Source organism: Kitasatospora sp. NPDC005748 (genome assembly GCF_040630735.1).
In the GTDB taxonomy this organism is placed as follows: domain Bacteria; phylum Actinomycetota; class Actinomycetes; order Streptomycetales; family Streptomycetaceae; genus Kitasatospora.
In genome coordinates, this window is sequence record NZ_JBEXYD010000051.1 from 1 (window position 1) to 57,206 (window position 57,206).

47 protein-coding genes and 2 pseudogenes are annotated in these 57,206 nt (G+C 74.9%); 25 read left to right on the top strand and 24 right to left on the bottom strand.

Annotated elements, in window-relative coordinates; all coding sequences use genetic code 11:
• The first annotated feature begins 379 nt into the window (after positions 1 to 379).
• Positions 380 to 952, top strand: coding sequence for a dihydrofolate reductase family protein (locus ABZ495_RS28190; RefSeq protein ID WP_329485761.1), 573 nt, complete (start codon positions 380 to 382; stop codon positions 950 to 952).
• Between the two features lie 95 nt (positions 953 to 1,047).
• Here ABZ495_RS28190 and ABZ495_RS28195 read toward each other — a convergent pair whose 3' ends face one another.
• Complete coding sequence (locus tag ABZ495_RS28195; RefSeq protein ID WP_359838718.1) at positions 1,048 to 1,431, bottom strand: helix-turn-helix domain-containing protein; 384 nt, start codon at positions 1,429 to 1,431, stop codon at positions 1,048 to 1,050.
• A 135-nt stretch (positions 1,432 to 1,566) separates the two neighbouring features.
• On the opposite strand from ABZ495_RS28195, the gene ABZ495_RS28200 reads away from it, so the two are divergent.
• The 8 genes from ABZ495_RS28200 to ABZ495_RS28235 all read left to right on the top strand — a co-directional run bounded on the left by ABZ495_RS28200 (position 1,567) and on the right by ABZ495_RS28235 (position 7,567).
• Entirely contained in the window at positions 1,567 to 2,103 is a 537-nt protein-coding gene (locus tag ABZ495_RS28200) for an STAS domain-containing protein (RefSeq protein ID WP_359809050.1), read from the top strand.
• Positions 2,100 to 2,273 (top strand): hypothetical protein, encoded by a 174-nt coding sequence (locus tag ABZ495_RS28205; protein ID WP_359809052.1) that lies wholly within the window; start codon positions 2,100 to 2,102, stop codon positions 2,271 to 2,273. Before ABZ495_RS28200 ends, ABZ495_RS28205 begins: the two co-directional genes overlap by 4 nt.
• The gene (locus ABZ495_RS28210; RefSeq protein WP_359809054.1) at positions 2,270 to 2,497 is read left to right on the top strand and encodes a DUF6296 family protein; all 228 of its coding nucleotides are present in this window, start codon (positions 2,270 to 2,272) and stop codon (positions 2,495 to 2,497) included. The genes ABZ495_RS28205 and ABZ495_RS28210 overlap by 4 nt, the downstream gene beginning before the upstream one ends.
• Positions 2,498 to 2,650: 153 nt before the next feature.
• Positions 2,651 to 3,061: a VOC family protein gene (locus ABZ495_RS28215; protein WP_359809055.1), complete on the top strand. Its 411-nt coding sequence runs from the start codon at positions 2,651 to 2,653 to the stop codon at positions 3,059 to 3,061.
• A 121-nt stretch (positions 3,062 to 3,182) separates the two neighbouring features.
• On the top strand, positions 3,183 to 3,635 hold the full coding sequence (locus ABZ495_RS28220; RefSeq protein WP_359809057.1) for a VOC family protein: 453 nt from the start codon (positions 3,183 to 3,185) through the stop codon (positions 3,633 to 3,635).
• A 232-nt stretch (positions 3,636 to 3,867) separates the two neighbouring features.
• Entirely contained in the window at positions 3,868 to 4,068 is a 201-nt protein-coding gene (locus ABZ495_RS28225) for a hypothetical protein (RefSeq protein ID WP_359809059.1), read from the top strand.
• Positions 4,069 to 4,121: 53 nt separating this feature from the next.
• Positions 4,122 to 6,089, top strand: coding sequence for a glycoside hydrolase family 15 protein (locus tag ABZ495_RS28230; protein WP_359809061.1), 1,968 nt, complete (start codon positions 4,122 to 4,124; stop codon positions 6,087 to 6,089).
• Between the two features lie 44 nt (positions 6,090 to 6,133).
• Complete coding sequence (locus ABZ495_RS28235) at positions 6,134 to 7,567, top strand: MFS transporter (RefSeq protein WP_359838755.1); 1,434 nt, start codon at positions 6,134 to 6,136, stop codon at positions 7,565 to 7,567.
• 18 nt (positions 7,568 to 7,585) lie between these two features.
• Here ABZ495_RS28235 and ABZ495_RS28240 read toward each other — a convergent pair.
• Positions 7,586 to 8,174, bottom strand: a pseudogene (locus tag ABZ495_RS28240) (aminoglycoside phosphotransferase family protein); the annotation flags it as partial.
• Positions 8,175 to 8,486: 312 nt separating this feature from the next.
• On the opposite strand from ABZ495_RS28240, the gene ABZ495_RS28245 reads away from it, so the two are divergent.
• Complete coding sequence (locus ABZ495_RS28245; RefSeq protein WP_359809062.1) at positions 8,487 to 8,603, top strand: dienelactone hydrolase family protein; 117 nt, start codon at positions 8,487 to 8,489, stop codon at positions 8,601 to 8,603.
• A 199-nt stretch (positions 8,604 to 8,802) separates the two neighbouring features.
• The gene (locus ABZ495_RS28250) at positions 8,803 to 9,471 is read left to right on the top strand and encodes a hypothetical protein (protein WP_359838720.1); all 669 of its coding nucleotides are present in this window, start codon (positions 8,803 to 8,805) and stop codon (positions 9,469 to 9,471) included.
• 109 nt (positions 9,472 to 9,580) lie between these two features.
• On the opposite strand, the gene ABZ495_RS28255 is transcribed toward ABZ495_RS28250, so the two are convergent.
• Both ABZ495_RS28255 and ABZ495_RS28260 read right to left on the bottom strand, forming a co-directional pair.
• Positions 9,581 to 10,213 carry an NAD(P)H-dependent oxidoreductase gene (locus tag ABZ495_RS28255; RefSeq protein WP_329485772.1) on the bottom strand — a complete coding sequence of 211 codons (633 nt, stop codon included), beginning with the start codon at positions 10,211 to 10,213 and terminating at the stop codon, positions 9,581 to 9,583.
• Positions 10,214 to 10,513: 300 nt separating this feature from the next.
• Positions 10,514 to 11,170 carry a GPP34 family phosphoprotein gene (locus tag ABZ495_RS28260; RefSeq protein ID WP_359838722.1) on the bottom strand — a complete coding sequence of 219 codons (657 nt, stop codon included), beginning with the start codon at positions 11,168 to 11,170 and terminating at the stop codon, positions 10,514 to 10,516.
• Positions 11,171 to 11,575: 405 nt separating this feature from the next.
• Between ABZ495_RS28260 and ABZ495_RS28265 the strand changes: the two genes are divergently transcribed.
• On the top strand, positions 11,576 to 12,808 hold the full coding sequence (locus tag ABZ495_RS28265; RefSeq protein ID WP_359838724.1) for a serine hydrolase domain-containing protein: 1,233 nt from the start codon (positions 11,576 to 11,578) through the stop codon (positions 12,806 to 12,808).
• Between the two features lie 105 nt (positions 12,809 to 12,913).
• On the opposite strand, the gene ABZ495_RS28270 is transcribed toward ABZ495_RS28265, so the two are convergent.
• The 4 genes from ABZ495_RS28270 to ABZ495_RS28285 form a co-directional block, all read right to left on the bottom strand.
• A complete protein-coding gene (locus ABZ495_RS28270; RefSeq protein WP_359838726.1) occupies positions 12,914 to 13,954 on the bottom strand; it encodes an NAD(P)-dependent alcohol dehydrogenase in 1,041 nt (346 codons plus the stop codon).
• Between the two features lie 93 nt (positions 13,955 to 14,047).
• The gene (locus ABZ495_RS28275) at positions 14,048 to 14,815 is read right to left on the bottom strand and encodes an SDR family NAD(P)-dependent oxidoreductase (RefSeq protein WP_329485776.1); all 768 of its coding nucleotides are present in this window, start codon (positions 14,813 to 14,815) and stop codon (positions 14,048 to 14,050) included.
• Positions 14,816 to 14,862: 47 nt separating this feature from the next.
• Positions 14,863 to 15,516 carry a TetR family transcriptional regulator gene (locus ABZ495_RS28280; protein WP_329485777.1) on the bottom strand — a complete coding sequence of 218 codons (654 nt, stop codon included), beginning with the start codon at positions 15,514 to 15,516 and terminating at the stop codon, positions 14,863 to 14,865.
• 64 nt (positions 15,517 to 15,580) lie between these two features.
• Positions 15,581 to 16,903 (bottom strand): DUF3533 domain-containing protein, encoded by a 1,323-nt coding sequence (locus ABZ495_RS28285; protein WP_359838728.1) that lies wholly within the window; start codon positions 16,901 to 16,903, stop codon positions 15,581 to 15,583.
• 246 nt (positions 16,904 to 17,149) lie between these two features.
• Here ABZ495_RS28285 and ABZ495_RS28290 point away from each other — a divergent pair, with 246 nt between their 5' ends.
• Positions 17,150 to 18,157 (top strand): NADP-dependent oxidoreductase, encoded by a 1,008-nt coding sequence (locus ABZ495_RS28290; RefSeq protein WP_359838730.1) that lies wholly within the window; start codon positions 17,150 to 17,152, stop codon positions 18,155 to 18,157.
• 91 nt (positions 18,158 to 18,248) lie between these two features.
• Here the strand turns inward: ABZ495_RS28290 and ABZ495_RS28295 are convergent, their stop codons facing one another.
• Positions 18,249 to 19,748 (bottom strand): glutamate synthase subunit beta, encoded by a 1,500-nt coding sequence (locus tag ABZ495_RS28295; protein WP_359838757.1) that lies wholly within the window; start codon positions 19,746 to 19,748, stop codon positions 18,249 to 18,251.
• 326 nt (positions 19,749 to 20,074) lie between these two features.
• Between ABZ495_RS28295 and ABZ495_RS28300 the strand changes: the two genes are divergently transcribed.
• The 3 genes from ABZ495_RS28300 (at position 20,075) to ABZ495_RS28310 (ending at position 36,247) form a co-directional block, all read left to right on the top strand.
• The gene (locus ABZ495_RS28300) at positions 20,075 to 21,355 is read left to right on the top strand and encodes an MFS transporter (protein WP_352287741.1); all 1,281 of its coding nucleotides are present in this window, start codon (positions 20,075 to 20,077) and stop codon (positions 21,353 to 21,355) included.
• Between the two features lie 160 nt (positions 21,356 to 21,515).
• Entirely contained in the window at positions 21,516 to 34,760 is a 13,245-nt protein-coding gene (locus tag ABZ495_RS28305; protein WP_359838732.1) for a MupA/Atu3671 family FMN-dependent luciferase-like monooxygenase, read from the top strand.
• A 5-nt stretch (positions 34,761 to 34,765) separates the two neighbouring features.
• Positions 34,766 to 36,247, top strand: coding sequence for a condensation domain-containing protein (locus ABZ495_RS28310; protein ID WP_359838734.1), 1,482 nt, complete (start codon positions 34,766 to 34,768; stop codon positions 36,245 to 36,247).
• Positions 36,248 to 36,303: 56 nt separating this feature from the next.
• On the opposite strand, the gene ABZ495_RS28315 is transcribed toward ABZ495_RS28310, so the two are convergent.
• Entirely contained in the window at positions 36,304 to 36,627 is a 324-nt protein-coding gene (locus ABZ495_RS28315) for an alpha/beta hydrolase (protein ID WP_359809080.1), read from the bottom strand.
• A gap of 92 nt (positions 36,628 to 36,719) precedes the next feature.
• Positions 36,720 to 37,019 carry a YciI family protein gene (locus tag ABZ495_RS28320; protein ID WP_329485784.1) on the bottom strand — a complete coding sequence of 100 codons (300 nt, stop codon included), beginning with the start codon at positions 37,017 to 37,019 and terminating at the stop codon, positions 36,720 to 36,722.
• Positions 37,020 to 37,174: 155 nt separating this feature from the next.
• On the opposite strand from ABZ495_RS28320, the gene ABZ495_RS28325 reads away from it, so the two are divergent.
• The 3 genes from ABZ495_RS28325 to ABZ495_RS28335 all read left to right on the top strand — a co-directional run bounded on the left by ABZ495_RS28325 (position 37,175) and on the right by ABZ495_RS28335 (position 39,874).
• Complete coding sequence (locus ABZ495_RS28325) at positions 37,175 to 37,495, top strand: cupin domain-containing protein (protein WP_359809082.1); 321 nt, start codon at positions 37,175 to 37,177, stop codon at positions 37,493 to 37,495.
• 119 nt (positions 37,496 to 37,614) lie between these two features.
• Positions 37,615 to 39,126 (top strand): FAD-binding protein, encoded by a 1,512-nt coding sequence (locus ABZ495_RS28330; protein WP_359838736.1) that lies wholly within the window; start codon positions 37,615 to 37,617, stop codon positions 39,124 to 39,126.
• Between the two features lie 247 nt (positions 39,127 to 39,373).
• Positions 39,374 to 39,874 (top strand): anthrone oxygenase family protein, encoded by a 501-nt coding sequence (locus ABZ495_RS28335; protein ID WP_359809084.1) that lies wholly within the window; start codon positions 39,374 to 39,376, stop codon positions 39,872 to 39,874.
• Between the two features lie 24 nt (positions 39,875 to 39,898).
• Here the strand turns inward: ABZ495_RS28335 and ABZ495_RS28340 are convergent, their stop codons facing one another.
• The 4 genes from ABZ495_RS28340 to ABZ495_RS28355 all read right to left on the bottom strand — a co-directional run bounded on the left by ABZ495_RS28340 (position 39,899) and on the right by ABZ495_RS28355 (position 43,906).
• Positions 39,899 to 40,255, bottom strand: a complete 357-nt coding sequence (locus ABZ495_RS28340; RefSeq protein WP_329485788.1) for a hypothetical protein — start codon at positions 40,253 to 40,255, stop codon at positions 39,899 to 39,901.
• A 181-nt stretch (positions 40,256 to 40,436) separates the two neighbouring features.
• On the bottom strand, positions 40,437 to 42,017 hold the full coding sequence (locus ABZ495_RS28345; protein ID WP_359809085.1) for an MFS transporter: 1,581 nt from the start codon (positions 42,015 to 42,017) through the stop codon (positions 40,437 to 40,439).
• 177 nt (positions 42,018 to 42,194) lie between these two features.
• Complete coding sequence (locus ABZ495_RS28350; protein ID WP_359838738.1) at positions 42,195 to 43,010, bottom strand: GNAT family N-acetyltransferase; 816 nt, start codon at positions 43,008 to 43,010, stop codon at positions 42,195 to 42,197.
• Positions 43,011 to 43,150: 140 nt separating this feature from the next.
• Positions 43,151 to 43,906 carry a putative protein N(5)-glutamine methyltransferase gene (locus ABZ495_RS28355; protein WP_359809087.1) on the bottom strand — a complete coding sequence of 252 codons (756 nt, stop codon included), beginning with the start codon at positions 43,904 to 43,906 and terminating at the stop codon, positions 43,151 to 43,153.
• Positions 43,907 to 44,204: 298 nt separating this feature from the next.
• On the opposite strand from ABZ495_RS28355, the gene ABZ495_RS28360 reads away from it, so the two are divergent.
• Entirely contained in the window at positions 44,205 to 44,414 is a 210-nt protein-coding gene (locus tag ABZ495_RS28360; protein ID WP_359838740.1) for a hypothetical protein, read from the top strand.
• Positions 44,415 to 44,477: 63 nt separating this feature from the next.
• Here ABZ495_RS28360 and ligA read toward each other — a convergent pair whose 3' ends face one another.
• The 4 genes from ligA to ABZ495_RS28380 all read right to left on the bottom strand — a co-directional run bounded on the left by ligA (position 44,478) and on the right by ABZ495_RS28380 (position 50,183).
• Complete coding sequence (gene ligA, locus ABZ495_RS28365; protein WP_359838742.1) at positions 44,478 to 46,559, bottom strand: NAD-dependent DNA ligase LigA; 2,082 nt, start codon at positions 46,557 to 46,559, stop codon at positions 44,478 to 44,480.
• Positions 46,560 to 46,727: 168 nt separating this feature from the next.
• Complete coding sequence (locus ABZ495_RS28370) at positions 46,728 to 47,366, bottom strand: ScbR family autoregulator-binding transcription factor (RefSeq protein WP_359809091.1); 639 nt, start codon at positions 47,364 to 47,366, stop codon at positions 46,728 to 46,730.
• 443 nt (positions 47,367 to 47,809) lie between these two features.
• Entirely contained in the window at positions 47,810 to 48,445 is a 636-nt protein-coding gene (locus tag ABZ495_RS28375; RefSeq protein WP_359809093.1) for a ScbR family autoregulator-binding transcription factor, read from the bottom strand.
• Positions 48,446 to 48,677: 232 nt separating this feature from the next.
• Positions 48,678 to 50,183 (bottom strand): hypothetical protein, encoded by a 1,506-nt coding sequence (locus tag ABZ495_RS28380; protein WP_359838744.1) that lies wholly within the window; start codon positions 50,181 to 50,183, stop codon positions 48,678 to 48,680.
• A 454-nt stretch (positions 50,184 to 50,637) separates the two neighbouring features.
• Here ABZ495_RS28380 and ABZ495_RS28385 point away from each other — a divergent pair, with 454 nt between their 5' ends.
• The 3 genes from ABZ495_RS28385 (at position 50,638) to ABZ495_RS28395 (ending at position 52,280) form a co-directional block, all read left to right on the top strand.
• A complete protein-coding gene (locus ABZ495_RS28385; RefSeq protein WP_329485798.1) occupies positions 50,638 to 51,195 on the top strand; it encodes a YceI family protein in 558 nt (185 codons plus the stop codon).
• Positions 51,196 to 51,360: 165 nt separating this feature from the next.
• Complete coding sequence (locus tag ABZ495_RS28390) at positions 51,361 to 51,777, top strand: metalloregulator ArsR/SmtB family transcription factor (protein WP_359809099.1); 417 nt, start codon at positions 51,361 to 51,363, stop codon at positions 51,775 to 51,777.
• Positions 51,774 to 52,280: an SRPBCC family protein gene (locus tag ABZ495_RS28395; protein ID WP_359838746.1), complete on the top strand. Its 507-nt coding sequence runs from the start codon at positions 51,774 to 51,776 to the stop codon at positions 52,278 to 52,280. The genes ABZ495_RS28390 and ABZ495_RS28395 overlap by 4 nt, the downstream gene beginning before the upstream one ends.
• A gap of 32 nt (positions 52,281 to 52,312) precedes the next feature.
• On the opposite strand, the gene ABZ495_RS28400 is transcribed toward ABZ495_RS28395, so the two are convergent.
• Positions 52,313 to 52,717 carry a RidA family protein gene (locus ABZ495_RS28400; protein ID WP_359809103.1) on the bottom strand — a complete coding sequence of 135 codons (405 nt, stop codon included), beginning with the start codon at positions 52,715 to 52,717 and terminating at the stop codon, positions 52,313 to 52,315.
• Between the two features lie 188 nt (positions 52,718 to 52,905).
• On the opposite strand from ABZ495_RS28400, the gene ABZ495_RS28405 reads away from it, so the two are divergent.
• Positions 52,906 to 53,505 carry a C40 family peptidase gene (locus ABZ495_RS28405; RefSeq protein WP_359838748.1) on the top strand — a complete coding sequence of 200 codons (600 nt, stop codon included), beginning with the start codon at positions 52,906 to 52,908 and terminating at the stop codon, positions 53,503 to 53,505.
• A 36-nt stretch (positions 53,506 to 53,541) separates the two neighbouring features.
• On the opposite strand, the gene ABZ495_RS28410 is transcribed toward ABZ495_RS28405, so the two are convergent.
• Positions 53,542 to 53,994: a MarR family winged helix-turn-helix transcriptional regulator gene (locus tag ABZ495_RS28410; protein ID WP_359838749.1), complete on the bottom strand. Its 453-nt coding sequence runs from the start codon at positions 53,992 to 53,994 to the stop codon at positions 53,542 to 53,544.
• 88 nt (positions 53,995 to 54,082) lie between these two features.
• Between ABZ495_RS28410 and ABZ495_RS28415 the strand changes: the two genes are divergently transcribed.
• Complete coding sequence (locus ABZ495_RS28415; RefSeq protein ID WP_359838751.1) at positions 54,083 to 54,490, top strand: VOC family protein; 408 nt, start codon at positions 54,083 to 54,085, stop codon at positions 54,488 to 54,490.
• A 21-nt stretch (positions 54,491 to 54,511) separates the two neighbouring features.
• On the opposite strand, the gene thrS is transcribed toward ABZ495_RS28415, so the two are convergent.
• The 3 genes and pseudogenes from thrS to ABZ495_RS28430 form a co-directional block, all read right to left on the bottom strand.
• Complete coding sequence (thrS, locus tag ABZ495_RS28420) at positions 54,512 to 55,759, bottom strand: threonine--tRNA ligase (protein ID WP_359838753.1); 1,248 nt, start codon at positions 55,757 to 55,759, stop codon at positions 54,512 to 54,514.
• Positions 55,760 to 56,022: 263 nt separating this feature from the next.
• Positions 56,023 to 56,745, bottom strand: coding sequence for a leucine-rich repeat domain-containing protein (locus tag ABZ495_RS28425; RefSeq protein WP_329485806.1), 723 nt, complete (start codon positions 56,743 to 56,745; stop codon positions 56,023 to 56,025).
• 46 nt (positions 56,746 to 56,791) lie between these two features.
• Positions 56,792 to 57,075 (bottom strand): annotated as a pseudogene (locus ABZ495_RS28430) (PhzF family phenazine biosynthesis protein); the annotation flags it as partial.
• Positions 57,076 to 57,206: the final 131 nt, after the last annotated feature.

Sequence of the window (57,206 nt, forward strand, 5' to 3'; positions counted from 1 at the left end):
CCCGCTGCTCGCCGCCGCCCTGACGGACCGGATCCTGGAGGCCGCCCGGATCCACCGCGAGGACCCGGCCGCCGACGGGGCGTCGGCGTGCGCCCGGCGAGACCGTCGAAGCAAGCTGCTCCACCCCGAAGCTGTTCACCTCGACGAACGTCTCGAACCATCCCATGCAGCTGCTGTTGCAGCAGCTCGACTGGCACCCGGCCGGCCTGGTCCACGGCCTCGACGAGGCGGACCCCGAACTGTTCTACCTCTGCCCGCCCGAGCGACTCCGGCCACGCCAGATCGGACTCGGCCCACACCGGCGGGTCGGACCGCGCACCGGTGAGCTTCCCGCGTCACGCTGGTCTCCACGCCGGACACCCACGACGGAAGGCTGGCCATGCGGAAGCTGATCTACGGCATGAACCTGACCCTGGACGGCTACGTCACCGCCGCCGGGGACGACATCGGCTGGAGCGGACCGCCGAGCGACGAGCTGTTCCAGTGGTGGCTCGACCAGGAGCGGGCGAGTGGCCTGACCCTGTACGGGCGCAAGCTGTGGGAGACGATGAGCTCCTACTGGCCGACCGGCGACGAGCAGCCCGATGCCACCCCGGGGGAGATCGCGTTCGCGCGGAACTGGCGGGACACACCGAAGGTGGTGTTCTCCTCGACGATGACGGCCGAGGAGGTCGACTGGAACACCCGCCTGGTCACCGGCGACGCGATCGCCGAGATCACCCGGCTCAAGGCCGAGGACGGCGGCCCGATGACCATCGGCGGCGCGACGCTCGCCGGGGCGGCCATGCGCGCCGGGCTGATCGACGAGTACGCGATCGCCACCTACCCGGTCCTGGTGGGCGGCGGGACACCGTTCTTCACCGCGCTGGACAGCTGGGTGGACCTGAACCTGGTGGAGACGCGGACGTTCCCCGGCGGCGTGGTCATGACCAGGTACGAGACGAGGCGTTGAGCAGCGGGAGGTACCGGGGCTCGCGGGCCGAGGCGCGCGGCCCCCGTTCGGGCCGGGCGGCGACCACCCGATCCCGTGGACGAAGCGTGGCGCGGTCAGGGGTGGGGCCGGCCGGCCGACGTGCCGTTCACCCGGCGGGCACCGCCGTCGCCGGTGGGGGCGTCGTGGTCGCGGTCCTTGCGGGTGGGGGCGAGCAGGTCGAGCAGTGCGCTGATGCTGAGCCCGGCCTCGGCGGGGTGTCTGAGCAGGGTGCCGGAGGCGATGCTGTAGTGGGTGCGTCGCCCGGCGCGGTCGCGGGTGAGGTAGCCGCCCTGGTCGAGGTCGGTCACGATCGCCTGGACGGCGCGCTCGGTCAGCTGGACCTCCACGGCGATGTCCCGCAACCGGATGCCGGGGTCGCGGGCGATCGCGGCCAGCACGCGGGCGTGGTTGGTCACGAACGTCCAGCTTGTTCTCGCCGTGGGTTCCTCGTGTGCCATGCCCCCTACCGTAAGACGAAAGATTCAGATTTCGCTACACCTGAATCGAATTTCTGGTATCTCTTGACGTGAATGTGGCTGCGGGCCACGCTGGAAGGGTCTCAGCCCGCCCCTTACCTCCCCAAGGACCCGGCCATGACCGAAGATCCGTCCGCTACCGGCGCCGCAGGGCGCTCCGCCGTGCAGCCGCCGTCCGTACCGCGGCGCCTGCCCGGCGGCCCGGACCTCGCGGTCACCGCCGGAGCACACCGCACCCTGGTCCAGGTGGCCGGGGAGATCGACATGGACAGCGCGGACGGCATGCGCGAGACCCTGGAACAACTGCTCCACCAGAGCGGCACCGGCCTCGACCTCGACACCTCCGCCGTCACGTTCTGCGACAGCTACGGCCTCAACATGCTCCTGCGCCTGCGGCTGACCGCCCTGCGCGCCAAACGCCGCCTCACGATCACCGACCCGGGCCCCCGCCTGGAGCGGCTCCTGGCCCTCACCGAGACCACCGCCCTGTTCACCCTCGACGGCCACCCCGACGGGGCCACGCCGCCCGGCGGCACCCGCCCCGCCGACGCCAAAACCGGCCTCCACACCAAACCCGTCCACACCACCGGCCTCCTCAACGACACCCCGGCCGAGACCCCCAGCCCCATCCTCGAGGGGAAGCACCTGCCATGACCACCCCGGCCCCGGCCACCGGCCGCGCCCGCGGCGTGGTCCGCCGGCTCACCGCGCCCGCCCCCGCACGGATCCGCGCCGGAGCCGCACGCCGGCTCCCGGCCGTCGCCGAACGGCCCGGCCTCGCCGGCCAGCACAACAGCTTCGACCAGCGAGGCAGTGCGCCGTGAGGGACGCCACCCGCTACGCCATCGCCGTCCGCGGCCCGAACGGCACGACACGCACCGTCATCGTGCACCGCACCGACCGCCTCGGACCGGCCCACGAACCCGTCTACGAGGACACCACCGGCGGATTCCGCTTCCAGATCAACGGCTCGACCGCCGAAGTCCTCGCCCTGCCCACCGGCTACGGCACCGCCCGCCCCTGCCTGGAAGCCGTTCCGATGCCCTGACCCGCCCTACCAGCGGGGCCCCCTCCGGGCCGTCGCGGATGCCCGGCCCGCTCAGGCCGTCAAGATTTCTCCGTCCATCGGTCACGTTCCTTCGGCGAGGTCCGTCGATGAAGTGAGGCGGACCGCCTGACCGACCGATGGAAGGACCACACGGTGCTGACGAACATCATGTACGTAACGCTCTATGTCACCGACCAGGACCGCGCGCTGAGGTTCTACACGGAGCAGCTCGGCCTGGAGAAGCGCGTCGACTACCCCGGTCCTGACGGGCGCTTCCTCACCGTAGGTGTCTCCGGCGGCCCGTTGGAGATCATCCTCTGGCCGCACGCCACGGCCTCGGGGCAGCCGGCCGCGCTGCGGCCGGGCACGACGCCCGGTCCGGTCTTCCTCGAATCGGACGACCTGCGGGCGGACTTCAAGGTGCTCCGCGAGCGCGGTGTGACCTTCGACCAGCCCGAACCGGAGGACTACGGGTACGGGATCCGGATCGAGGCCGTGGATCCCGACGGGAACCGGATCTCGCTGCGCCAGCGGGCGACCTGGCAGAGCGAGGGCGATGCCTGATCCTTCGTAAGGCCCGGTGGGGCCGGCGCGGTCCGGCGCCGGCCCCACCGGGCCCGAGCCGATGCCGGCGGTCATGGTCAAGGCATGGACCGCGGACCCCGACCTGAGGAGGTGTTCCAGCATGCCGATGCAGATCGACTCAAACATCGACTCGAAGATCGACTCAGTGATCGCACGACAGCGCGTCGACGACCTGGAAGCGGCCCTCCCCTGCTACGAACGGCTGACCGGCCGGACCGCGAGCCGCTTCACCTTCGCAGGTGTGCGGCTGGCGAGCGTCGGGCCCTTCCTGCTGTTCTGCGGTCCGGACGACGCGGTACGGACGTTCGCCGGAGTGAGCGCCACCCTGGCCGTCCCGGATCTGGCGGCAGCCGTCGAGGAGGGACGCGCGGCCGGTGCCACCGTGGTGATGCCGCCGCAACCCACCCCCAACGGTCACCGCGCGGTACCGCGGCACCCGCACGGTTGGCGTGTACGAATACGCCGGCCCCTGAGCCGAGGTCGGTCCCTGAGCCGAGGTGAGGGTGAGACCGGGTCCGGCAGCCATCTCCAGGTCCTTCGTACGCGAGGCTGAGGTCGCCGACCGGCCGCGGGCGGGATCACGGCTGCTTGCCCCATAGCCACCCCGGCGCCCCGGCACCCCACCCGTATGGCGCAGCCCTGTCCATCCGGGTCGATCGTTCGAGTGCGGTGGATTTCCCGGAATCCACCCGCCCGGCCGAGCCGCTCTGCCATGCTCGGCCCGACATCATCGGACTCCGGGTGACCGGCGTCTCACGCAGGGTCTACCCAGGTCGGAGTGGGCAGTGCAGTACACGATCAGTGCGACGGCGTTCCTCGCGGTCATCATCTTCGTCCGGCTCCGGCGCCCCACCCATTCCCGCAGCCGCGTCGACGAGGGCTTCACCGTCTTCACCGCCGTCGTGTTCGGTGTCCTGATCGCCACCACGGCCTGGGGGCAGGCGATCCTCCAGCTCGTCGGCATCGCCGTCCAGGCCACCCACTGACGGGGGACGGGAGCGGACCCCGACGTCCGAGGGGCCGCCCGGTCCGGGATGCGGTGACGGGGAGGCGGCGGTCAGCATGGAGGAACGGCCCTGACCAAGGCAGGCCGCCGGGCCGGCAGTGTCCGGCGGCTCGACGTCCCGAGAAAGCCGTCTCCCGGCAGGAGTGGCCCATGAACGACTACCCCCCGATCGCGAACCACGGCTTGGTGGGAGACCTGCAGACCGCGGCGCTGATCGCCTCCGACGGGACCGTGGACTGGTGGTGCACGCCCCGGTTCGACTCGCCCAGCCTGTTCGCGTCGCTGCTCGACAGCGACCGCGGCGGCCACTGCCGCCTCGCCGCCGACCTCGGAGAAGACGCCACGGTGCGCCAGCTCTACCTGCCGGACACGCCGATCCTCATCACCCGGTTCCTGGCCGAGCAGGGCGTCGGCGAGGTCATCGACTTCATGGAACCCATCACCTCCGACGAGCCGGCCGCACGGCACCGGCTGATCCGGGTCGCCCGAGTGGTCCGCGGCAGCCTGCCCTTCGAGCTGATCTGCCGGCCCCGCTTCGACTACGGCCGCGCCTCGCACACCCTCGACCGCCTCGACGACGGAAGCGCCGTCTTCCACGGTCCCCACGACGACCTGCACGTCCAGGCGACCGAGCAGATCACGCTCCACGCCGACGGCCATGACGTCTCCGCGCGTTTCACCCTGCACGCGGGCGAGAGCGCCGCGGTCGTCCTCACCAGCGAGACCGGCGCGCCGGGCGCCCGTGGCGGGCACCCCGGCGGGCCACCACCGACCGTCGAGGAGGTGACCGCGGCGTTCGACGCCTGCCGGGACTTCTGGCTCGGCTGGCTGCGCTCCTGCCGTTACAAGGGCCGCTGGCACGAGATGGTCGTCCGCTCCGCGATCACCCTCAAGCTGCTCACCTACGCGCCGACGGGTGCCCCGATCGCGGCGCCCACCATGGGCCTGCCCGAGCAGATCGGCGGCGAGCGCAACTGGGACTACCGCTACACCTGGGTCCGGGACGCGTCACTGTCGGTGCGCGCGCTGATCGACCTCGGCTTCACCGCCGAGGCCGACGCCTTCCGGCGGTGGATGCGCGAGCGGCTGGAGGCCGGCGGCACCGCCTCCGGCGAGCCGCTGCAGATCATGTACCGCGTCGACGGGGAGCCCCACCTGACCGAGGAGGCCCTCGACCACCTGGAGGGCTACCGGCGCTCCGCCCCCGTGCGGGCCGGCAACGCCGCGGCCGACCAGATCCAGCTCGACATCTACGGCGAGGCGGCCTACGCCCTGGCCCAGAGCGAGGACATCGGCGGCATCCGCGGCTGGCAGGTGTTCGCCGATCTCATCGACTGGCTGTGCGGCCACTGGGACCGCCCGGACGAGGGCATCTGGGAGACCCGAGGCGGACAGAAGAACTTCACCTACAGCCGGCTGATGACCTGGGTCGCCTTCGACCGGGCGATCCGACTGGCCACCACGCACTCCCGTCCCGCCGACCTCGCCCGCTGGCGCGAAGCCCGCGACACGGTCTTCCGGCAGATCACCGAGCGCGGCTGGAGCGAGAAACGCCGGGCCTTCGTCCAGCACTACGACAGCGAGGTGCTCGACGCCTCCCTGCTCCTCATGCCCCGCGTCGGACTTTTGTCGCCCACCGACCCGGACTGGCTCAGCACGCTGGACGCGATGACCGACGAACTCGTCAGCGACAGCCTGGTCTACCGCTACGACCCGGCGGCCTCGCCCGACGGCCTCCAGGGGTCGGAGGGCACCTTCAGCCTGTGCAGCTTCCTGTACGTCGAGGCCCTCGCCCGCTCCGGCCGCGTCCACCAGGCCCGCTACGCCTTCGACAAGATGCTCACCTACGCCAACCACGTCGGCCTGTTCGCCGAGGAGATCGGCCCGTCCGGCGAGCAACTCGGCAACTTCCCGCAGGCGTTCACCCATCTCGCGCTGGTGGCAGCGGCCATCGCCCTCGACAAGGAGCTCGACCGCGCCGAACAGCAGCCGGGCGCCTGATCCTCCCGCCGTGAGAAGAGGCCGACCGCCGTGAGAAGAGGCCGATCGTGACCGAGGATCCCGCAGCCGGCGAACAGCGCCGTCCGGCCCGGCCGGGCGCCGGGTCCCGCATGCTGGCGCCGCTCGCGCTGGCGCAGTTCATCTGCAGCTTCGCCGGCTCCAACATGAACGTGATGATCAACGACATCAGCCGCGACCTGGACACCACCGTCCAGGGCGTGCAGGTCGCGATCACCGTGTTCCTGCTCGTCATGGCCGCCCTGATGATTCCGGGCGGCAAGGCGACCGACCGGTTCGGCCGCAAGCGCTGCTTCCTCGCCGGCCTCGCCGTCTACGGGGTCGGCGCGATCCTCAGCGCGGTGTCCCCGGGGCTGGGCGTGCTGATCCTCGGCAACTCCGTCCTCGAAGGCGTCGGCACGGCCCTGCTCATCCCCCCGGTCTACATCCTGACCACCCTGCTGTACCCCGATCTGACCTCCCGTGCCCGCGCGTTCGGGGTCATCATGGCCGCCGGCGGCGTCGGGGCGGCAGCGGGCCCGCTGATCGGCGGCCTGATCACCTCCGCGATCAGCTGGCGCGCGGCGTTCGTCTTCCAGGCCGTGGTGATCGCGCTGATCATCCTGCTGAGCCGCACCCTCGTCGACCCGCTGCCCCCCGACCCCGACCGCCACTTCGATGTGCGGGGCGCCGTGCTGTCCGCCGGCGGGCTGGTACTGATCGTCATGGGCATCCTGGCCGCCGACAACAACCTGTGGCTCGCCGGCGGCCTGATCGCCGCCGGAGCCCTCGTCCTGGCCTGGTTCCTGCACTGGATCCGCAGCGAGGAACGCGCCGGCGTGGAACCGCTGCTGTCGACCGCCCTCTTCCGCGACCGCACCTCGAACCTCGGCCTCGTCACGCAGAACGCCCAGTGGCTGCTGCTCATGGGAACCTCGTTCACCGTCGCCACCTACCTCCAGGTGGTCCGCGGCTACGACGCCATCGAGACCGGCGTCATCTTCACCGCCGCCACCGTGGGGGTGCTCGCCACCTCGCTCGCCGCCGAACGCCTCGCCGAGCGCTTCGCGCAGCGGACCCTCATCATCACCGGGTTCGCCCTCGCCGTCTGCGGCATCGCCGTCCTGCTCGCCCTGGTCGCCGGCAGCCCCAGCGCCTGGGCGTTCGCCCCCGGCCTGCTGCTGATCGGCCTGGGCCTCGGCGTCATGCTCACCCCCTCCGTGAACGTGGTCCAGTCCGCCTTCCCGGAGGACCAACAGGGCGAGATCTCCGGCCTGTCCCGGAGCGTCTCCAACCTCGGCTCCTCCTTCGGCACCGCCATCGCCGGCACCATCCTGATCGCGAACCTCACCAAGAACGCCTACGCCGCCGCGATGGCCACCCTCGCCGTCGCCGCCCTCATCGGCCTCGCCACCGCCACCCGCCTCCCCCGCACCGGCCCCACCGCCCCACCCCCGGCCGCCGCCCGGCCCCGGCCGTGACGCGGCGGGGCTGCGGCCCTACGGGAGCAGGGCCAGCGCCTCCTGGAGGTTGTGTTCGGCGATGCCCTGCATGAACTCCCGGTCGGGGAAGTCGCCGTCGAGCAGTCGCAGGGGCCGGCCACCAGGGAGAGGCGCATGGCCAGCAGGTAGAGGTCCGGGCGCCGCGGGTCGAGGCCGGGTCGGGCGAGGGCCGCGTGGCGCTCGTGGAAGCGCAGGCGGAGGAAGACGTGCTCCCACTCGGCGTCGAAGTGCATCAGGCCCTCGATGTCGATGAGGACGGCACGGCCTTCGGCGCTCACCAGGACGTGGTCCGGACCCAGTTCCCCGTGGATCGGTCCGTACTCGGCGCGCGGCGCCACCAGGGCCGCCAGCTCCCGCAGACGGTCGTCCAGCCGGCCGTGCACCGCACGATCCTCGGGTCGCGGCCCGCCGCCTCCCCGAGGTTCCGCAGGGCCCGGGCGAACACCAGCTGCTCGCAGGAGCCTCCGAGGGCGGCGCCACCCAGCTCCAGCACGTCCACCCGGCCGTAGCGGGGCGCGCGGTGTCGCTGCATCAGGTCGAGCGGGCGGGCCAGGTCGTCCAGGACGCCCTCGGCACGACCGGGATCGGTCTCGAATGCGACGCGCCACGCCACGCGGTGAGCCGGGGAGGAGCAGCGGCTCCCCCGGCGGGGGGAGCCGGTACCTTCCTGCGGCGGAGGTGTGACGGGGGGGGGTGGGCTGGGAGGTTGGAGGCAGTCGGGAACGGCCCGACTCCGCTCTCCCCATTGGGGATTGACCATGCGAACGCTCAGCAGTGCCATCGCGCTCACCACCGCGGCCGCGGCCCTCGCGGCCGGGTCGGCCGGGACCGCCGCGGCCGCGTCGGCCAGCCCCGTACCGGCGACTCCCGCACCGGCCCAGCAGCTCGTGCTGCACCGGTGGTCGTCTACCCCGAGGCGCAGCACGCCTTCTTCTTCCCGGGCCACCCGCCGTACGACAAGGAGTCCGCCGAGGACTCGTGGCGCAGGGCGGGGGCGTTCTTGAAGGGTGTGTGACCGCCTGCCGGCCTCCGCGCGCGGACGCCGGCAGGCGGGGGCGTGTGCGGCCGCCGGACCGGAACCGGCCGGTGCCGTAGACGTCTCCTGCGCCATGACCTCGCCGCGCGGCGCCTCCGGCAGGAGCGCGAGCCCGCTCCTCGCGTTGTCGGTGGCGTGTGCCAGGCTGGGCCCGACCCACCTGAGGAGGAGCAGCATCATGCACAGGCCGAGCCGGCCCGAGGATCTGGACCACGGTGACCGGGTGTGGGCGAGGGCCGTCGCCTTCGCCCTCCTGGAGGCCGCCCACGGCAACCCCGAGGGCTACTGGCTGGACGAGCACGGGGTGTGGTGCGACGCGACGGGCGGCTCCTACTGGTGGCGCGTCACGCGGTGCGAGGGCGGCGGCGTCGTCTTCTGCGGGCAGGACTCCGACGGCAGCCGGACCCACGTCGACGGCCGGCAGATCGACTTCCTCGCCGGCGGTCCGTCGTGGCTGCCCTGGGAGGCACTGCGCGAGGACGCCGAGGGGAACCTGTTCGGCTTCGTCTACTGGTGGCAGGCCGGGGCCTGGCACCGCATCCCGTACCCGGAGTCGCTCGACGACGACGGACTGTCCGGCGCCGCCGGGTGGTTGGGCTCGGAGGCGGAGTTCGCCGACGAGGCGGCCGAGCTCGCCGCCGTCCGGCCCGCGGACGCGGCGGCGTTCACCGATGCGCTCGCCCGGTTCGTCCGGCACGCCGAGGCGCGCACCGTGGACGCCGCGGTGGTGGCGGACCTGCTGGCGGCGGCCGGTCCGGAGCACGAGGACCGCCGTCCGCTCCTGCTGAAGCCGGCGCTGGACGTCGCCGAGCGGGCCGGGATCACCCGGCCCGCCGGGCGCGGCTGATCGCCCCGGCCGGGGCCACGGCCGACGTGAGACGTGAGCGGGGCCGCCGCCGGGAACCACCCGGCCGCGACCCCGCGACCCACCGACAGGACTACCGCGTGACGGACCCTCAGGCGGCCAGCGTCTTGAGCGTCTCGAACGCGGTGTCCCGGGACTTCTCCGCCAGCGGCTTGAGCGCGGCCATCTGCGGCACGATCGCGGCCAGCGTCAGCTCGGCGTGGACGAAGGTCAGGTCGTCCGCCAGGCCGATCGCGCCCAGGACGGCGCGCAGGTACGGCTCCTGGTAGTCCCAGCCCTCACGGGGGGTGCCGGGGGCGTAGGAGCCGCCCCGGGCGGTGACCACCACGACGGACTTGCCGCTGAGCAGGCCCGGGTCGCCGCCGGGAGCCACCATGTGGGCCGGGGTGACGAGACGGTCCACCCACGCCTTGAGCGTCGACGGGATGGTGTAGTTGTACATCGGGGCGCCGATGATCAGCGTGGTCGCCTCGCGCACCTCGGCGGTGACCGCCTCGCTGAGCGCCCGCTCCTCCGGGGTCTCGCCGTGCTCGCCGCTCGGGTCGAGCAGGGCCTCGCGGACGGCGTGCGTGATGTGCGGGACGGGCTCGGCACCCAGGTCGCGGTAGACGTAACCGCCGTCGGGGTGGTTCTCGCGCCACTGGGTGGCGAAGTAGGCGGACAACTCGCGGGACACGGAGCCATCGTGACGAATGCTCGCGTCGATGTGCAGCAGGGAAGGCATGAAGGCGACCTCGGGTTGTATCAGGGGCGAATCAAAGCATCGCCACCGGTCGGCCCCGTCAGCGGTGTGACGCGGTCTCCGGTGCCGTCGAACCACGGGTGGTCATGGCCGGACACCCGGCCAGGCCCCCGGACGCGTCTCCGCCGCCCGTTCGGCGCCGGTACGCGATGTCGACGGTAGACATTGACGCCGACGTCAAAGCAAGCGCTTCACCGCTCCTGCCCACTCGCTGCGTCGACGAACCGGCTCCGCGGCGCCCTGCTCCGCCGCTCCCCCACCTGTGCGGCCGGCGCCCCGTGCTCAGCCGCCGCCCATCCCGCCCTGCGCGGCCACCATGGTCGTCCCCAGCCCGTCGACCGCCTTGGCCAGCCCGGGCGCCCGCTCCCCCAGCCGCGCGGTGAGGGCCGCGATGCGCCCGGCGTGCGTCCGCTGCTCCTGGCGCGACAGCACCAGCCGCACCTGCCCGTGCGCGGCCAGCGCCGCCAGCACCGCGTCCGCGAACGCCACCTCGCCCACCGGCTCCTCGCCACGGACCAGTTCGGCCACCCGGAGCTGCCGGTCCAGCGCCTCCCGGGGGTCGGGCATCGCCACCGGCCGCCGCGGCACGACGGGGCCGTAGGGGTCACGGTCCCGGACCGTCAGCACGCCGAGGACGGCCAGCCGCTGCTCGACGGCGTCCAGCGTCTCCTCGCGGCCGCGTTTGATCCACGACTTCCAGCCGCGCCGCCGTGCGGCCACCTCGGCCAGGACGGCGTCCAGCACCGGGTCCCCGGCGGGGCCGGGGCCGGGCGCCACCAGCACCCGGCCCCGGCCGTCCTCGACGAGGTCACCGCGCTGGGCCAGCTCGGCCAGCGCGGCGGCGCGCAGCAGGAACCCGGCCCGGGTGCGGTCCTGGAGGGCCTGGGCCCGGGTGTCGTAGGCCATCAGGTAGGTGGCCAGGTGCAGCGGTCGGCTCATACCGCCGACGATACGGCGCACCGCCCCGGCCGCCATCCGCCCGCAGGAGGGCATCGGCCTCCCACCTGCGGCGTACCCCGCGGCACGCACCCGGACCGGGGAGCTGCCCGGCCCCGGCCGCGCTGGCCGGCCCGGGGACCCGACCGTCACCAGCGCCGGCCCCTGCGCCGACTTCTGGCTGCTGGGGCTCGTCGAACCCCGTCGAGTCGAAACCGTCGAGCCGAACCGCGTCGACGGGACGGACGGCCCCGGTCGATAGGCGGGCTCCTCCTCCTTCCGGCGGAGCCCGCACGACACCCCCGGGGGAGGCCGTCGCGACCTCGGGCGGACGCCCGCCCCGGCGGGCCGGGGCCAGGCTGGCATCAGCCGGAAGGGAATCCGGCGCTTCTCGGGAGGGACACCGTCATGACCGTCAGCACGTCACCGTCAAGGCTCCGCCGCTCGGCCGTCGGGGCCGCGATCGCCGCCCTGGCCACGGCCGGCCTCCTGGGCACCGCGGCGCCGGCGGCCCTCGCGGCGACGCCCGGTGGCGTCGTGGCAACCGCCCCGGCGCGGCCCGCGACCGACGCCGCCGCGCTGGACCGGGCGATCCGGGCCGTGGTGTCGGAGGGCGGCTCCAGCGCCGTGCAGGCCGAGGTGCGCGAGGACGGCCGCCGGGTGTGGCGGGGCGCGGCGGGCGTCGCCGACCTGCGCAGCGGGGCGCCGGTGCCCGAGGACGCCCGGTTCCGGATCGGCAGCGTCACCAAGACCTTCGCCGCCACCGTGGTGCTCCAGCTGGTCGCGGAGGGGAGGATCGCTCTGGACGCCCCGGTCGAGCGGTACCTGCCCGGGGTCGTACCGAACGGCGGCGCGATCACCGTGCGCCGGCTGCTGAACCACACCAGCGGTCTCTACAACTTCACGGACGACGCCCGGTTCAACACCGAGGGCGAGGCGGCCGACCGCTGGCTGCGGGTCGGGCGCTGGACCACCTACCGGCCGCAGGACGTCGTCGACCTTGCCAACGCCCACCCGCCGTACTCGGAGCCCGGCCCGTGGCACTACTCCAACACCAACTACGTGCTGCTCGGGATGATCGTCCAGCGGACGACCGGGCACTCCTGGGCGGACGAGGTCGAGCGCCGCATCATCCGCCCGCTGGGCCTGTACGGGACGTCGATGCCCGGCTCCTCGCCCTTCGTCCCCGGGCCGCACGCCCACGGATACCTCCCGCGGGCCGACGGCCCGGTCGACATCACCCTGCAGAACCCCTCCGCCTTCGGGCCGGCGGGCGCCGGGATCTCGACCACCGCCGACCTCACCCGCTTCAATGCCGCGCTGCTCGGCGGCAGGTTGCTGGGCCCGGCCGAGCTGGCCGAGATGAAGCAGCAGGTCACCACGGACACCGGGGGCGGCTACGGGCTCGGGCTGGTGCGGTACCCGACCGCCTGCGGCGACTACTGGGGGCTCAGCGGCGGGATCGCGGGCTACGGCACGATCGTGATGGGCGACGCCGCCGGGCGCCGGCAGCTGGCGATCTCGCTGAATCCCTACGAGCTGAGCGAGGCGACCGGCCGCACCTTCCAGGCGTTGATCGACACGGCCACCTGCGGCGGCGCCGCCGCGCCCACGGCCTCCGCCGCCCCGCCCGGCCGCTGACCCCGGCGCTGACCCCGGCGCTGACCCCGGACCGCCGCGGTGCCGGTCCGGGGGCCGCGCCGGGACGGTCCGGACGGGCCGGGGCGGTCCGGGCCGCTCCCGCGCTCAGCCGTTCGGCAGGATCACCGCGCGGCCGTTGATCAGCCCGGCGTGCAGGCGCTCGTACGCCAGCGGGGCGTCGTCGATGCCGTAGGTCTCGACGTGCACCTCGACCGCGCCGGCCCGGGCGAGGTCGAGCACCTCGATCAGCTCGGAGCGGGTGCCCCAGTACGGGGAGGCCACCGACACCTCGTACGGGAGGGTGCCGAAGCCGACCGGCAGGGAGCCGCCGCCGAGGCCGACGATCGTCACGTCGCCCTCCACCGCCGCCATCGCGCCGGCCGAGGCCACCGTCGGCGGGGCGCCGACGAAGTCCAGCACCACCTGGGCGCCGACGCCGCCGGTGAGGGCGCGGACCGCCGCCGGTGCCGAGGCGTCCGAGAGCACCGCCTCGTGCGCGCCCACCGCCCGGGCCAGGGCCAGCTTCTCCTCCGTCACGTCCAGGGCGACCACCCGGGCCGCCGTCATCGCGCGCAGCAGCTGGATCGCGACATGGCCGAGGCCGCCGGTGCCGATCACCACGGCGGTGCTGCCCGGCACCAGCTTGCCCAGCGAGCGCTTGATCGCGTGATAGGGCGTCAGACCGGCGTCGGTCAGCGGGACGGCCCGCACCGGGTCGAGACCGCCGAGCGGCACCAGGTGCCGCGGGTCGTCGACGATCATGTACTCCGCCATCGCGCCCGGGGCGCCCAGGCCCGGCGGGCGGATGCCGAGCTCGGCGGCGCGCAGGCAGTAGTTCTCCTTGCCCTCCGCGCATTTGGCGCAGCTGCCGCAGCCCCAGGGCCCGTACACGGCGACCGCGTCGCCCTCGGTGAAGCCGGTCACTCCGGCGCCGAGCGCCGCGACGGTGCCGACGCCCTCGTGGCCGAGGGTCAGCGGCAGCGGGAAGGACAGCTGCTCGGCGGGCAGGCTCATCACGGCGATGTCGGAGTGGCACACGCCCGCTGCGGTGACCTTCAGCAGGACCTGCCCGGGGCCGGGCTCCGGATCGGGGACGGTGACCACCTCGGGGGCGGCGCCGGCCGTGCGGTACTGGACTGCCTTCATCGTCGTGACTCTCCTTCGGTGCGGGCGCGTTCGGGACGGGCGTCCGGTGCGCGCGGCGTGCGGTGTTCCCCCTCCCCCCCGGAATCGGCCGGGTCAGCGGGCCGCGTAGGCGCCGTCGACCAGGTGGTAGCTGCCGTGGACGAAGGAGGCCCGGTCGGACAGCAGGAAGGCGGTCAGCTCGGCGACCTCCTCCGCGCGGCCGAGCCGGCCGGCCGGGTGCAGCGCGACCAGCGCGTCGCGGGCGGCGGCATCGGCGTCGCGCAGCAGCGGCGTGTCGATGAAGCCCGGGCCGACGGCGTTGATCCGCACGCCCTGGGCGGCGTACTCCAGGGCGGCCGTCTTGGTGAGGCCGACCACGCCGTGCTTCGCGGCGGCGTAGGCGGGCGAGCCGGCGAAGCCGTTGGTCCCGAGGATCGAGGCCATGTTGACGACGGCGCCGCCGCCGGCCGCGAGGATGGCGGGGATCTCGTAGCGCAGCGAGTAGAAGACGCCGTCCAGGTTGGTGGCCAGCACCCGCCGCCAGTCCTCGGGCTCGTAGGCGCCGGTGGGGGCGGCCGCCCCGGCGATGCCGGCGTTGTTGACGGCCAGGTGGAGGGCGCCGAGCCCGTCGACGGTGGCCCGGACGGCGGCGCGCACCGACTCCGGGTCGGTGACGTCCACGTCGACGGCCAGGGCGCGGGCTCCGGCGGCCGACAGCTCGGCGGCGGCCTCGCGGGCGCCCGCCGGGTCGAAGTCGGCGATCGCGACGGCGGCGCCGCCGGCCGCCAGTCGCCGGGCCACCGCGAGGCCGATGCCGGAGGCGCCTCCGGTGACCAGCGCGGTCCGGCCGGTGAACTCCTGGGTGTAGTCGATGCCGGTCATGGCGGTCGTTCCTTTCGTACCGGTGCGCGTCGGGTGGGCGCGCTCGTTCACACCGCCGTGCCGTCGGGTGGCGGTTCGGCGGTGAGCAGCTCGAAGGCCTGCTCCAGCAGGTCGGGCAGGTCGGGGGCCGCGCCGGTCGCGGGGTGCCGGACCCAGGCGCGGGAGGCGGCCTGGAGGGCCGCGACCCCGAGGCCGATGGCGACGGCCGGGCGCAGGTCGTGCTCGGCGTCCAGGCCGAGCCGGGCGGCGGCGATCCGGATGGACGCCTCCTCCTCGTCGACGCAGATCCGCCGGTAGGCGGCGGTCAGTGCGGGTTCCGCGGCGATCAGGCCGAACAGCTCGCGGACGCCGGGGCGCCGGTGCCAGGCCGGGTCGAGGTCGTCCCGCAGCCAGACCCGCAGGGCCGCGCGGTACGCGGTCAGCGGGGTCTCGGCGGCGGGGCGCTCGGCCAGGGCCGCGTTGATCCGGGCGAAGTCGGCCCGCAGGCAGTCCAGTACGGCGTCCTCCCGGGAGGGGAAGTACCGGCTGAAGGTGCGCCGAGAGACGTCGGCCAGGTCGGTGACGTCCTCCACGGAGACGGCGGCCAGGCCCCGCTCCAGGACCAGCCGCAGGGCCGCGGCGGCCAGCGACTCCCGGGTTCGGCGTGCCTTGCGTTCGCGCCGGCCCTCGGGGGCCGCTCCCGCTGCCTCTTCGATGCTCACGTCGTCCACCGTACACCCGGAAATGTCCCACTGGGACATGAGTCCCGGCGGGACATCCGGCAGGTCAGCTCGGTTCGGGATGGAACCGGTGCAGGCCCTTGCGGTCGTAGTAGGTGGTCATCGCGAAGCCGAAGACCAGGGCCGCGACCGTGCCGATCGCGATCATCACCCAGGCCCGCGCCAGCCCGGCGTCGGCCTGCGCGTCGAAGTAGAGGATGGCCCGGACGCCGTCGCTGAGCTGGCGCATCGGCTCGAACACCGCCAGCCCCCGGTAGAAGGTCGGCAGCGCCTGGAGCGGGATGGTCGCCCCGGAGGACGGCAGTGAGAGGGCGATGAAGACGAACATGCTGATCAGCTGCCCGATCCCGCCGAACGCGGCGATCAGGGCCTGCGCGCCGAGCCCGACCGCCGCGCTGGCGCAGACCGAGAAGACCCAGAGCAGCGGCAGGTGCGAGGCGTCCATCCCGAGCACCACCACGGTCGCCAGCATCACCAGACTGGAGGTCAGCACCGAGAGGCAGACGGACATCACGCAGGTGACGGTCAGCGTCTGGGTGCGGCTGATCGGCACCAGCGGGTGCTGCATCCGCAGCGGCCCCAGCTCGCTGGCCGCGTAGCCGAGCGCCACGTCCACACCGTTGCTGATCACGTTGGCGCCCAGGAAGCCGGCCAGCACGAGGAGCAGCGTGTAGTAGAACGCCGTCAGGCCCAGCCCGCTGTGCGGGCCGATGGGGTGGCCGACCTTGACCTCGACGGCCGCCGGGTCGGCCAGCTGGAGCAGCGTCGCGTTGATCGCCGCACCGCCGCCGGCCGCCGGCTGGGCCTGCGCCTGCGCCTGCGCCGTGAGGGTCTTGCCGAGCTGCGTCGAGGCCTGTTGCGCGGCCGCCTGGGTGATCGAGGAGGCCAGCGAGGACGCGAGACTGCCCACCCCGGGGTTGGTCAGCACCGTCAGCGTGGGCCGCGGCGGCATCGGCTGCGCGGGCGCGCCCAGCGCGGCCACGGCGGCGGTGAAGCCGGCCGGGACCTCCAGCGCGCCCGCGAGCTTGCCCGAGGCCAGCTGGTCGTCGGCGGCGGCCTGGTCGAGCAGCCGCCAGGAGACCTGCCCCTGCGGGTCCGGCGCGGCCGCGATGCCGGCCGTGATCTGCGCGCCGAGGTTCTGCGGCTGGCCCGCCACGACGGCCCCCTGGTCGGCGTTGACCAGGCCGATCGGCAACCGGTGCAGGTCCGCCCGGGGGTTGATGATGCCGCCCAGGTAGAGCAGCGACAGCAGGAAGGCCACCGTGCCGACGATGACGGTCGGGACCATCCAGACCTTGGGGTTGCGGAGCACCTGCGAGGCCCGTACCCGTACCACCGCCACCCCGCCCTCGGGCCGCTTCGAAGTCATGGCTCTCCCGTGCGCGTCGTCCGGTCGTCCCGCCCCCGCCAGAAGGTAGCGGCCGACCTCCGTCCGACCGGCGCGCCTCGCCCGAACAGCCCGCAGGCCGACCCGGTCGGCAGCGTCCGGACCGGGTCGGAGGCGGGACCGCCGGTCCCGCCCTGGCGCACTGACTAAGCGCTTGCTTAGACTCTCCCTCGTCGCGGGAGGTCCGCCGTACCGCGCTCCAGCTCAGTCCAGCCACCGGGAGCCGCCATGTTGTCCGCAGAGAACCGTCAGATCCGCCTCGCCCGCCGGCCGGTGGGCGAGATCGGCCCCGAGGACTGGGAACGCGTCACCGAGCCGGCCGCGGCGCCGGGCGACGGCCAGTTCGCCGGCCGCACCCGCTACCTCTCGCTGGACCCGGCGATGCGCGGCTGGCTGGACGACCGCCCCTCCTACCTGCCGCCGGTCGGGATCGGCGAGGTGATGCGGGCCGGGTCGGTCGTCGAGGTCACCGAGTCCAACCACCCCGGCTTCGCCATCGGCGACCTGGTCGCGGGCCTCTTCGGCGTCCAGGAGCACGTGGTCTCCGACGGGAAGGGCGCCGTGCGGATCGACCCCGCGCTCGCCTCGCCGTCGACCTTCCTCGGCGCCCTCGGCAGCCCGGGCATGACGGCGTACTTCGGCCTGCTGGACGTCGGCGCGCTGAAGGAGGGCGAGACGGTGGTGGTCTCCGGCGCCGCGGGCGCCGTGGGCAGCATGGTCGGCCAGATCGCCAAGGCGAAGGGCTGCCGGGTCGTCGGCATCGCCGGCGGCGCCGAGAAGTGCGCCGTGCTGACGGACGAGCTCGGCTTCGACGCGGCGGTCGACTACCGCGCCGGGAACGTCCGGAAGGCGCTGCGCACCCTGGTGCCGGACGGCATCGACGTGTACTTCGACAACGTCGGCGGGGAGATCCTGGACGCCGCCCTGGCCTGCCTGGCGATGCGCGCCCGGGTGGTCGTCTGCGGCGCGATCAGCCAGTACAACGCCACCGACGTCCAGGGGCCGTCGAACTACCTGTCGCTGCTGGTGCGCCGGGCCCGGATGGAGGGCTTCGTGGTGTTCGACTACGCGCCGCGCTACAAGGAGGCCGCGCGGGAACTCGGCGGCTGGATCGCCGAGGGGCGGATCAAGGTGCTGGAGCACGTGGTCCGGGGCACGGTGGACGACTTCCCGCAGACCCTGCAGATGCTCTTCCGGGGCGAGAACACCGGCAAGCTGGTGCTCGAACTCGTCTGACCGACCCGGGCGGCGGCGCCGCGGTGAGGGCCCGCGCGGCGGCGCGACGGGCGGCGGGCGGCGGCGCGACGGACCGCGACGCGGCGGGCGCTCAGACGGTGAGCGGGCCGTCGGACGGCGAGACCGGTGCGGGCAGTTCGGTGCGCCCGCGCAGGTGGCGGTCGACGGCGGCGGCCACCGCCCGGCCCTCGGCGATCGCCCAGACGATCAGCGACTGGCCGCGCCCGGCGTCGCCCGCGACGAACACCCCGTCCGCCCCGCCGGCGAACTCCTCGTCGCGGACGAGGGTGCCCCGCGGGCCGACGGCGAGGCCGAGTTGGCCGACCAGCCCGCCGTCCCGGCCGGGCCCGGAGAAGCCGGCACCAGGGAAGCCCGGGCCGGCGAAGCCGAGGGCCAGCAGGGCGAGGTCCGCCGGGAGGGTGCGTTCGGTCCCGGGCCGGGGGCTGCGGTCTCCCCGCCGCGCCTCGGCGAAGCGGACGGCCGCCAGCCGGCCGTCCGGGCCCGCCTCGAACCCCACCGTGGCCGCCGCGAACACCCGGGGCTCGGCGGCCGGGCCGCCGGCCTCCTCGTGCGAGGTGGTCACCCGGTAGACCTTGGGGTGCACGGGCCAGGGCTGGCCGGAGGCGCGGCGCCCGGGCGGGCGGGGGTTGATGTCGAACTGGGTGACCGTCGCGGCCCGCTGGCGCAGCGCGGTGCCCAGGCAGTCGGCGGCGGTGTCGCCGCCGCCGACGATCACTACGTGGCGTCCCTCGGCGGAGACCGGCGAGACGGGGTAGTCGCCCTCGTCGACCCGGTTGGCGAGGGTCAGGTAGCTGATGGCCTGGTGCACGCCGGCCAGCTCGCTGCCGGGTACCGGGAGGTCGCGGCAGCGGGTCGCGCCGACCGCCACCACCAAGGCGTCGCTGCGGGCGCGCAGTTCGTCGGCGGGCAGGTCGTGGCCGACAGCGACGCCGGTGCGGAAGACCGTGCCCTCGGCCCGCATCTGGTCGATCCGCCGGTCCAGCCGGTGCTTCTCCAGCCGGAACGCCGGGATGCCGTAGCGCAGCAGGCCGCCGATCCGGTCGGCGCGTTCGTAGACGGTCGTGGTGTGGCCGGCCCGGGTCAGCTGTTGGGCGGCGGCCAGCCCGGCGGGGCCCGAGCCGACCACGGCCACCCGCAGGCCGGTCAGCCGCTCGGGCGGCTGCGGCAGGTCGTAGCCGCTCTCCAGGGCCCGGTCGGCGATCGCCAGCTCGATGTTCTTGATCGTCACGGCCTCCGCGTCGATCGCCAGTACGCAGGCGCTCTCGCACGGGGCGGGGCAGAGCCGGCCGGTGAACTCGGGGAAGTTGTTGGTGGCCAGCAGACGCGCGGCGGCCGCGCGCCAGTCGTCGTGGGCGACCAGGGTGTTCCAGTCCGGGACGAGGTTGCCGAGCGGGCAGGCGTGGTGGCAGAAGGGCAGACCGCAGTCCATGCAGCGGGCGGCCTGGTCACCGGCGACCGGCAGCGTCGCGCCCTCCCGGTAGACCTCGCGCCAGTCCCCCAGCCGCTCCTGCGGGTCCCGGCGCTCACGGGGGTGCCGGGGCGTGGTGAAGAAGGCCATGCGGTCGGCCAGGGGATCAGCCATCGCGGTCTCCGGCGGGGCGTGCCATCGTGGGGCGGTGGCGCCGCCGTCCCGCGCCCCGACGGGCGCGCGACCGCACTGCGCACCACCGTGTGGCCACCGTACGCCCGCGAACCGCCCGGCGACAGCGGCCGGCCGTCGCCAGGGCGCCTCGGTCGGCCATGCTCGGGCGCCGGGTGGCCGGAAGTGAACGTTCCGGTCCGAATTGACGGCGTACCGTCGTATGGTCTTAGCGCCGTGAGCGGTCGAACCCCTTGATCCCGCCGACGGCGCCGCCCTAGGATCCAGATGAAATGTCACATGGCAATGGAGCCGTCGTGGGGGATCACACCGTTCCGAGCCGGGGTACCGCCACGAGCGCCCTGCCCAGGCCGTTCTACCGGCTCGCCGTCGGGGACGCCGTCTCCAGCTACGGCAGCCAGCTCAACATGGTCGCGCTCAGCCTCTTCGCCTACGAGGCCGCGGGCAACGCCCTCGGCACCGCCGGCTACCTGACGCTGCGTCTGCTCGGCGGCTTCGGCGCCGGCGTGCTCGCCGGGCGCGTCGTCGCCCGCCTCGACCGCCGGCTGCTGATGGTCGGCTGCGCCTTCACCCAGGCCACCGGCCTGGTGGCGCTCGCGATCGTCCCCGACCACCTGCGGATCCCGGTGCTCTACCCACTGGCCCTGCTCTTCGGCGCGGCCGGCACGCTCAGCGCCGTCGCGCTGCGCAGCAGCGTGCCCGAGATGGTCGGCCCGGAGCACCGGGCCCGCGCCAACGGGGTGCTGGTGACCGGGCGTTCGACGGCGATGGTGCTCGGGTTCGCCTCGGCCGGCGTGCTGGTGGCCTGGGCCGGGTTCCAGGCCGCGCTGCTCACCGACGCCGCCAGCTTCGTCGTGTTCGGCACGGTCGTGCTGCGACTGCCGCTGCGCACCCGGGCCGAGCGCGACGGAGCGACGGCGCGCCCGGCGGCCGAGCCGGGCGGGCGGTTCGCCGGGCTGGTGCTGCTGCGCACCCTGCCGGTGATCGGCGCGATGGTCGCCATCCGGCTGGTCGACGCCTTCGGCTCCGCCGCGCACAACATCGGCCTGCCGGTGTTCGCGACCCGGACGTCCCCGGAGAACCCGGCTGCCGTGCTGGGCCTGTTCTGGGCCACCTGGGCGGTCGGCAGCCTGGGCGCCCACCAGCTGGTCTCCCGACTGCTCGTCAAACGCGGCCGGGAGCCGGGCGAGCGGGCCTTCGCGGTCGGCACCGCGCTGATGTCCACCTGCTTCATCCTCGCCTTCACCGGGCTGCCGACCCCGCTCTTCCTCGTCGTCGCGCTCGGCGCCGGGCTCGCCGACGGCTTCACCGAGATCTCCTACACCACCCGGATCCAGGCCGTCGACGACGACCGGCGCGGCCAGGCGTTCGGGCTGGTGGCGAGCGCCGAGAGCCTCGGCATGGGCGTCGGGATGCTGCTCAGCGCCGGGCTGATGGAGCGGTTCAGCCCGCTCACGGTGGTCGGCTTCTCGCACGCCGTGCCGATCGCGCTGGCCGCCGGGTTCCTGCTGATGGTGGGGGTCGGCGCCCGTCGGCGGCGCGCGCCCGCCGCGCGGCCCGTCCCCGCCGACCACTAGCCGCGTACCGGCCCTCCCCCACCGGGCGGCCGAGCGCCGGGCGACCGCCCGCCGTGCCCGCCCGACCGCCGTACCGGCCGCCCCGGCCGCCGCCCGCCGTCACCCCGCCGTACCGCGCCCCGCCCGCCCTTGTCGCAGAGCCCAGGAAGGTACGACCCGCATGAGCGTCCCCGGCCCCGACCGCCCCAGAGCCGACGTGGTGGAGGGCCGGCTGCTGCGCCACACCGGCCTGGCCGACTGCGCCCTCGTCCCCGGCGGTTCCCCGGGCGGCGCCGGGCCGATCGTCTACCTGGTGCCGGCCGACGACCGGGACCACGCCGGACTGCGCCGCTGGGCCGCCGCCCACCTGCTGGAGGACGCCCCCGACGCGGAGATCCGCCTGGTGGACGGCATCCCCCGGACCGCCGACGGGGCGGCCGACGCCGCCGCCCTGGCCGCCGCCCGCGACCCGCGCGAGCACCCCCGCCCCGCCCGCCGGCACCTGAGCGAACTCACCGGCCGCTGGCGCCCGTTCGGCGCCGCCGCGCCGGCCGCACCGGAGCCGCCGGCGGAGCCCGAGCCCGCGGCCGGCGAGCCCGCCGTCGCCGTCGGACCCGTCCTGACGGCGCTGCCCGACGGCCCCGCCGACCTGCCCGACGCGCTGCTGCGCGCCGCCCGGCTGCACCCCGAACGCGGCCTGCACCTGGTGCGCGCCGACGGCGGCGCCACCACCCTGCGCTACCCCGAGCTGCTGGACCGGGCGCTGCGCGTGCTCGGCACCCTCACCGCCGCGGGCCTCGGCCCGGGCGACCGCGCGATCCTCCAAGTCCCCGACCTGGAGCACTACTTCCCCGCGCTCTGGGCCTGTCTGCTGGGCGGCGTCCTGCCCGTCACGGTGGCCCGCCCGCCGGGCTACGACCGCCCGGGCCCCGTCCTGGAGAAGCTGGTCAACGCCTGGGAGACGCTGGAGCACCCGCCGGTGCTGGCCGCCGGTGAGGCCGTCGCCGGGCTCGCGGGCATCGGCCGGCTCGACCCGCGGGCCGCCGGTCTGCGGGTGATCCCGGTCGACCGTTCCGCCGCGCAGCCGCCCGCGGCGCCGCACGGCGCCGGCGGCGATGTCGCGATCCTCCAGCTGTCCTCCGGCTCCACCGGGCGCTCCAAGGCGATCCGGATCAGCCACCGCGGCATCCTGGAGTACGTGGCGGGCGCCTGCGAGCAGGGCTTCGCGCCCGGCGACCCGACCGTCAACTGGCTGCCGCTCGACCATGTCGCGGGCCTGCTGATGTTCCACCTGCGGGACGTCGTGGCGGCCTGCGACCAGACCCACATCCCCACCGAACTCGTCCTCGCCGACCCGCTGGTGTGGCTGGACACGCTGGAGCGCCGGGGCGCCGCGCACTCCTGGTCGCCGAACTTCGGCTACCGCCTGGTCGCCGAGGCGCTGCGGGCCGCCCCCGAGCGGCGCTGGGACCTCTCGGCCGTCAAGTCCCTGATCAACGCGGGCGAGCAGTGCACCGAGGGCGTCGCCGAGGAGTTCCTGGCCAGGCTGGCCCCCTCCGGTCTGCGGCCCGACCACCTGCTGCTCGCCTGGGGCATGGCCGAGACCTGCACCGTCATCACCTACAAGCGCTACGGCGAACCCGGCGCCGTCCAGGTCCTGGCCACCGACTCGCTGACCGGAGCGCTGCGGCCGCTGCCGGAGGGCTCGGACGAGGCGGCCACCCGTTTCCTCTCGATGGGCCGCCCGGCCGCCGGCGCGCGGCTGCGGGTCGCCGACGACCGGGGCGCCGTCCTGCCCGAGCTGCGGATCGGACGGCTCCAGGTCTCCTCCGGCCGGGTCACTCCCGGCTACCTGAACAACCCGCGGGCGGACCGCGAATCCGCCACCGCCGACGGCTGGTTCGACACCGGGGACCTCGCCTACCTGCGCGACGGGGAGGTGATCCTCACCGGTCGGCGCAAGGAGATCATCATCATCAACGGCGTCCACCACTTCTGCCACGACCTGGAGGACGTGGTGTCCGCCGTCGACGGGGTGCTCTCCGGTCACGTCGCCGCGTGCGGGGTGCCCGACGAGCGCAGCGGCAGCGAGCAGTTGGCGGTCTTCTTCGTGGCCGCCCCGGAGACGGGCGAGCCGCACCGGACGGCGGGCGCCGTACGGGCCGCGCTGGCCGAGCGGTTCGGGCTGTCGGCCGCGCTGGTGCTCCCCGTCCCGGCCGCCGACTTCCCCCGCACCACCAGCGGCAAGATCCAGCGCACCGCGATCCGCGCCCGGCTGCTGGACGGCGGCCTGGACGCGCTGATCACCCGCCTCGACCTCGCCGAGGGCAATGCCCGCACCGTGCCGGACGTCGTCCGCCGTGCGGCCTGGGAGCCCCGGCCCGCGCCGGACGCCGCGCCGGTGCCACCGCCGGGGACCGTCCTACTGCTCGGGCCGGTCGGACCGGGCACGCTGTCGGACGCACTCGCCGCCCTGCTGCCGGACACCGTCCAGGCGTCCCAGGCCGAGTCCTTCGCCCGGCTGGGCGACGGCTACGCGCTCGACCAGCGGCGGGCCGGGAGCTGGCCGCGGCTGCTGGACGAGCTGGAGGCGGCCGGCCGCCGCCCGCACCGGGTGCTGCACCTGTGGGCGCAGGTTGCCGAGCCGGACGAGGTGCTGTGCGGCGAGGCCCTGCTCGGACTGACCCGGGCGCTGGCCCACCGGTACGGCGGTGGTCCGGACGGGGTCGAACTCGTCACTGTCAGCGCCGGGTTGCACGCGCTCGCCGACGGCGAGCTGCCGCGGCCGGTCGCCGCGCCGACGGCGGCCCTGACCGCCGGGGCCCGGGCCGAGCGGTTGCTCGCCGGGGCCCGCCACCTCGACCTGCCCGCCGACGCCCCGGCGGACCCGCGGGCCGTGCTGGCCTTCCTCGCCGACCCGCGGCGCGAGCCCGAGGCCGCCTGGCGTGACGGGCGCCCCTACGTACCCCGGCTCGGCCCGCTCGCCCCGCTCACCGCGCCGGAGGCCGCCGCCGCACCGGCCTGCACGCTGCTCTCCCCCGGCGCCCGCTGGCTGGTGACCGGCGGGCTGGGCGGCCTCGCCGGGGAACTGCTCCCGGAACTGCTCCGCCGGTACGGCCCGCACCTGCTGCTGGTCGGGCGCACCGACCCGGCCGCGGGCGGTCCGGCGGCGGCCGCGCGCCGCGCCGCGCTGGAGCGCCTGGTGCGGGCCGGCGGCCGGGTCGAGTACCGGACGGCCGACGTGACGGACCGCCGGGCCCTGGCGGCCGCCGTCGCCGAGGCCGAACAGGCCTGGGGCGCGCCGCTGGAGGGCGTCCTGCACCTGGCCGGCGAGTACCGGATCGGCCTGCTGGAGGAGCTCGGACCCGAGCGGTGGCAGGAGGCCGTCCGGGCCAAGACCGCGGGCACCGACGCGCTGGCCGAGCTGGTGGCGGCCCGCCCCGGTGCCCAGTTCGTCGGCTACTCCTCGATGATCGGGTTCCAGGAGGCGGTCGGCTCGGCGGGGTACGCGGCGGCCAACCGCTCCCTGGAGGCGGCGGTCGAGCGGCTGCGCCGGGAGCACCGGGTCGCGGCCTGGACGGTCTCCTGGGGCCTGTGGCGGGGTGTCGGGATGAACCGGGAGGCCTCCCACGACGCAGCCGCCGCCGAGCGCGGGATCGCCGTGCTCGACGCCGCCGAGGGCCGGCGGCTGGCCACCGCGCTGCTCGCGGCCCCGCCCGGTCACTACTACGCCGGTCCCGACGGCACCCGCCCCGCCGCCCGGCGCCGACTGCTGGCGGGTGAGCCGCGGCTGGTCGCCGACGCCCCGCAGCCGCCCGCCGCCGGTCCGGCGCGCCCGGTGGTGGCGGCGCCCGCCCCGGCCGAGCTGCGCCGCGCCGTGCTGGACACCTTCGAGGCCGTCCTCGGAGAACCGGTCGACCCAGGCCGACCCTTCCACGAACTCGGCCTCGGATCGGTGCAGTTGATGCGAGTCCAGGCCGCGCTGGCGGCGGGCCCGGCGCCCGGGCTGGAGCCGACCGCGCTGTTCCGGCACCCCACCGTGGACGCGCTGGCGGCCCGGCTGGCCGGCGGTGCGCCGGAGCCGGCACCGACCTCCGCCGCGCCCGCGCCGGAGGTGCCCGCCGACCGGCGGGTGGCGGTGATCGGCCTGGCACTGCGGCTGCCCGGCGCGGACACCCCCGAGGAGTACTGGCGCAACATCGTCGACGGCGTGGTCAGCACCACCCGGTACACCCCCGAGCAGCTCGCCGCCGCCGGCATCCGGGCCGAGGAGTACAGCCACCCCGACTTCGTCCCGGTCACCGCGCCGATCGCCGACATCGGCCACTTCGACGCCGAGGCCTTCGGCATCAGCGCCGCCGAGGCCGCCCTGATGGACCCCCAGCAGCGGCTGCTGCTGGAGACCTGTGCCCGGGCCCTGGACGACGGCGGCTACGGCGACACCGCGCCGGACACCCGGGTCGGGGTCTTCGCCGGCACCGGCATGACGCTGTACTCGCTGCGCGGCTACCTCCAGCACGCCATCGGCACGGCCGCCGACCCGGCCCGGCCGGTCGAGGCGCTGCAGGTGGCGATCGGCAACCAGGCCGACTTCGCGGCCACCCGGGTCGCCTACCGGCTCGGCCTCACCGGGCCCGCCGTCGGCGTGCAGACCGCCTGCTCCACCTCGCTGGTCGCCGTCCACCTGGCCGTCCAGTCGCTGCTGACCGGTGACAGCGACCTCGCCCTCGCGGGCGCCGCCGCCCTGCACGTCCCGCAGGCCGCCGGCTACCGCTACCAGGAGGGCTCGATCCTGGCGCCCGACGGCGTCTGCCGGGCCTTCGACGAGCGGGCCGCCGGAACGGTGGGCGGCAACGGCGTCGCCGCCGTCCTGCTCAAGCGCCTCGACCGGGCGCTGGCCGACGGCGACACCGTGCACGCGGTGATCCTCGGCTCCGCCGTCAACAACGACGGTGCGGGCAAGGTCGGTTACACCGCGCCCGGCCTGGACGGCCAGGCCGCCGTGGTCGGCCGGGCACTGGACGTGGCGGGCGTGCCGGCCGACAGCATCGGCTACGTCGAGGCGCACGGCACCGGCACCCCGCTCGGCGACCCGATCGAGGTCCAGGCGCTCACCCGTGCCTACCGGGCCCGTACGGGGGCGGTCGGCTTCTGCGCCCTCGGCTCGGTCAAGCCGAACATCGGCCACCTGGACACCTGCGCCGGGATGGCGGGTCTGATCAAGGCCGTCCTCGCGCTGCGCCACCGGGCGATCCCGCCGGTGACCCACCTGACCAGGCCCAATCCGGCTCTCGGGCTGGCCGGCAGCCCCTTCACGCTCCCGACCGAGGCATCGCACTGGCCCACCGGGGATGCCCCGCGCCGGGCCGGGGTCAGCGCGCTGGGCGTCGGCGGCACCAACGCCCACCTGATCCTGGAGGAGGCGCCGGCCGGCGCCCCCGCGGACGCCCCCGCCGCCCCCGACAGCGAACCGCCGGTCGCCCTGCTGCCGCTGTCGGCCCGCAGCCCGCAGGCGCTCAGCGACCTCGCGGCCACCGTGCTCGACCGGCTGCGCGCCGAACACCCGCCCCGCCCGGCCGACCTGCTGCTCACCCTCGGCGCGGGCCGCCGCCCGCTGCGCCACCGGCTCGCCGTCACCGGCACCGGGCCCGCCGAACTCGCCGACGCGCTCGCCGGGTTCGTCGCCGGGCGGCCCTCCGGCCCGGCGCACTCGGCGCGGGACGCCGGGCGCGGCACACCGGCCCCCGTCCTGCTCTACACCGGACAGGGCGCGCAGTACCGGGGCATGGCCGCCGGGCTGTACCGGGCGTACCCGGTGTTCCGGGAGGTGCTGGACACCTGTGACCGGCTGCACCGCGAGACCTGGGGGGAGTCGCTGCTGCCCCTGCTGCTGGAGCCCGGTCCCGACGGCGAGGAGCAGCCGTGGACCACCGAGGCCGCGCAGCCCGCGCTGTTCGCGGTGCAGGCCGCGTACACCGCGCTCTGGGAGGAGTTCGGGCTGCGGCCGGCGGCGGTGGCGGGGCACAGCGCGGGCGAGTACGCGGCGGCCTACGCGGCCGGGGCCTTCTCGCTGGCCGACGGCCTCTTCCTGGCCGGGGTGCGCGGGCGGCTGATGCACCGTTCGACGGAGCCGGGGGCGATGACGGTGGCCACCGCGTCCGCCGAACGCCTCGGCGCGCTCGCCGAGTGGCTGCCCGGGGTGGACCTGGCCGTGGTGAACGGCGCCGGGCAGTGCGTCCTGGCGGGGCGGCCCGGGGACATCGCGGGAGCGGAGGCGGTGCTCGCCCTGGAGGGTGTCGGAACCGAACGGCTCACCGCCGACCGGGCGTTCCACTCCCGGCTGATGGAGCCGATGCTGGAGGCGTTCCGGCGCCGGCTGGAGCAGATCACCCTCCGGCCGCTGCGGGTCCCGCTGGTGAGCAATCTGGACGGCGTGCCGCTGGCACCGGGCACGGTGCCCGGCCCCGACCACTTCGTCCGCCAGACCCGGGAGACCGCGCGCTTCGACCGGGTGCTCGCGACGCTCGACGGGCTCGGCCACGGGCTCTTCCTGGAGGTCGGTCCGCACCACACCCTGAGCGGGCTGGGCCGGCGCGAACTCGCGGGGGCGGTGTTCGTGCCGAGCGGACGCCGCGGTCGCGGCCCGGAGCGCCAACTGCTCACCGCACTGGGCACGCTGTGGACCCACGGGGTGCCGGTGGACTGGGCGGCGGCCGCCGCCGCCCGGCGGTGGCCGGACGGGCCCGCGCGGCGCGTCCCGCTGCCGGGCCGGCCGTTCCACCGTACCTACCACTGGTTCTCCGCGCCCGGCGCCGGAGACACGGCCGAGGCCTCGACCGCATCGCCGCCCGCGACCGCGACCCGGACCGTACCGGCGCCGGGGCCCGCACCGCTGTCGGGTTCCGTACCGCTGACCATGGCCGGGGCCCGTCCCGGGCCGGCGGCCCCGCCCGTAGCCGAACGCACCGTCCTGGAGGAGCCCGTCATGACCGACACCCCCGCGCCGGACCCGCTGGAGCAGGCGGCCGCCCTGGTCCTGGGCCGGGTCGTCGCGCAGACCGCGCGTCAGCTCGGCGTGGCGGAGGAGGCGGTGGGCACCGAGGACCCCTTCTTCGACCTCGGGGCCGACTCGCTGTCGATGATCAACATGATCCGGGACCTGGAGCGCGCCTTCGGGGTGCGGGTCCCGATGCGCGAGCTGTTCGAGGACGCGGACACCCCGGCGCGGCTGGCCGGGCTGATCGCCGGGCGGATGAGCGCCGAGGCGCTGGCCGGCCTGGTGCCCGCGCCGACGGCGGCGGCTCCCGAAGCGGTGCCCGCGCCGGCACCGGCGCCCGTGGCGGTGGCACCGGCCGCGCCCGCGCCGACGCCCGGACAGCCGGCGCCCACCCCGGCCCCCGCCACCCCGGCCCCCGTCGCTGCGGCCCCCGTCGCTGCGGCTCCCGTCACCCCGGTGGCGGCCGCCGCTCCCGACGGGGCCGGCGCGGTGGTCGAACGCCAGCTCGCCCTGATGGGCCAGTTCTCCCAGCTGATGGCCGACCAGCTCGCCCTGCTCGCCGGCGCCCCCGTCACGCCCGCCACGCCGACCGCGACCGCTTTGCCCACCGCCGCAGCCGCCGCCGTCACGGTCGCACCGGAACTCCCCGCCACACCGGCCCAACCGGCCACCCCATCGCAAGCACAGGTGCACGGCCCGCGCGTCACGGTCGCCCGGGACTCCGGGATGGCCGGGGGCGGCCTGACCGCCGAACAGCGCCGCCACCTCGACGAGTTGGTCGAACGCTTCACCGCCCGCACCGCCGCCTCCAAGGCGCTCACCCAGCGCCACCGCCGGGTGCTCGCGGACAGCCGGGCCGTGGTCGGCTTCCGCTCGGCCACCAAGGAGATGCTCTACCCGCTCGCCGCCCGCCGGGCGCAGGGCTCCCGGCTGGAGGACGTCGACGGCAACTCCTACGTCGACATCACGATGGGTTTCGGCGTGCTGCTCTTCGGCCACGAGCCCGCCTTCGTCCAGGAGGCCGTCCGCGAGCACCTGGCCGGCGGCCTGCGGCTGGGTCCGCGCGGCGCGGAGACCGGCGAGGCCGCCGAACTGCTCGCGGAGCTGACCGGCACCGAGCGGGTCGCGTTCGCCAACTCCGGGACGGAGGCCAACGCGGGGGCGATCCGGCTGGCCCGGGCGTACACCGGGCGGGACACCATCGTGATGTTCGAGGGCTCGTACCACGGGCACTTCGACCACACGCTGGGCCGCCCGGTGGGCCACGGGGCCGAGCGCGAGACGGTCCCGGTGTCGATCGGCATCCCCGGCAGCGCGGTCGCCGACCTGGTCGTGCTGCCGTACGGGGAGCCGGAGAGCCTGCGGGTCATCGACGAGCTGGGTGACCGGATCGCCGCCGTGCTCGTCGAACCGGTGCAGAGCCGCCACCCGTCCCGCCAGCCCGCCGAGTTCGTCCGGGGGCTGCGCGAGCTGACCGCCCGCCGCGGCATCGTGCTGATCTTCGACGAGATGCTCACCGGCTTCCGGCCGCACCTGCGCGGCGCCCGCGGGTTCTGGGGCGTGGAGCCCGACCTCTCGACGTACGGCAAGGTCCTCGGCGGCGGCTTCCCGATCGGCGCCATCGCCGGGCGGGCGGCCGTGATGGACGGCATCGACGGCGGCTTCTGGCAGTACGGGGACGCCAGCCACCCGCCGAACGACACCACCTTCTTCGGCGGCACCTACATCCAGCACCCGCTGTCGATGGCCGCCTGCCGTGCCGTGCTGCGGCACTTCAAGGAGCAGGGGCCGGGCCTTCAGGAGCGGCTGAACGCCCGGACCGGCGAGCTGGCAACCACCCTCAACGGCTTCTTCGAGGAGGAGGAGTTCCCGCTCCGGCTGGCGCACTTCGGCTCGCTCTTCCGCTTCGAGCCGCGTGCCGACATGGAGCTGCTCTTCCACCACCTGCTGGTCAAGGGGGTCTACGTCTGGGAGTGGCGCAACTTCTTCCTCTCCACCGCGCACTCCGACGGCGACGTGGAGTTCGTGGCCGACGCCGTCCGCTCCTCCCTGCGGGACATGCGGCGCGGCGGCTTCTTCCCCTCGACGCGCGGGGTGGCCGTGCCGTCCGTACCCGCCCCGCGCCTCGAACTGCCCGCGCCCACCCCCGTCCCCGCGCCCGTCCCTGCGCCGGTCCCCGTCCCCGCGCCCGCCGGTGACCCGGACCGCGAGGTCGACTTCAGCCTCTCCTTCTTCGGCGACTACCCGCTCGACACCCGGCCCGAGGACCGCTACCGGATCGTCCTGGAGAGCGCCCGGTTCGCCGACCGCAACGGCTTCCACGCCGTCTGGCTGCCCGAGCGGCACTTCCACTCCTTCGGAGGCATCTTCCCCAACCCCTCGGTGCTGGCCGCCGCGCTGGCCCGGGAGACCGAGCGCGTCCGGCTGAACGCGGGCTGCGCCGTGCTGCCGCTGCACCACCCCGTCCGGGTCGCCGAGGAGTGGTCGGTGGTCGACAACCTGTCCGGCGGGCGGGTCGGCCTGGGCTGCGCCAGCGGCTGGCACCCCAACGACTTCCTGTTCTTCCCCGACCGCTACGGCACCCACAAGGAGCTGATGCACCGGCAGGTCGACACCATCCGGGCGCTGTGGCGCGGCGAGCCCTACCGGGGCCGCAACGGCAGCGGCGAGGAGATCGAGGTGCACCTGCACCCGCGCCCGCTCCAGGAGCTGCCGCCGATGTACACGGCGATCGTCGGCAACCCGGACAGCTTCCGCGAGGCCGCCCGCCACGACCTCGGCGTGATCACCAACCTGATGACCCAGAGCGTCGAGGAGCTGGCCGCCAACGTCGCCCTCTACCGGCGCACCCGGGCCGAGCACGGCCTGGACCCCGAGGCCGGGCGCGTGGTGGTGCTGGTGCACAGCTACCTCGGCGCCGACCTCGCCACCGCCCGCGAGCAGGCCTACCGCCCGTTCTGCGGCTACCTGCGCTCCTCGCTCTCGCTCTTCGGGCAGGTCGCCAACAGCCTCGGCCTCACCCTAGACTACGAGAACACCCCGGAGGAGGACCTGGAGTTCGTCCTGGAGCGCGCCTACGAGCGGTACTGCGCCTCGCGCGCGCTGATCGGCACCCCGGAGAGCGTGCGGACCGTCCTGGACTCGCTGCGCGCCGCCGGCGCCGACGAGATCGCCGCCTTCGTCGACTTCGGCCTCTCGCCCGAGCTCGTCGCCGCCGGCCTGCCGTACCTGGACGAGCTGCGCCGCACCGCCCAGCGGCCCCGCGAGCGGCGCGCGCCGCTGTCGTACGCCCAGCAGCGGATGTGGTTCCTGCACCGGATGCTGCCCGACAGCTCCCGGTACAACGAGGTCAAGGCCATCGCCCTGGACGGGCCGCTCGACCACCGCGCGCTGGCCGGCGCCCTGCACGCCCTGACCGAACGGCACCCGGCGCTGCGCACCGTCTTCCGCGAGCAGGACGGCGAGCCGTACCAGGTGGTGCTGCCCGCCACCGGTGCGCCGCTCCCGGTCGAGGACGCCCCGCCGGGGCAGGACCGGGAGGAGGCCGTCCGCGCGCTGGTCGCCGAGGAGGGCGCCCACCGCTTCGACCTGGCCACCGGCCCGCTGCTGCGCACCCGGCTGCTGCGTCTGGCCGAGGAGCGCCATGTGCTCGTCCTCGCCATGCACCACATCGTCATCGACACCCTCTCCGCCGTGGTGATCACCCGCGAGCTGGGCGAGCTCTACCGGGCCGCGCAGTCGGGCCGCCGCCCCGAACTGCCGCACCTGCCCACCGACTACGCCGCCTTCGCGGCCCGGGAGCGGGCCCTGGTGGCCGAGGGCGCGCACGCCGCGAGCCTGGCGCACTGGCGCGAGGTCCTCGGCGGCGAGCTGCCGGTGCTGGCGCTGCCCACCGACCGGCCGCGCCCGGCCCTGCCGGACGGCCGGGGCCGCGCCTTCGTCCGCCTGCTCGACGGCGGACTCTCCGCCCGGGTAAGGGAGCTGGCCCGCTCCCGGCGCTCCACCCTGTTCATGGTGCTGCTCACCGCGTTCGCCGGCGTGCTGCACCGCTTCAGCGGCCAGGACGAACTCGTGCTCGGCACCCCCGTCGCCAACCGCGAGGAGGGCACCGAGGACCTGGTCGGCTTCTTCGTCAACACGCTCGCCCTGCGCCTCGACCTGTCCGGGGAGCCCGACTTCGAACGGCTGCTCGCCCGGGTGCGGACCACCGCACTGGACGCCTACGAGCACCAGCGGCTCCCGTTCGAAGTCCTGGTGCAGGAGCTGAACCCGGCCCGCGACACCAGCCGCAACCCGCTCTTCCAGGTGATGGTGGAGTTCGAGAACCACGCACTGTTCGAGCTCGACCTGCCCGGCATCGAGGCCCGGCCGCTGGACGACGTCGTCGACAAGTCCGGCTTCGACCTCACCCTGTTCCTCACCAACCTGCCGGAGGGCATCCGCTGCCACGTCGAGTACGCCACCGCGCTCTTCGACCGGGAGAGCGTCGAGCGCCTGCTGACCGCCTTCGAGCAGCTGCTGGCCGCCGCCGTCGCCGACCCCGCCCGCCCGGTGGCCGAGCTGCTGCCCGGCGGCCGCGAGGTGGCCGCCCCGGCCCTGCCCGGCACCCCGTCGCTGCGCGAACGGCTGGCCCGCACGGCGGCCGCGCACGCCGACCGCACCGCCGTCCTCACCCCGGGCGGCACCCCGGTCACCTACCGCGAGATCACCGACCGGGCCGAGCGGCTGGCGGCGCTGCTGGCCGCCGCCGGGGTCACCGCCGGCACCCCCGTCGCCACCCTGCTGCCGCGCTCCGCCGACCAGGTCGCCGCGCTGCTCGCGGTCGTCCGCCTGGGCGCCGTCCACGTACCGATCGACCCGGTGCACGGCGCCGAGCGCTGCCGACTGATCGCCGCCGACAGCGGCGCGCCCGTCCTGCTCACCCGCACCGGCACCGACCGGCTCGGCATCGCCCTGCCCGCCGTCCTGGCCGACGACGAGAGCGCGGTGCCGCCGGCACCCGCCGCCGGCGACCCCGATCCCGAGTCACCCGCCTACTGCCTCTACACCTCCGGCACCACCGGCCGGCCCAAGGGCGTCGTGATGCCCTACCGCGGCCTGCGGTCCCTGGTCGACTGGAACACCGACCAGCACGGCCCGCTGCGCACCCTGCAGTACGCCTCCTGCGGGTTCGACGTCTGCGTCCAGGAGACCCTCACCGCCCTCGCCGGCGGCGGCACCCTCGTCCTCGTCGACGAGGCGACCCGCTACGACGCCCGGGCGCTGGCCGACCACCTCCGGCGCACCCGCACCGAACGCATCCACCTCCCGCACACCACCCTGACCGGCCTGCTCGGCGCCCTGGCCGAGGCCCCGGTGCCCGACCTGCGCGAAATCGTCTCCGGCGGTGAGCAGCTGCTGCTCACCCCCGCGCTGCGCGCCTTCCTGCGGGAGAACCCGCGGTGCCGGCTGTTCAACCACTACGGGCCGACCGAGACCCATGCGATGACCAGCGTCGAACTCTCCGCCGACGGCCCCGACCACGCCCCGGTCGGCCGCCCCGTCCCCGGCAGCCGCGTCCAGCTGCTCGACCCGCACGGCCGGCCGGTGCCAGAGGGCGCGGTCGGCGAGATCCACGTGCTCGGCGACCAGGTCGGCCTCGGCTACCTGAACCGCCCCGAGGAGACCGCCGCCGCCTTCGTCCACACTCCGCAGGGCCTGCGCTACCGCACCGGCGACCTCGGCCGGCTGCGGCCCGACGGCACGCTGGAGCTCCTCGGCCGGATCGACGAGCAGGTGAAGATCCGCGGCTACCGGATCGAACCAGGGGAGGTGGAGAACGTGCTGCGCGCCGTCCCCGGGGTGCGGCAGGCCGCCGTCGCCGCGCACCACGGCCCGCAGGGCACCGCGCTCGCCGCGTACGTCGTGCTCGCGCCCGAAGCCGCCGAAGCCCCCGAAGACCCCGAGGCTCCGGCAGCTCCGACAGCTCCGGCAGCTCTGCTAGCTCCGACAGCTCCCGACGCGGCCGCCGCCCTCGCCCGGGTGCGCGACGAGCTCGCCGACCGGCTGCCCGAGCACATGGTGCCCCGGCTCTGGGCCCGCGTCACCCACGTGCCGCTGACCCGCAACGGCAAGCTGGACCGCGCCGCACTGCCCCCGGCCGTGCCGATCGGCGCCGACGCGGACACCGCCCCCGCCACCGAGCTGGAGCAGCGCCTCCAACAGCTCTGGGCGAAGGAGCTGGACGTCCCCGCCCCGGGCGTGGAGACCTCGTTCTTCGATCTGGGCGGGCACTCGCTGGCCGCCACCCGGCTGCTCAACCTGGTCCGCGAGGAGACCGGCCTGGAGATCGGCATCCTCGACTTCTTCCGCCGGCCCACCATCCGCGGCATGGCCGACCGCGCCCGCGCCGCCGCACCGGCCGAGACCTTCGAGCGAGGGACGCTGTGACCGCCGTGCCCACCGGACCGACCGCGCCCGCCGTGCCCGCGCCGACCGAGGACTGGCAGCGGCTCGTCCGGCTGCTGGACGAGCGGGAGATCGTCCTCTCCACCGAGGGCGGCCGGCTCGACTACCTCGCCCCGCCCGGAGCGATGGACGCCCCGCTCGTCGCCCTCGTGAAGGCCGAACGGCCCCGGCTGCTCGCCACCCTGACCGGCGGCGGCGCCGCCGAGGCCGCCGCCCCGGCCGGCATCGCCCAGGCCCGGATGCACCGCAGCCACGGCCGGGTGGCCGACCCGAGCCTGTGGAACATCACCCAGCGGATCACCCTGCGCGGGCCGCTCGACCCCGCCCGCCTGCAACGGGCCCTGACCGCGCTGACCGCCCGCCACCGCAGCGTGCGCACCCGCTACGCGCCCTCCGACCTCGGGCTGCTCCAGCAGGTCCTGCCCGCGCCCGACGGCCTGCCGCTGCCGGTCGCCGCGGTGGGCGGCGGCGCGGAGGCGGTGGCCGCCGCCACCCGTGAGGAGGCCGCCACCCCGTTCGACCTCGCCGCCCCGCCCCTGCTCCGGGCCCGGTTGCTCCGGCTGGGCCCCGAGCACCACGTCCTGCTGCTGACGTTCCATCACATCGTCCTGGACGGCTGGTCCCTGGCCACCCTGCTGGCCGATCTCGGCACACTGTACGGGGACCACCGGGCCGACCTGCCCGAGCCGGGATCGATGATCGAACACGCCTGCTGGGAACGGACGGTGGTGACCCGGGAGGCGGTGCGCCGGGCCACCGCCCGGTACGCCGAGCGGCTGGCCGGACTGCCGCTCACGGTGCCGCTGCCCACCGACCGGCCCCGGCCCGAACGGCGCTCCGGGCACGGCGGCGTGCTGCCCTTCACGCTCACCCCCGAGCTCACCGCGGCACTGAACCGGTGCGCGGCCCGCCGCTCCACCACCCCGGCGGCCGTGGTGCTGGCCGCCGTGGGCGATCTGCTGGGCGAACTCACCGGCGCGGACGAGACCTTGGTGATGCTCTCGACCGCCAACCGGCGGCGCCGCGAGCACGAGCGGCTGGTCGGGCTGCTCACCACCAACCTGCCGGTCCGGCTGCCGAGCCGCGCGCCGGGCGGGTTCGCCGGGCTGGTCGACCGGGCCGGCGAGGCCCTGGCCACCACGCTCGACCAGGCGGCCGTTCCGTTCGGCCTGGTCACGGAGGAGCTGCGGGCGCGCGGGCTGGCGCTCCCGCCGTCCTTCCCCCAGGTGCTGCTGGCCGTGCAGACCACCCCGGCGCCGGTCCTGGAGCTGACCGGCCTGGACGTCGTGGTCGAGGACGTTCCGGGCAGCGGCGCCCGCTCGGACCTGCTGCTGATGCTCACCCCCGAGGGGAACGGCCTGACGGGCCTGGCCGAGTACGACGCCGACCTCTTCGACGAGGCCACCGTCCGGGGCTGGCTGGACCGGCTGGTGCGACGGCTGGCCGAGCAGGTGCCGCCGCTGGCGTGACATTCCCCCGGGTCGGACCCCCGGAGGCCGACCCCGGAGCCGACCCCCAGCGCCCGTCAGGCGCGCAGGAAGGCCTCCAGGGCGGTCGCCAGCGCCACCGGCACCTCGTGCATCGGGTAGTGCCCGGAGTTGGCCAGGACCTCCAGGTCCGCGTTCGGGTAGTGCGCCAGCCGGGTGCCGCGCATCAACTCCGCGGACAGCGCGAGGTCGTGCTCACCGACGAAGACCTTGACCGGCAGGGTGCTGCCGGCGATCCGCGCCGCGAAGTCCTGGGTGGTCCAGTCGTCGAGGTAGCCGGCGACGGCCTCCGGGCTGGAGCCGGCCACCGAGCGGGCCGTCATCGCGTCCAGCCAGCGGCCGCAGGCGCGGTGCCCGGTCACCAGGTCCAGGATGGCCCGCCGGTTGGCGGGCTGCCGCGGGGCCTGGTGGAACAGGTCGTACGCGTCACCCTCCAGCGGCCCCCGCGGGGTCCTCAGGCGGGCAGCTGCTGGCGGTAGGCGTCCAGTGCGGGCGCGGTGGTGGTGGCGAGGAACTCCGTGACGGTGTACTCCGCCAGACCGGCCAGGCTGAACGGGTCGGTCCGGACGATCTCCTCGACGACCGCCCGGTCCGGGGCCACGGCGATGATCACGCCGCCGTCGCGGGGCTCCTTGCGGCCCGAGGCGAGGAAGGTCCCGGCCTCGTAGTGCTCCTTCAGCCACTCCACGTGCCGCGGGAGCACGGCGTCGATACGGTCCAGGGGCGCGGTGTAGGTCAACTCCAGAACGAACATGCGTCCAGGCTAGTCCTCCCTCCCGACGGGGTGTCAGCGGGGCGGCAGTCCGGAGATTTTGCCGAACGGTCGACCAACGCGCCCCGCGTCCCGGATAGCGTGCGGGCATCCCAGTGATCACGGGCGCGGCCGGACCGCGCCGGAAGAGGTGTGCCATGAACCGGATCGACGTCCCCGCGACCGCCGCCGCACTGCCCGGAGCCTGGCGCTCGCGCGTCCTCGGCCGGATCGGCACGGCCGCCGTCAAGGTGCTGCGAATGGACGAGCTGCCGCTGGCCGAGGAGCGGCACCCGCACGCCGAGGCGCTGCTCGTCCTGGACGGCCGGCTGGACCTGCTGGTCGCCGGCACGGCCGTCCCGCTCGGCCCCGGGGAGCTGTACGTGGTGGCGGCCGGCGTCCCGCACGCGGTGGCCCCGGGCAGCCGGGGCACGCTGGTGATCGTCGAGGTGGACGACGACGGCGCCGGACCGGCCTGAGCCCGCCGTCCGGACGGCCCGCGCCCCGTTCACGCCGTCGACGGCGCAGGGGACTGCCCGGAGACGGGCCGACTGCGGTACAACTGCGCTGATATGACGATTGATCGGAGATATCTGCCATGAGCAAGTCAGCTCTGCCCCGCCGCGGTCTGCTCGTCGGCGCGGCGGCCACGGTCATCGGCTGGAACACCGCCGGCCGCAGCTGGGCCGTCGCCGCCGGCCAGGGCGCCCCCACCGACGGCCCGACCACGGCGGACGGGGTGGCCGCACTGCCCCGGCTGGACGGCAGCCTGGTCACCGACCCCGCCACGCTCACCCGGTTCACCGGTGACTTCGGGCACCTGGTGACCGCCGCGCCCCGGGCCGTACTTCGGCCGGGCTCGGTGCGCGACATCACCGAGGTCGTCGGCTTCGCCCACCGCCACCGGATCCCGGTCGCCGTGAACGGCCAGAGCGGCGGCGGCGACCCCGCGGAGCTGGAGTCGCACTCCGGCTACGGCCAGGCCACCGCACCCGGCGGCATCGCCGTCGACGCGCGGGGCCTGGACCGGATCCTCTCCCTCACCCCCGGCCGGGCCGTGGTGGAGGCCGGCGTCACCTGGGCGCAGCTCACCGACGCCGCCCTCGCCCAGGGCTGGATGCCGCCCTGTCTGACGGACTACCTGCACCTCTCCGTCGGCGGCACGCTCAGCGTGGGCGGGATCGGCTCCGCCGTGCAGCGCCACGGCCTGCAGGTGGACACCGTCGAGTCGGTCGACGTGGTCACCGGTACCGGCCGGCTGCTGACCGCCTCCGCCACCACCAACCGTCAGCTGTTCGAGGCGGTCCTGGCCGGCGGCGGACAGGCCGGGATCATCGTCCGCGCCACGCTGCGGCTCGTCCCGGCCCGCGAGCGCGCCCTGGTGTTCAGCCTGTTCTACGACGACCTCGCCGCCTACCTCGGTGACCAGGAGCGGCTGATGGCCGAGCGCCGCTTCGACCTCCAGGCGGGTGAGGCGGTGCTCGACGCCGCGGCCGGCACGTGGCGGTACAAGATCGAGACGGTCGCCCACTACGACGGCGCCACGCCCCCGGACCGGGACGCCCTGCTGCGCGGGCTGCGCTGCCTCCCGGGCGAGACCACCGTCGTCGACCAGAGCGCCCGCGACTACGCCTTCCGGGTCGACGGCTTCGCCGGCTACCTCAAGGCCGCCGGCCTCTGGACCCAGCCCAAGGCCTGGCTCAGCGTCTTCCTGCCCGCCTCCACCGCGGCCGCCTTCGTCCGTGAGGCCACCGCGTCGCTCACCCCCGCGGACCTCGGCGCCGGGCTCCTCCTGCTCTACCCCTACCGCACCGCCGCCCTGACCCGCCCGATGGCCGTGATGCCGGACGCACCGGTCGGCTGGCACTTCGACCTGCTCTCCTTCCCCGCCCCCGGCGCCGACACCGCCGCCATGCTCCGCCGCAACCGTCGCCTCTACGACCGGGCCGTCGCCCTGGGCGGCAAGCGCTACCTGATCGGCGCCGTCCCCGGCATGACGCCGACCGACTGGCGCCGTCACTACGGCTCCCGCTGGGCGGCCGCCGTCGCGGCGAAGCGCCGCTACGACCCGGCCGGCATCCTCACCCCCGGCCAGGGCATCCACACCTGATCCGCCGCGGGGCCGCCCCGCCCCCGCGGCGGGCGGGGCAGGCCCGTGGGGAGGCACGGTGAAAACCGGTTCGGATCGGCGTGCGCCCGTGAGAGTGTCGACGGGGAAGGAGTGCGAGCGCGTGGAAGCGGCCTGACGGCGCGTCACCCGAGCGAGTCGTGGGCGGACGGAGCGCCGCGGCCGGCCCGGGCCGACAGCCGGTCGGCCGAGGCGGCGACACCGGTGGACGGAACGAGGGACGAACCCGATGGAAGCTGCACGCGTGATCGCCCTCGTGGCCGCGACGATCACCACCGGACTGAGCGCGGGGCTGTTCTACGCCTACGCCTGCTCGGTGATGCCGGGGCTGCGCACGACGGAGGACCGTACGTTCATCGACGTGATGCAGCGCATCAACGTGGCCATCCTCAACGGCTGGTTCCTGGTCGGGTTCGTCGGTGCGCTGGTCTGCACGGCGGTGGCGGTGGCACTGCACCTGCCGTCGGACGGTCACGACGTCCTGCCGGCCGCCGTCGCGGCCCTGGCCTGCTACACCGCGGCGCTCGCGGTGACCCGGAAGATCAACATCCCGCTGAACGACGCGCTGGCCGCCGCCGGGGAGCCCGGGCGGATCCCGGAGCCCGCCGCGGTGCGCGAGCGGTTCGAGGCGCGCTGGGTGCACTGGAACATCGCCCGGGCGCTGCTCTGCACGGCGGCCCTCGGATGCCTCTGCTGGGCGCTGGTGCTGCACGGCAACGCGAGCGGCTGAGCCCCGCCCGGCGCCGGGCGGGGCTCAGCGCGCGGCCGGCGGCCTCGGCGGGTTGTTGCGCAGCGGAGCGATCTCGCGGTCCAGCGTGGCGACATCCATCGCTATCCGCCGGGCGATGTCGCGCGGACCCGCCTCGGCCGGCAGCCGCCGGCTCCAGGAGCGGGCCCGGGCCGGGCCGTCGTGCGCCATGTGGAAGTTCAGCCGCAGCCCGCCGCCCAGGTCGACCAGGCTGATCAGGAAGTGGATGTCGGACAGGTCGATGGTGACGTCGTTGCCGATGCAGGAACAGCCGACCAGATCGCCGATCTCCTCCTCCGCGAGGTACTTGGCGAGCTGGACGGCCTTCCCCTCGACACGGAACGGTCGCAGTACGGGATCCACGCTGGCTGTCGCCTCTTCCCCGGTGTTCGCTGGACTCCTGCCGTTGCCGACATGATTCTAGAACCGTCCTTGGAGTCCAAGTCACCGGCATCACAACGGACTTGGCCAGACAGCACGAGGGGGCGCAGGAGCGCACAACGGTGGAGGGGCGGCGAGCCGCCTGCGCGGTGCGGTCCGCCGGCTACCGCGTCTCGTGCTCCTTCCGCGCCGTCGCGGGCTCCCGGCGTCCCGCCCGCTGCCGCCACAGCAGCGGCAGGGCCGGCGCCGCCACGACCGCGAGCAGGCCGGCCAGGCCGATCGCGCGGCCGGCGCCGATCGCCTGGACGTCGCGGAAGGCCGCGGTGATGGCGTCCGCCGTGGCCTGGTCGACCGAGGAGAGGATCTGGTCGGCGAGCTTGGAGTCCGTGACCGCGTTGCCCAGTTGCTGGGCGTCGTCCTCCGAGAGCCCGGCCGCCCGCGCCCGGCTGATCGCCTGGTCGGTCTCCACCGCCTGCTGGACCGCGACCGTCACGGCCACCCCGAAGGCGCCGCCCAGCATGCTGGTGACCTTGAACATCCCGGAGGCCGTGCCGGCCAGCTCCTCCGGCGGCCCGGCGACCGCGGTGTCGGACAGCGGGACGGACATCAGCCCGAGACCGGCGCCGAGCACCAGCAGCCCGGTGGCCAGGACGGCGTAGTGGTAGGTGTCGCCGATCACGGCGGTCACCAGGGTGCCGATGCCCAGCAGGAACAGGCCGACGACCACCGGGAGCCGTGCCCCCCGCCGGGCCGCCACCCGGCCGCCGAACGGGTTGAACAGCAGGATGGTCACGGTGGACGGCAGCAACAGCAGCCCGGCCGCGACCGGACCGTAGCCGCGGACCTCCTGGAGGTAGAGCGTGAGCAGGAAGCTCACCCCGGCGAAGACGATGTTCATCACGGAGTTCGCCGCGAGCGCCCCGTCGAACGGCCGGGAGGCGAACAGCCGCAGGTCGAGCAGCGGATCCCGGACCCGCCGCTCCACCAGCACGAACAGCGCCGCGAGCAGGACCGACGCGACCAGCAAAGTGATGATCACCGGGTCGGTGAAGCCGTCCTCCTGACCGGCCGTACACCCGTAGAGCAGGCAGAACGCGGCCGCGGCGCTGATCACCAGGCCGGTGAAGTCGATGTGCCGGGTGGCGTTCGGGTCGGTGGACTCCACGGCCGACCGGCGCACCAGCCACCAGGCGATCACCGCCAGCGGGGCGTTGATCCAGAAGGTCGACCGCCAGCCGGCCAGGCCGGTCAGCACGCCGCCGACGGCCGGCCCGGCGGCCTGGCCGACCCAGGCCACCGCCATCCAGGCCCCGAACGCCCGGGGCTGCTCGCTCACCGGGAACATCGGCGGGATCAGCGCCAGCGTCGCGGGCAGGATCAGCGCGGCGCCGAAGCCCATCGCGGCCCGCCCGGCGATCATCCCGGTCACCCCCGGCGTGAACGCCGTCAGCAAGGAGACCACGCCCAGCAGCACCAGGCCGGCCTCCAGCATGCGCTTGCGCCCGAACACGTCGCCCAGCTTCCCGGCCGCGAGCACCAGCGCACCGGTGGAGAGGCTGAAGGCGTTGTTGGCCCACTGCAGGGCGGGCAGCGAGACCGACAGTTCGTCCGAGATCGTCGGCACCGCGACCCCGAAGTCGGCGAACGACAGCCAGACCATGCCGGCCGCGACGCACATCCCGGTCATCGCGGTCCACCGCTGCGGGGAGTACCCGCCGTCCGGCTCCCCGGACGTTCCGGCCATGGGTCCGCTCCCTCCTGCGCCCGGCCCCGTGCCGAACGGACCTGCCCACTATCCGGGCCCACCCGGCACCGGGCCGGTGGCACACGCCGCGCATCCCCTGAACGGCCCCGTCGGCCCGGCCCTGCCCCGAGGGGCGCGGTCAGCCCCGTCACCGTGGCCCTGCCCCGAGGCGCGCGGTCAGCCCCGGGCCCGGTGCTCGTACTGGTAGGGCGTCATGGTGGTCAGGACGGCGAAGCCGAGCCGCTCCAGGATCGGGCGGCTCTGGTCGGAGGCGTCGACCCGCAGGTACTCGTAGCCGAGACCGGCGGCGATCCGGGCCCGGTGCGCCACCAGCGCGCGGTAGACGCCACGGCCGCGCCAGGCCGCCAGCGTCCCGCCGCCCCAGAGCCCCGCGAAGCCCGTTCCGGGGTACAGCTCCATCCGGGACGCGCACACCGGAACCTCCCGGCCCTCGTGGTGGGCGATCGCGAGGTGCACCTTCAAGGTGTCCGGGCTCTCGGTGAGCTGGGCCAGGATGCGGCGGCCGAGCCGGGTGCCGTCGGTGCCGAAGGCCTCCTCGTGGACGGCGACCACCTGGGCCACCCCCGCCTCGTCGGTGACCTCGCGCAGCTCGATGCCGGCCGGCTCCGCCGTGTCCGCCATCCGGCGGGTGAGGTCGCCGAGGTCGGCGACCATCAGGGTCTCCGGCTCCTCCGGGGTGAAGCCGGCGGCGGTGAGGCGCTCGCCGAGGTCGGCCGGGCGGTCGTGGCCGTACACGGTCCACTCGAAGTCCTGGCCGAGACCGGCGTAGTGGCGGACCTGCTCGGCGATCACGGCGTCGGCGCCGGTGGGATCGAGGTCGGACCAGACGATGCCGTTCCAGACGCTCTCGGGACCGCTCTGGCGCACGATTCCCGGGGACCGCTCGATGCGCGCGGCCGGGGTCTCGCGCGAGATGCCTCGGCGCATCCGGGAGTCGACGAGGGCCAGCAAGGTGTCGTGATCGGTAGTCATCCGGGCACTCCATCATCCCGGTGAGCTGCGGGGCAATCGGAATTCCGGTGGGTGGCCGGTGGACGGTGGACGGTGGACGGCCGGGGTCGGCTCTCCTCGCCCCGGCCGCCCGGCCGCCCTCGGTCAGCGCCGGGCCGCGGTCAGCGCCGGGTCGCGGTCACCACGGTCGCGTCGCGGTCCTCGCACGAGGCGACCGCGCCGTCCAGTCCGGCCGCGCCGACCACGGCGAGGGCCGCGGGCACCTGGCGCTCACTGGTCTCGAAGAACAGCGCCCCGCCCGGGGCCAGCCAGTGCGGCGCCTCCCCCGCCACCCGGCGCAGCACGTCCAGCCCGTCCGCGCCGCCGTCCAGGGCCGGGCGCGCCTCGTGCACCCGGGCCTCGGCGGGGAGCAGCGCGATGTCGGCGGTCGGTACGTAGGGCACGTTCGCCAGCAACACGTCGACCCGGCCGCGTAGTTCGACGGGCAGCGGATCGAACAGGTCGCCCTCGAACACCCGGCCGCCGGCGCCCGCCAGGTTGCGGCGGGCGCACCGGACGGCGGCCGCGTCGACGTCCGCCGCGTACACCTCGACCGGGTGGGCGGCCATCGCCGCGAGGGCGGCGGCCAGCGCGCCGCTCCCGCAGCAGAGGTCCACCACCAGGGCGTGCGCGGGCGTCAGCCCGAGCGCCGTCTCGACCAGGAACTCGCTGCGGCGCCGGGGCACGAAGACGCCCGCGTCGACGGCGATCCGCAGACCCCCGAACTCCGCCCAGCCGACCACGTGCTCCAGCGGGCGGCCCTGGGCGCGGGAGCGGACCATCGCCGCGAGTTCGGCGGGAGTGGCGGCGGCGTCGAGCAGGATGCGCGCCTCGTCCTCGGCGAAGACACAGCCGGCCGCCCGGAGTCGGGAGGTCACCGAGGAACGCAACAGTGCGGAAGAGAAGACAGACAACAGAAGAACCCCATCAAAGACACAGGCGAAAGATCAATCCGCCAGGACTCCCCGAGAGGGACCGCCGCCGAACCGGCAGAGCGCCACTACGCGCTCGGTGCCACGTCTTCACAGCTGTTCCCGGGGAGCACCCGCTCCGTCGTACCGGTAATGGGTCTCACCTCCCGAGGTCGTGGTTCTGTTCGGCGCCGCCACCCTACCGCACGCTCCGCACCCGGAAGGGATCGTGGCGAGGGCCCTCACCCGGTGGCATCCAGGTCCGATGCGCTCCTCCGCCACACCTGACAAGCCGCCGTTCGACGCCGTGCTGTGCGACATCGACGGCGTGGCCCGCTTCTTCCACCAGCACGAGGTGACCCGCCTCGAACACGCCGCCGGGCTGGGGATGACGGGGCTGCTCCACCGCGGGCCCGAGGACCTGCGCCGGGCGCTCGCCCCGCTGTTCGACGGCCCGCGCGCCCCGGGCCGGTAGACCGTCGGCCGGGGCGCGGGCCTCGGGCCTCGGGCCTCGGGCCTCGGGCGGGGTGACCGGGCCTCAGGCGAGGTGGTCGGCGACCAGGGTGGCGAACTCCTCCGGGGTGAGGATCCGGATGCCGAGCTCCTCCGCCTTGGCCCGCTTGGAACCGGCCTTCTCCCCCGCGACCAGCAGGGTGGTCCGCTTGGAGACGGACGAGGAGGCCTTGCCGCCGGCCCGCTCGATCAGCTCGTTGACCGCGTTGCGCGAGAGCTCGGCCAGCGGACCGGTCATGGCTCCGGTGACGACGACGCTCTCACCGGTCAGCGGGCCGGCCACCGCACCGCCGGCCACCGCACCGGCCGCCGCCTCCCCCTCCGCGCCGTCGGCGGACGCGACGGGCGCGGTCGGGGTGGTGACGGCGGTGCCCACCCCCAGGGCGGCCAGCCGGTCCAACAGCGGTGCCACCTCGGCGAGTTCGGTGACGATGACGGCGGCCTTCTCGGCGCCGATGCCGTCCACCCCGGCCAGCGCCTCGGCATCGGCGGCGCGGATCGCCGCCATACTGCCGAAGTGTGCGGCGATCCGGCGCGACATCGTCCGGCCCGTGCCGCGGATCCCGAGCGCGCAGAACACCCGGTTGAGCGGCTGGGTGCGGGCGGTCTCGATGGCGGCGAGCAGGTTGTCGGCGCTGGTGTCGCCCATCCGCTCCAGGGTGAGCAGTTGCTCCTTGGTGAGCGTGAAGAGGTCGGCGAGATCGGCGACCAGCCCCGCCTCGACGAGCTGGACGGCGCGGGTGCCGCCGAGGCCCTCCACGTCGAGCTGGTCGCGCCCGGCGGCGTAGATGATCGAGGCGACGGCCTGGCAGGCCCGGCCGCGCACGCAGCGCCAGCGCTGCTCGGTGGTGTCGATGGCGTCACCGCAGCGCGGGCAGGTCTCGGGGAAGGCGATCGGCTGCTCGGCACCGGTGCGCTGGTCCACCAGGGGGGCCTCGACGCGCGGGATGACGTCGCCCGCCCGGTAGACGAACACCTGGTCGCCGATCATCAGGCCCCGGCGCTCGATGTCGGCCGGGTTGTGCAGGGTGGCGTAGGTGACGGTGACACCGTCGATGACCACCGGCTCCAGGACGGCGCGCGGCGCGATGATGCCCGTCCGGCCGACGTTCCACTCCACCCCCAGCAGCCGGGTGACCTTGTGCTGGGCCTGCAGCTTGCGGGCCACCGCCCAGCGCGGGGCGCGCGAGCCGGAGCCGGCCTGCTCCTGGTCGGCGGCGGAGTCCGCCTTGACCACGACGCCGTCGATGCCGAACGGCAGGGCGGCGCGCAGCGCGGCGATCTCGTCCACGCGCTGCCCGACCTCCTCGATCGTGGCGCAGCGCTGCGGGTGGGCCGCCGTGCTGGCGGCGGTGTTGGCGCCGAGAGCGGCGAGGCGCTCCAGCAGCTCGCCGTGCCCGAGGTCGGGCAGCCCGATGGCGCCGTAGGCGAAGAAGGTGAGCTCGACGCGGTAGGCGCGGTCCTTGGCCCGCAGGGTGCCGGCCGCGCCGCTGCGGGGGTGCGCGAACGGGGTGGCGCCGTGCTCGGTGCGGACGGCGTTGGCGTGGTCGAACTGCTCCTGGGTGAGCAGGACTTCGCCGCGCAGCTCGATGTCCAGGGGTTCGCCGAGCCGGGCGGGCAGGCCGAGCACCGCGTCGGCGGCGTGGGTGATGTCCTCGCCCGCGAGGCCGTCGCCGCGGGTCAGCACCTGGGCGAGGCGACCTGCCCGGTAGCGGGCCGCGATCGCCAGGCCGTCCAGCTTCGGCTCGACGCACCAGCCGGCCACCGGCCGGCCCAGCCTGCGCTCCAGACCCTCGGCCCAGGAGACCAGCTCCTCGGCGGAGAACACGTTGTCGAGCGAGAGCATCGGCACCGAGTGCGGGACGTCCCCGACGACCGCGCCGCCGGCCACCTTGCCGGTCGGGGAGTCGGGGAGCACCTCCTGCGGGTGCTCGCGCTCGTACGCCTCGATGGCTCGCACCAGGGCGTCGTACTCGTCGTCGCCGAGCGGGGTGGCGCCGTCGGCGTAGTACGCCGCAGCGGCCCGCACCGCCGTGGAGACGGCGTCGGCGTAGGCGTCCGGGGAGGCCAGGGCAGCGGGAGAGGCCATGGTGGCTGCGTCCTTCATACCGCCATCATGGCTCCCGGCACTGACATGCGACCGCAGGGCCGTTCGACCGCCGGGCGCCGGTGTTTCCGGACGGCCGGGGCGGGCAGGCCGCCCCACCGGCCCGCGGACCGTCGGGCTTTCCGTCCCCGGCGACCGGGGTCGGGACGGCGTCCGCCGCGACCGGGGTCAGCCGACCGGCGGCGCCGCGGTCCGGTAGGAGTCGACCGCCTCCGGGAGGACGAGGCAGGGCAGCAGCCAGTCCCAGAACGCCTGCAGCCGGCCGGCCAGCTCCTCCCGGCCGCGCGCCGCGCCGCCCAGCACCTCCAGTCCGCACGCGGCGGCCACCAGCAGGGACTCCGGACCGACCCCGCCCGCGCGTTCGCGCAGCTCACCCGCCCGGCGCGCGCCCGCCAGCAGCTCCCGGACGGCGCCCGCCCAGACGCCCTGGAAGCCGCGGACCCCGGCGACCGGCCCGTCCTCGCCCTGCCAGGCCCCGTCCTCGCGGCCCAGCCGGAACGCCGCCCGGACCACCGGATCCGACTCCAGCGAGGCCACCAGCCAGTAGCCCGCGTCGATCAGTGCCTGGACGGACGTGGATTCCGTCCGCAGCGCGCAGCAGGCCTCCCGCAGCGCCCGCTCGGCGTGCTCCACCACGGCCCGCGCCAGCTCCTCCTTCGAGCTGAAGTGGAAGTAGAGCGCGCCCTTCGTCACCCCCGCCGCCGAGGCGATGTCCGCGAGCGTCGCGCCCGCGTAGCCGGACCGGTCGAACAGCTCCGCTCCCGCCGCGACCAGACGCCCGCGCGTCCGCTCCGATCTCTCCTGCACCAACCGGCCCTCCATTCCGCCCGCCCGCACCACGCCGGGACCGACCCGGCGACAGCCGCCGTCCGTCACCCGTTCCGCGGGAGCCGGCCAGGTCCGCGCCGGACCGTCGTCGCGCCGCCGGTGGGACGTCCCCGCCCCACCGCGACACCCCGGCCGACCGCCACCGGTCGCCCGAACTCCCGCGCGTCGACGATGCCGTGACTGATGGTCACCGGGTAACCCCTCCGGTGATCTGCCGACGCATCCTTGGCACATTGGTTTGCCCGGGCGGCCGGCCGCCGGAGGGTGGGCACGGCCGTGGCGGCCCCGCGTCCGGCCCCGCGCCGGACCGGCGTCGACCCCGCATCGGAGCGCAAGAAACGGGACGAGCGGTTTGTCAGCCGCCAAACCGGACGCGCTGTACGGTTCGGCGTGACACGGCCAGGGCCCCAGCGGACGGGTCCTCAGCAGGCCGCGGCCGCACGGGCGGCGGCGACCTCGGCGACCACCCTGGCGCCCCGGTCGGCATCCATCTCCAGGGAGGCCAGCACCCCGGGCACGGCCACGCTCGGCAGCAGGTGCTGGAAGAGGCCCGCGACGCGTCGCTCCAGGTCCGCGCGGCCGGCGAGCTTCTGCGACTGGACCTGCACACCCGCCCAGGCCGCCGTCACCAGCCAGGCGGTGTCGGCCGGCACCACGTGCGGGAGCAGTTCGCCGCGCTCCCCCGCCGCCGTCAGCAGCGCCTCGAACCGGGCGATCCACCCGGGGACGGCGCCCCCGCCCAGGTCCCCGAGGCCGTCCTGGCCCAGCGACAGCCGAGCGCCCGCGCTCAGCACCGTGTCACGCGGCAGCAGATGGGCCACCACCATGCCGGTGTCGACGAACTCCTGCAGTCTGCAGGCGCGTTCGGGCACGGAGTCGTGGGCGAACTGCTCCTCCACCACCCCCTGGGCGAGGTCCCGCTTGGACGCGAAGTGGAAGTAGACCGCTCCCCGGGTGACGCCGGCGCGGGCCACCACCTCACCGATCGTCGCCGCCTCGTACCCGCACTCGTCGAAGACCGATGCCGCCGCCTCCAGAATCAGCCGGCGCGTCCGCACCGCCCGCTCCTGCCGCACCACACGACCACCCCGCCCACCGCACCGATCGAACAAAACCAGACAGCCCGTATCTTAACCGGCAGGCAATCCCGTACCGAACCTGCGGTTTTCTCCAGCCCGGCGGTCGCTTCGGGGGTTAGGAAACCGACCGTGCGGTATATCGAGAGCCGCTATATCGGGAGGTCCGCGGCGCGCTCCTGGCCCACCGCGAGGCGTCGGGATCCCGCCGGATTTACGGGAACGGCGTAGCGGGAGCCGCGTTCAGGGCGTCGTCGACCCGCTTCCAGAAGGCCCGGAAGTCCGCGGGAGCCGCCCGGTCGGCGGCGTACTGGGCGGAGTGCGCCTTCAGCACCTCCAGGTACTCCGGGGTGAGGATGACCGAGAACTCCCACCGGTCGGGCCCGCTGTAGGCCGGGACGGCACGGTTGCGCGCCTGGGCCAGTTCGTCCGAGATCATCCGGAGGTCGAGCAGGTACTCGGCGAGCCGGTCCCCCTCGGGCGGGGCCGCCCGCAGCCGCTCGGCGAGCAGGTCGAGCAGCGCCTTCATCCGGTCGTAGTCGTGGTAGTCCAGCTCGACGAGATAGGTGAACTCGCTTGTCTCCACCCGGTTCTCACGCACCTTCTGACACCAGACCGGGGCCAGCTCCCGGGCGGACGGGGCCGAGCGCGGATTCCTGCGCAGGAGGGTGGCCAGTGCCCTGAGGTTCCCGTCCCCGATGTTCCCCTGGTACTCACAGGCGACGGCCGGGAGGGTGACCCGGGTGGGCTGCAGGGTACTGAAGTGCGCCAGCACGACGCCGTGTTCCTGCTCGTCCAGCGTTCCCCACTCACCGTGCGGGCCGCCGCACGCGTCCGCGAGCGCGGACAGGCAGGCCGCGACGGCCATCGCCTCGCTGCCCCGCCACTCCCGCTCCAGCCAGTGCTCGAAAGCCGACCCGTTGTTCACCGGCTGCCCTCCCTCTCGGTCCTGTCGATCGGTGCTCCGCGTTTCCCCGTCGTCGAAACGCCTGCGGCCGGCCAGCGCGCCGAGCCCGAGCGTGAGTCGCTTCTGCAGGCCGTCGTACCGGGACCGGGCGATCTGGTGACCGGCGTCGGCCGCCTTCTCGTACCAGCGCAGCGCTTCGCTCGGGTTGCCGAGCCACTCCTCGTAGAGGGTCCCCAGGAAGAGCGCGCCGAAGGCGCTGCCGAGCTGCGCGGACCTCCGGTACCAGTGCATGGCCAGCTCGGCGTCGGCGGCCGACGGCTCCTCCGGCAGCTCCCCGCGCAGCCTGGCCCGCATCCGGCCCTCGACGATCAGCCCCAACCGGGCCATCGCGTCGGCGTTCCCGGCCCCGGCGGCCAGCCGGTGGAGCTGCTCGATCCTCGGCAGGTTCTGCGTCCCGTCCCCGCCGCTCCACTCCAACTCCAGGAGGCAGGCGGCTTCGTAGGCCTCCCGGGCCTGCTCCTCGGTGAGCAGCCCTTCCGGCAGGGCGAACGGGTCGGGCGGCGGCGGCAGTCGCGGCGCGATGGAGGGGCCACCCGGGAACGTCACGTGGTAATGGACCCCGCCCATGACGAGCCCGGCCTGGACCACCGACATCGACACCGCCGTCCCGACGGAGAGTTCGTTGCGGACCACGCCCGGCATGTCCGGCGGGGCAGCGTCCGCCACGTCCGGCACGTCCCGCGCATCCGGCCCGGCGACGCCCGGCACGGACGGCGCGGCGCTGTCCGCGCGGTGCTCCGCGGCCTCGTCCAAGAGGTCACCCCACTCGCTGCGCGTCCGGACGGCGTCGCCGGTGCCACCGGCCGGCGACGGGGCCGGACGGACCGGTCGACAGCGCCGGTGCAGGGATGCTACCCGCGTCAACCCCGGTGCGGGACACGCGTTCTGGCCAATCTGCCGGTGCACGGCAGGACACGGCACCCTGCTCCCCCGCGCGACCTCCGGGAGTCGCCGGACCGCTTCGGAGTGAGCCGCCGGACCCACCCGTAGTGAACGGTCGCACCGGGCCGGAGTTCGGCATCGGGCACCGCCGGGCCCTCCGGGCCGGTCCGCCCGTCCGGGTGAACAGCGCATGCGGCACCGGGGCGGAACGCCTAGCGTGGCCCGGGGCACCCCGCCCGGCCCGCCGCCCTCCCCGGACGGGCGCGACCGGCGCCGCGGGGCTCCGACCCTCCGGCTCCGCCCCCGTTCCCCTCAGGAGATCCCCGTGACCACGACGACCCCGCTGGCCGATCTCACCGGCGACTACGTCCTGGACCCGGCGCACACCCGGATCGGCTTCGTGGCACGCCACGCCATGGTGACGAAGGTGCGCGGCGCGTTCCAGACCTTCGAAGGCAGCGCCCACCTCGACGGCACCGACCCGAGCCGCTCCACCGCCCGGGTGTCGATCAGCGCCGAGAGCATCGACACCGGCAACGAGCAGCGCGACGGGCACCTGCGCACCAACGACTTCCTCGACGCCCCGAACCACCCGAGGATCACCTTCACCTCGACGGGCGTCGAGCAGCTGAACAGCGCCGAGTACCGGGTCAGCGGTGAGCTGACCATCAAGGAGACCACCCGCCCGATCACCATCGACTTCGAGTACACCGGCAACGCCCGGGACCCGTACGGCAACCTCCGGGTCGGCCTGGAGGGATCGGTCGCCATCAGCCGCAAGGACTACGGCATCACCTGGAACGCCGCCCTCGAAGGCGGCGGCGTCCTGGTCGGCGACAAGGTGGTGCTGGAGTTCGACATCTCGGCGATCAAGCAGGAGTGACCCGGCCCGGGTGTACCCGAGGGCCTGTGGCGGAGACCGCCACAGGCCCTCGGCGCGTTCCGGGGCGCGCCTCGCGGTTACTCAACCCACTGGTTGAACAAGCGCGCGGCACGGAGTAGCCTCGTATTCAACCAAACGGTTGCGAAGAGAAGCAGAGGTGCGCTGATGGCCACCGATCCGCTGTCCAGGGCGTTCGTCGCCCTGGCCGACCCGACCCGGCGCGACATCGTCGCCCGGCTCTCCGTCCGCGACGCCGGGGTCGGCGAACTCGCGGAGTCCTACGCCATGTCGATGCAGGCCGTCTCCAAGCACCTCAAGGTGCTGGAGGAGGCGGGGCTGGTGAGCCGAAGTCGCGACGCCCAGCGCCGGCCGTGCCACCTGGAGCCCCAGGTGCTCGATCTGATGACGGTCTGGATCGAGCGGTACCGCCGGCAGGCGGAGGAGCGGTTCGGTCGGCTGGACGCCGTCCTCGCCGCCATGGAGGACGGCGACGAGCCCGGAGCGGCCGTCCCGGCCCCGGAATCCCCCGAAGTGCACGAAGAGCACGAAGGACAAGAAGAGCACGAAGGAGCAGCGTCATGACCTCCAGCGACGACCGCCGGACCACGATCGAGGCGGACCCGGCACTCCCCGTCATCCGCATCGTCCGCGAGTTCGACGCCCCACCGTCCCGGGTGTTCCGCGCCTGGACCGAGCCCGAGCTGGTGGCGCGGTGGCTCGGCCCCAGGGACCGGGTCATGAAGATCGACACCTGGGACGCCCGCACCGGCGGCAGCTACCGCTACTCCGCACTGGCCGGGGACGGGGCCGGGCCGGCGAGTGAGGTGATCGCCTCCTTCTACGGCTCGTTCCACGAAGTCCGCCGGGACAGCCGGCTCGTCCAGACCTTCACCTTCGAGGGCGTACCGGACGGCGTCTCACTGGAGACCGTGGTCTTCGAGCCGGTCGGCGAAGGCCGCACCCGGGTCAGCTCCCTCTCCCTCGTCGACAGCCTGGCCACCCGCGACGCGATCATGGCGAGCGGGATGGACCGCGGCGTGATCGAGGGCTACGAGCAGTTGGACGAGCTCCTCGCCGCCGGCTGACCCCGGCGCGCCGCCGCCACGGGGGCGGTCGCTCAGGACAGCACGGCGACCGCCTCGACCTCGACGAGCTGGTCGGTGTAGCCCAGGACGGTGACGCCGAGCAGGGTGCTGGGCACGTCGTGGCTCCCCAGGTAGGAGCGGTAGACCTCCCACGCCGTCACGAGGTCCTCCTGCCGGGAGGAGGCCACGTACACGGTGGTCCGGACGAGGTCGGTCAGGGCGGCGCCCTCGTCCTCCAGCACGGTGATCAGGTTGCGCATGACCTGGTGGGCCTGGGCTCCGAAGTCGCCCACCGCGACCGTCCGCCCCTCCGCGTCGAGCGGACAGGCGCCCGCCAGCCAGAGCGAGCGCACCGGCGCGTCCACGGAGGCGGCGTAGGCGTAGTCCACCGCCTGGGTGAGCCGGTGGTTGCGGATCAGCCGGACCGTACCGCTCATGGGGGCTCCGAAGGTCGAACGGATGTCTGCTCCCCATCCTCGACAGCCGCCTGATCGCCGGTCAAACCATTAACCGCCGCCCGCTCCTCCCGCCGCGCCCCCGCACTCCCGGTTCACCGGTGCGGGTGATGGCGGGTCGCCCCGCCGGACGGCGATCCTGGTGCCCCACCGAACGAAGGGGTTCCGCGATGGTGCTTCGACTGCCCGGCCGCGGTGTCGGCCGCCGCCGGATCCTGGGGCTCGCCCTGGGCGCGAGCGCCGTACCCGTCCTCGCGACCGTCGCGGCCCGGGCGGCACCGGCCGCGGCGCCGCTGCCACCGGCCGCCCTGGGCCGCCGGGTCGCCGAGGTGGCGGCCGCGCAGATCGGCGTGCCGTACGCCTGGGGCGGCGGCGACCGGCTGGGCGCGGGCATCGGGTTCTGCGACGAGGAGAACGGCTACCTCGACGGCCGGTGCCTCGGCGAGCACACCGTCGGCTTCGACTGCAGCGGGCTGTCCCTCTACAGCTGGTACCGCGCCAGCGGGGGCGCCGTCAACCTCGCCCACTACACCGTCGCGCAGTACCACCGCTCCGAGCCGGTCGCCCGCGCTGACCTGCTCCCCGGCGACCTGCTGTTCTTCTCGCGCGCGGACGCGCCGCTGCACCACGTCGGCGTCCACGCGGGCGACGGCGCGATGATCCACGCCGAACGCACCGGCACCCTGGTCACCCGTCTGCCCGGTGTCCTCGAAGACCCGCGCTGGGCGGCCGAGTTCGTCGGCGCCCGGCGCCCGCTGCCGCTCGGCTGAGCGAGCGGAAGCGACCGGGAGCCGGCCCGCCCGCTCTCAGAGCGCCCCCGGCAGGTCGTGGTGGACCCGGCGCAGCAGGTCGTGCAGGGTGCGCCGCTCCCGCGGGTCGAGCGGGGCGAGGATCTCGTCCTGCACCGCGCGGGCCTCGGCCTCCAGTTCGGCCAGGACCGCCCGGCCCGTCCCGGTGATGCTCACCGAGACGCGCCGGCGGTCCGCCGTGTCACGGATGCGCTCGACGCAGTCGGCGGCGGCCAGCCGGTCGGCGACCTTGGCCATGTCGCTGGGGTCCACGCCGAGCCGCCGGACCAGGTCGCGCTGGGCGTGCGGCCCGAAGTCGGCCAGTGCGGCGAGCACCGCCATGTCCCAGAGCCGCAGGCCGCGCCCGGCCAGCCGCTCGGCCAGCCGGCTCCGTGCGGCCCTGCCGGTCCGGGAGAGCAGGTAGGTGCTGAGGTTCAGCAGGGTGGGCGGGGTGGAGCTCTCGGGGGTCACCCCATCAGTCTAGGGTCCGGCCCTATAGTGGGTCAGCACCTACTAATTGCGGTGGGCCGCCCGCCGCCCCGAGCCCAGGAGTCCCGACGTGGATGCCCTGTACACCCGCCTGCTCGTCTCCCGCTTCGCCGAGTGCTTCGCCTTCTACCGCGCCGTCCTGCCCCCGCTCACCGGCGCCGCCCTGGTCAAGGGCGAGGCGGCGGGCCCGTACGCCAACTGGGAGGCCGACGGCCGGACCGTGCTCGCGCTGTACGACCGCGCGATGATGGCCGCCGCCCTGGGCACCGAGCGGCTCCCGCCCCGCCCGCCGGCCGCCCAGGACTCCGCGATGCTGGCCGTCCGCGTCACCGACGTGGACGAGGCGCTCGCCCTCTGCCTCCGCCACGGCGCCCGCGTGGCGGCCGAAGCCACCGACCGCCCCGCGTGGGGCCCGACCCTGCGCACCGCCCACCTCCGTGACCCGGACGGCCACCTGATCGAGCTGCAGTCCTACTGACCGCCGCCCCCGGCCGGCCGGCTACTCCCCGGCCGGGGCGGGCTCCCACAGGTCGGGGCTGCCCGCCCCGACCAGGGACCGGATCCGGGCCAGGGCCTCGTCCGCGGGGATCGGGGCGAGCCGGCGGCCGTCGCGCAGGCGCAGGGCCACCAGGCCGTCGGCCGCCTCCCTCGGCCCGATCACCGCCTGGTACGGGACCAGCCGGGCCTCCCGGATCCGGGCGCCCAGGGTGCCGTGCTCGGGCCCGGCGACCTCGGCCCGCAGCCCCTGGTCGAGGCAGCGCTGCCGCAGTCGCCCGGCCTGGTCGGCCTCCCCCTCGGAGACCGGCAGCAGGACCAGCTGGGTGGGTGCCAGCCAGGCCGGGAACGCGCCGCCGTACACCTCGATCAGATGGGCGACGACCCGCTCGACGCTGCCGATGACACTGCGGTGCACCATCACCGGGCGGTGCCTGGCCCCGTCGGCGCCGATGTAGTGCAGGCCGAACCGCTCCGGCTGGTGGAAGTCGATCTGCACGGTGGAGAGGGTGGATTCGCGACCGGCGCCGTCGGCGATCTGGACGTCGACCTTCGGTCCGTAGAACGCCGCCTCCCCCTCGACCGCCTCGAAGGGCACGCCGGACCGCTCCAGCACCTCGGTCAGCAGCGCGGTGGCCCGCTCCCAGAGCGCCGGGTCGGCCACGTACTTCCCGCCCTCACCGGGCAGCGAGAGCCGGTAGCGGACGGGGCGGATCCCGAGCGCGCGGTGCGCCTCGCGGATCAGCTCCAGCGCGGCCAGCGCCTCGTCGGCCGCCTGCTCGGGGGTGCAGAAGATGTGGGCGTCGTTCAGCTGGATCGCCCGGACCCGGGTGAGCCCGCCCAGCACGCCGGACGGTTCGGACCGGTACATCCCGCCCAGTTCGGCCATCCGCAGCGGGAGGTCGCGGTAACTGCGCGCCCGGGAGCGGTAGATGAGGGCGTGGTGCGGGCAGAGGCTCGGGCGCAGCACGACCTGCTCGGCGCCCAGTTCCATCGCCGGGAACATGTCGTCGCGGTAGTGCGACCAGTGGCCGGAGATCTCGTACAGCTCGCGTTTGCCGAGCACCGGCGAGTACACGTGGCGGTAGCCGGCCCGCTGTTCGTACCCCCGGACGAACTCCTCCAGGGTGTGCCGGACGGCGGCGCCGCCGGGCAGCCAGTACGGCAGGCCGGAGCCCATCAGCGGGTCGGTGTCGAAGAGGTCGAGTTCACGGCCGAGGCGGCGGTGGTCGTGCATGGTGGCGGTCTCCACTCGGGTCTGCGGGGTGGCACCTGCGGGGGCTCTCCGCAGGCGGCGCTCCTGAGCCGAGTGGGCGGGAACGACGAAGCCCCGGGGCACTCGGCCCCGGGGCTTCGGACTAGGTCAGCAGTCAGCGCACCGGGACTCTCTCCGGCGTCGTCGTCAGGACGGCTGCAGCGCGCTTCATGCCTCCCACGGTAACAGGGCGGCGGCGCTCCCGGCGATCCGTTTCCGGTGCTCGCCCGCGCTCCGGAGCCGATCGGGAGCGGGCGTCCTCAGTACAGCACCGCGCAGCCCCGCTCGCCGAGGGCGGCGAGCAGCCGGGGCGGCGGTGTGACGTCGTTCCACCGCAGGTCGAGCTTCTCCAGGGCCGGCAATCCGGCCAGCCAGTGCGGCAGTTCGGTGATGCGATTGCTCCGCAGGTCCACCCGGCGCAGCAGCGGGAGCCCGGCGAGCACCGGAGGGATCTCGGTGAGGGCGTTGTCCCGCAGGTCGAGCTCGCGCAGCGCGGCGAGTCCGGCGGCGGACGGCGGCAGAGCGGTCAACGCGTTGCCGCGCAGCCACAGTTCGCGCAGGGCGCCGAGCCGGCCGAGGGTGTCCGGCAGGCGGGTGAGCCGGTTGTGCTGGGCCCGGAGCTCCACGAGGGCGGTCATCCCACCGAGGGCGTCCGGCAGTTCGCCGATCCGGTTCTCGCCGACGTTGAGGTAGCGCAGGGCGCCGAGCCGGCCGAGGGCGTCCGGCAGCCGGGTGAGCGCGTTGTCGTGCAGGTAGAGGAAGTCGCGCAGTGCGGTGAGTTCACCGAGTTCCTCCGGCACGGCGGTGAGCGCGTTGTGCCCGAGGTCGAGGGTCCGGAGACGGCGCAACCGTCCGATGGCGGGCGGCAGTTCGGTCAGGCCGGTCTCGGCCAGGATGAGGACGGTCAGGTCGGTGCGGTCCCAGACGGATTCCGGCACCGCACCGAGCGGCTGCCGCCAGAGGTTGAGGGTCAGGTCTGTCACCCGGGCATTCTCCGCCGGTGCGACGCCCCGGCGAGGCCCGGGGCCGCTACGCGCCCGGGAGGTGGAGGGTCCCGTCGAGGACGGTGACGGCGGTGCCGGAGAGGTGGACGCGGTCGCCGTGGAGGGCCGTCCGGACCAGGCCGGTGCGGGCGGAGACCTGGAGGCCGGCGAGCCGGTCACGGCCCAGCCGGGCCGTCCAGTACGGAGCGCGGTGTGGGCGCTGCCGGTGACCGGGTCCTCCGGGATCCCTCGGGCCGGGGCGAAGAAGCGGGAGACGAAGTCGTACCCGGCGTCGCCGCGGGCCGCGGGCGCCGTGACGATGACGCCGCGCAGGTCGTCGCGGAGCGTCGGGCGGTCGGCGCGTCCAGCCGGGGCGTCAGGTCGCGCACGGCGGCCTCGTCCTGGCCCGGTGCCGGGCGGGTCTCCCGGCTCCTGGAGAAGGACCAGGCCCACCGGCCGGA

What these genes read in the sequence shown, in the direction of transcription:
- ABZ495_RS28190 (WP_329485761.1), top strand. Translation starts at nt 380, where the DNA reads ATGCGGAAGCTGATCTACGGCATGAACCTGACCCTGGACGGCTACGTC.
- ABZ495_RS28195 (WP_359838718.1), bottom strand. Translation starts at nt 1,431, where the DNA reads ATGGCACACGAGGAACCCACGGCGAGAACAAGCTGGACGTTCGTGACC.
- ABZ495_RS28200 (WP_359809050.1), top strand. Translation starts at nt 1,567, where the DNA reads ATGACCGAAGATCCGTCCGCTACCGGCGCCGCAGGGCGCTCCGCCGTG.
- ABZ495_RS28205 (WP_359809052.1), top strand. Translation starts at nt 2,100, where the DNA reads ATGACCACCCCGGCCCCGGCCACCGGCCGCGCCCGCGGCGTGGTCCGC.
- ABZ495_RS28220 (WP_359809057.1), top strand. Translation starts at nt 3,183, where the DNA reads ATGCCGATGCAGATCGACTCAAACATCGACTCGAAGATCGACTCAGTG.
- ABZ495_RS28250 (WP_359838720.1), top strand. Translation starts at nt 8,803, where the DNA reads ATGCACAGGCCGAGCCGGCCCGAGGATCTGGACCACGGTGACCGGGTG.
- ABZ495_RS28255 (WP_329485772.1), bottom strand. Translation starts at nt 10,213, where the DNA reads ATGCCTTCCCTGCTGCACATCGACGCGAGCATTCGTCACGATGGCTCC.
- ABZ495_RS28260 (WP_359838722.1), bottom strand. Translation starts at nt 11,170, where the DNA reads ATGAGCCGACCGCTGCACCTGGCCACCTACCTGATGGCCTACGACACC.
- ABZ495_RS28265 (WP_359838724.1), top strand. Translation starts at nt 11,576, where the DNA reads ATGACCGTCAGCACGTCACCGTCAAGGCTCCGCCGCTCGGCCGTCGGG.
- ABZ495_RS28270 (WP_359838726.1), bottom strand. Translation starts at nt 13,954, where the DNA reads ATGAAGGCAGTCCAGTACCGCACGGCCGGCGCCGCCCCCGAGGTGGTC.
- ABZ495_RS28275 (WP_329485776.1), bottom strand. Translation starts at nt 14,815, where the DNA reads ATGACCGGCATCGACTACACCCAGGAGTTCACCGGCCGGACCGCGCTG.
- ABZ495_RS28285 (WP_359838728.1), bottom strand. Translation starts at nt 16,903, where the DNA reads ATGACTTCGAAGCGGCCCGAGGGCGGGGTGGCGGTGGTACGGGTACGG.
- ABZ495_RS28290 (WP_359838730.1), top strand. Translation starts at nt 17,150, where the DNA reads ATGTTGTCCGCAGAGAACCGTCAGATCCGCCTCGCCCGCCGGCCGGTG.
- ABZ495_RS28305 (WP_359838732.1), top strand. Translation starts at nt 21,516, where the DNA reads ATGAGCGTCCCCGGCCCCGACCGCCCCAGAGCCGACGTGGTGGAGGGC.
- ABZ495_RS28320 (WP_329485784.1), bottom strand. Translation starts at nt 37,019, where the DNA reads ATGTTCGTTCTGGAGTTGACCTACACCGCGCCCCTGGACCGTATCGAC.
- ABZ495_RS28325 (WP_359809082.1), top strand. Translation starts at nt 37,175, where the DNA reads ATGAACCGGATCGACGTCCCCGCGACCGCCGCCGCACTGCCCGGAGCC.
- ABZ495_RS28330 (WP_359838736.1), top strand. Translation starts at nt 37,615, where the DNA reads ATGAGCAAGTCAGCTCTGCCCCGCCGCGGTCTGCTCGTCGGCGCGGCG.
- ABZ495_RS28335 (WP_359809084.1), top strand. Translation starts at nt 39,374, where the DNA reads ATGGAAGCTGCACGCGTGATCGCCCTCGTGGCCGCGACGATCACCACC.
- ABZ495_RS28345 (WP_359809085.1), bottom strand. Translation starts at nt 42,017, where the DNA reads ATGGCCGGAACGTCCGGGGAGCCGGACGGCGGGTACTCCCCGCAGCGG.
- ABZ495_RS28350 (WP_359838738.1), bottom strand. Translation starts at nt 43,010, where the DNA reads ATGACTACCGATCACGACACCTTGCTGGCCCTCGTCGACTCCCGGATG.
- ABZ495_RS28360 (WP_359838740.1), top strand. Translation starts at nt 44,205, where the DNA reads ATGCGCTCCTCCGCCACACCTGACAAGCCGCCGTTCGACGCCGTGCTG.
- ligA (WP_359838742.1), bottom strand. Translation starts at nt 46,559, where the DNA reads ATGAAGGACGCAGCCACCATGGCCTCTCCCGCTGCCCTGGCCTCCCCG.
- ABZ495_RS28390 (WP_359809099.1), top strand. Translation starts at nt 51,361, where the DNA reads ATGGCCACCGATCCGCTGTCCAGGGCGTTCGTCGCCCTGGCCGACCCG.
- ABZ495_RS28395 (WP_359838746.1), top strand. Translation starts at nt 51,774, where the DNA reads ATGACCTCCAGCGACGACCGCCGGACCACGATCGAGGCGGACCCGGCA.
- ABZ495_RS28400 (WP_359809103.1), bottom strand. Translation starts at nt 52,717, where the DNA reads ATGAGCGGTACGGTCCGGCTGATCCGCAACCACCGGCTCACCCAGGCG.
- ABZ495_RS28405 (WP_359838748.1), top strand. Translation starts at nt 52,906, where the DNA reads ATGGTGCTTCGACTGCCCGGCCGCGGTGTCGGCCGCCGCCGGATCCTG.